This is a genomic window from Belnapia sp. AC561 (assembly GCF_979252845.1).
In genome coordinates, this window is record NZ_CEEDBP010000030.1 from 1 (window position 1) to 52,456 (window position 52,456).

General features: G+C 71.3%; 59 protein-coding genes (2 of these 59 running past the window's edge). 49 read left to right on the forward strand and 10 right to left on the reverse strand.

What is annotated here, in order from left to right; translation table 11 throughout:
• The 5 genes from AC0IW9_RS21200 to AC0IW9_RS21220 form a co-directional block, all read left to right on the forward strand.
• On the forward strand, positions 1 to 2,115 hold a 2,115-nt coding region (locus tag AC0IW9_RS21200), incomplete at its 5' end, for a hybrid sensor histidine kinase/response regulator (RefSeq protein WP_471650294.1).
• A gap of 11 nt (positions 2,116 to 2,126) precedes the next feature.
• Complete coding sequence (locus AC0IW9_RS21205; RefSeq protein ID WP_471650295.1) at positions 2,127 to 2,627, forward strand: chemotaxis protein CheW; 501 nt, start codon at positions 2,127 to 2,129, stop codon at positions 2,625 to 2,627.
• 50 nt (positions 2,628 to 2,677) lie between these two features.
• Positions 2,678 to 3,073, forward strand: coding sequence for a response regulator (locus tag AC0IW9_RS21210; protein WP_471650296.1), 396 nt, complete (start codon positions 2,678 to 2,680; stop codon positions 3,071 to 3,073).
• Positions 3,070 to 4,089 (forward strand): chemotaxis protein CheB, encoded by a 1,020-nt coding sequence (locus AC0IW9_RS21215; RefSeq protein WP_471650297.1) that lies wholly within the window; start codon positions 3,070 to 3,072, stop codon positions 4,087 to 4,089. Before AC0IW9_RS21210 ends, AC0IW9_RS21215 begins: the two co-directional genes overlap by 4 nt.
• Positions 4,086 to 4,907 carry a CheR family methyltransferase gene (locus AC0IW9_RS21220; RefSeq protein WP_471650298.1) on the forward strand — a complete coding sequence of 274 codons (822 nt, stop codon included), beginning with the start codon at positions 4,086 to 4,088 and terminating at the stop codon, positions 4,905 to 4,907. Before AC0IW9_RS21215 ends, AC0IW9_RS21220 begins: the two co-directional genes overlap by 4 nt.
• A gap of 114 nt (positions 4,908 to 5,021) precedes the next feature.
• On the opposite strand, the gene ctrA is transcribed toward AC0IW9_RS21220, so the two are convergent.
• On the reverse strand, positions 5,022 to 5,756 hold the full coding sequence (ctrA, locus tag AC0IW9_RS21225) for a response regulator transcription factor CtrA (protein WP_471650299.1): 735 nt from the start codon (positions 5,754 to 5,756) through the stop codon (positions 5,022 to 5,024).
• Between the two features lie 143 nt (positions 5,757 to 5,899).
• Between ctrA and AC0IW9_RS21230 the strand changes: the two genes are divergently transcribed.
• On the forward strand, positions 5,900 to 7,267 hold the full coding sequence (locus tag AC0IW9_RS21230) for a FliI/YscN family ATPase (RefSeq protein ID WP_471650300.1): 1,368 nt from the start codon (positions 5,900 to 5,902) through the stop codon (positions 7,265 to 7,267).
• Positions 7,257 to 7,514: a hypothetical protein gene (locus AC0IW9_RS21235; RefSeq protein ID WP_471650301.1), complete on the forward strand. Its 258-nt coding sequence runs from the start codon at positions 7,257 to 7,259 to the stop codon at positions 7,512 to 7,514. Before AC0IW9_RS21230 ends, AC0IW9_RS21235 begins: the two co-directional genes overlap by 11 nt.
• Before the next feature lie 214 nt (positions 7,515 to 7,728).
• On the opposite strand, the gene AC0IW9_RS21240 is transcribed toward AC0IW9_RS21235, so the two are convergent.
• Entirely contained in the window at positions 7,729 to 8,184 is a 456-nt protein-coding gene (locus AC0IW9_RS21240; RefSeq protein WP_471650302.1) for a DUF6481 family protein, read from the reverse strand.
• Positions 8,185 to 8,591: 407 nt separating this feature from the next.
• Between AC0IW9_RS21240 and AC0IW9_RS21245 the strand changes: the two genes are divergently transcribed.
• From AC0IW9_RS21245 to AC0IW9_RS21270, 6 genes are all read left to right on the forward strand, one after another.
• Positions 8,592 to 8,732 carry a hypothetical protein gene (locus tag AC0IW9_RS21245; protein WP_471650303.1) on the forward strand — a complete coding sequence of 47 codons (141 nt, stop codon included), beginning with the start codon at positions 8,592 to 8,594 and terminating at the stop codon, positions 8,730 to 8,732.
• Positions 8,733 to 8,790: 58 nt separating this feature from the next.
• Positions 8,791 to 9,771, forward strand: a complete 981-nt coding sequence (locus AC0IW9_RS21250) for a transglutaminase family protein (protein ID WP_471650304.1) — start codon at positions 8,791 to 8,793, stop codon at positions 9,769 to 9,771.
• 13 nt (positions 9,772 to 9,784) lie between these two features.
• On the forward strand, positions 9,785 to 10,591 hold the full coding sequence (locus tag AC0IW9_RS21255) for a transglutaminase-like domain-containing protein (RefSeq protein ID WP_471650305.1): 807 nt from the start codon (positions 9,785 to 9,787) through the stop codon (positions 10,589 to 10,591).
• On the forward strand, positions 10,588 to 11,328 hold the full coding sequence (locus AC0IW9_RS21260; RefSeq protein WP_471650306.1) for an N-formylglutamate amidohydrolase: 741 nt from the start codon (positions 10,588 to 10,590) through the stop codon (positions 11,326 to 11,328). Before AC0IW9_RS21255 ends, AC0IW9_RS21260 begins: the two co-directional genes overlap by 4 nt.
• A gap of 38 nt (positions 11,329 to 11,366) precedes the next feature.
• A complete protein-coding gene (locus AC0IW9_RS21265; protein WP_471650307.1) occupies positions 11,367 to 12,158 on the forward strand; it encodes an SDR family NAD(P)-dependent oxidoreductase in 792 nt (263 codons plus the stop codon).
• 299 nt (positions 12,159 to 12,457) lie between these two features.
• Positions 12,458 to 13,315 carry a calcium-binding protein gene (locus tag AC0IW9_RS21270; RefSeq protein ID WP_471650308.1) on the forward strand — a complete coding sequence of 286 codons (858 nt, stop codon included), beginning with the start codon at positions 12,458 to 12,460 and terminating at the stop codon, positions 13,313 to 13,315.
• Between the two features lie 81 nt (positions 13,316 to 13,396).
• On the opposite strand, the gene AC0IW9_RS21275 is transcribed toward AC0IW9_RS21270, so the two are convergent.
• The 3 genes from AC0IW9_RS21275 to AC0IW9_RS21285 are packed head-to-tail and all read right to left on the reverse strand — an operon-like array spanning position 13,397 to position 15,675.
• Positions 13,397 to 13,738 (reverse strand): Lin0512 family protein, encoded by a 342-nt coding sequence (locus AC0IW9_RS21275; protein WP_471650309.1) that lies wholly within the window; start codon positions 13,736 to 13,738, stop codon positions 13,397 to 13,399.
• A complete protein-coding gene (locus tag AC0IW9_RS21280; protein ID WP_471650310.1) occupies positions 13,735 to 14,088 on the reverse strand; it encodes a Lin0512 family protein in 354 nt (117 codons plus the stop codon). The genes AC0IW9_RS21275 and AC0IW9_RS21280 overlap by 4 nt, the downstream gene beginning before the upstream one ends.
• 3 nt (positions 14,089 to 14,091) lie before the next feature.
• Positions 14,092 to 15,675, reverse strand: coding sequence for an ABC transporter substrate-binding protein (locus tag AC0IW9_RS21285; RefSeq protein ID WP_471650311.1), 1,584 nt, complete (start codon positions 15,673 to 15,675; stop codon positions 14,092 to 14,094).
• A gap of 195 nt (positions 15,676 to 15,870) precedes the next feature.
• Here AC0IW9_RS21285 and AC0IW9_RS21290 point away from each other — a divergent pair, with 195 nt between their 5' ends.
• The 12 genes from AC0IW9_RS21290 (at position 15,871) to AC0IW9_RS21345 (ending at position 29,267) form a co-directional block, all read left to right on the forward strand.
• Positions 15,871 to 17,217 (forward strand): LLM class flavin-dependent oxidoreductase, encoded by a 1,347-nt coding sequence (locus AC0IW9_RS21290; protein ID WP_471650312.1) that lies wholly within the window; start codon positions 15,871 to 15,873, stop codon positions 17,215 to 17,217.
• Positions 17,214 to 17,831 (forward strand): hypothetical protein, encoded by a 618-nt coding sequence (locus AC0IW9_RS21295; protein WP_471650313.1) that lies wholly within the window; start codon positions 17,214 to 17,216, stop codon positions 17,829 to 17,831. The genes AC0IW9_RS21290 and AC0IW9_RS21295 overlap by 4 nt, the downstream gene beginning before the upstream one ends.
• Positions 17,828 to 18,979 (forward strand): NAD(P)/FAD-dependent oxidoreductase, encoded by a 1,152-nt coding sequence (locus AC0IW9_RS21300; RefSeq protein ID WP_471650314.1) that lies wholly within the window; start codon positions 17,828 to 17,830, stop codon positions 18,977 to 18,979. The genes AC0IW9_RS21295 and AC0IW9_RS21300 overlap by 4 nt, the downstream gene beginning before the upstream one ends.
• Before the next feature lie 6 nt (positions 18,980 to 18,985).
• Complete coding sequence (locus tag AC0IW9_RS21305; protein ID WP_471650315.1) at positions 18,986 to 20,038, forward strand: NAD/NADP octopine/nopaline dehydrogenase family protein; 1,053 nt, start codon at positions 18,986 to 18,988, stop codon at positions 20,036 to 20,038.
• Positions 20,039 to 20,053: 15 nt separating this feature from the next.
• Positions 20,054 to 21,022 (forward strand): ABC transporter permease, encoded by a 969-nt coding sequence (locus AC0IW9_RS21310; protein ID WP_471650316.1) that lies wholly within the window; start codon positions 20,054 to 20,056, stop codon positions 21,020 to 21,022.
• On the forward strand, positions 21,022 to 21,933 hold the full coding sequence (locus AC0IW9_RS21315) for an ABC transporter permease (protein ID WP_471650317.1): 912 nt from the start codon (positions 21,022 to 21,024) through the stop codon (positions 21,931 to 21,933). The genes AC0IW9_RS21310 and AC0IW9_RS21315 overlap by 1 nt, the downstream gene beginning before the upstream one ends.
• A gap of 4 nt (positions 21,934 to 21,937) precedes the next feature.
• Positions 21,938 to 22,936 (forward strand): ABC transporter ATP-binding protein, encoded by a 999-nt coding sequence (locus tag AC0IW9_RS21320; RefSeq protein WP_471650318.1) that lies wholly within the window; start codon positions 21,938 to 21,940, stop codon positions 22,934 to 22,936.
• Entirely contained in the window at positions 22,933 to 23,919 is a 987-nt protein-coding gene (locus AC0IW9_RS21325; RefSeq protein ID WP_471650319.1) for an ABC transporter ATP-binding protein, read from the forward strand. Before AC0IW9_RS21320 ends, AC0IW9_RS21325 begins: the two co-directional genes overlap by 4 nt.
• 16 nt (positions 23,920 to 23,935) lie before the next feature.
• The gene (locus tag AC0IW9_RS21330) at positions 23,936 to 25,039 is read left to right on the forward strand and encodes an NAD(P)/FAD-dependent oxidoreductase (protein WP_471650320.1); all 1,104 of its coding nucleotides are present in this window, start codon (positions 23,936 to 23,938) and stop codon (positions 25,037 to 25,039) included.
• Positions 25,040 to 25,050: 11 nt separating this feature from the next.
• Positions 25,051 to 26,772 carry an ABC transporter substrate-binding protein gene (locus AC0IW9_RS21335; protein WP_471650321.1) on the forward strand — a complete coding sequence of 574 codons (1,722 nt, stop codon included), beginning with the start codon at positions 25,051 to 25,053 and terminating at the stop codon, positions 26,770 to 26,772.
• Between the two features lie 14 nt (positions 26,773 to 26,786).
• Positions 26,787 to 28,136, forward strand: a complete 1,350-nt coding sequence (locus AC0IW9_RS21340) for an LLM class flavin-dependent oxidoreductase (RefSeq protein ID WP_471650322.1) — start codon at positions 26,787 to 26,789, stop codon at positions 28,134 to 28,136.
• A 186-nt stretch (positions 28,137 to 28,322) separates the two neighbouring features.
• Entirely contained in the window at positions 28,323 to 29,267 is a 945-nt protein-coding gene (locus AC0IW9_RS21345; RefSeq protein WP_471650323.1) for a cobalamin B12-binding domain-containing protein, read from the forward strand.
• A 13-nt stretch (positions 29,268 to 29,280) separates the two neighbouring features.
• Here the strand turns inward: AC0IW9_RS21345 and AC0IW9_RS21350 are convergent, their stop codons facing one another.
• Entirely contained in the window at positions 29,281 to 29,970 is a 690-nt protein-coding gene (locus AC0IW9_RS21350; protein WP_471650324.1) for a GntR family transcriptional regulator, read from the reverse strand.
• Between the two features lie 299 nt (positions 29,971 to 30,269).
• Between AC0IW9_RS21350 and AC0IW9_RS21355 the strand changes: the two genes are divergently transcribed.
• From AC0IW9_RS21355 to AC0IW9_RS21385, 7 genes are read left to right on the forward strand one after another with little or no spacing between them, the layout of a single operon-like run.
• A complete protein-coding gene (locus tag AC0IW9_RS21355) occupies positions 30,270 to 31,799 on the forward strand; it encodes a hypothetical protein (protein ID WP_471650325.1) in 1,530 nt (509 codons plus the stop codon).
• A gap of 26 nt (positions 31,800 to 31,825) precedes the next feature.
• Positions 31,826 to 32,557 (forward strand): TenA family transcriptional regulator, encoded by a 732-nt coding sequence (locus tag AC0IW9_RS21360; protein ID WP_471650326.1) that lies wholly within the window; start codon positions 31,826 to 31,828, stop codon positions 32,555 to 32,557.
• An 8-nt stretch (positions 32,558 to 32,565) separates the two neighbouring features.
• Complete coding sequence (locus tag AC0IW9_RS21365) at positions 32,566 to 32,886, forward strand: 2Fe-2S iron-sulfur cluster-binding protein (protein WP_471650327.1); 321 nt, start codon at positions 32,566 to 32,568, stop codon at positions 32,884 to 32,886.
• 10 nt (positions 32,887 to 32,896) lie between these two features.
• Positions 32,897 to 33,196 (forward strand): hypothetical protein, encoded by a 300-nt coding sequence (locus AC0IW9_RS21370; protein WP_471650328.1) that lies wholly within the window; start codon positions 32,897 to 32,899, stop codon positions 33,194 to 33,196.
• Entirely contained in the window at positions 33,193 to 33,501 is a 309-nt protein-coding gene (locus AC0IW9_RS21375) for a 2Fe-2S iron-sulfur cluster-binding protein (protein ID WP_471650329.1), read from the forward strand. Before AC0IW9_RS21370 ends, AC0IW9_RS21375 begins: the two co-directional genes overlap by 4 nt.
• Positions 33,498 to 33,977 carry a GlcG/HbpS family heme-binding protein gene (locus AC0IW9_RS21380; RefSeq protein ID WP_471650330.1) on the forward strand — a complete coding sequence of 160 codons (480 nt, stop codon included), beginning with the start codon at positions 33,498 to 33,500 and terminating at the stop codon, positions 33,975 to 33,977. The genes AC0IW9_RS21375 and AC0IW9_RS21380 overlap by 4 nt, the downstream gene beginning before the upstream one ends.
• A complete protein-coding gene (locus tag AC0IW9_RS21385; protein WP_471650331.1) occupies positions 33,974 to 34,465 on the forward strand; it encodes a flavodoxin family protein in 492 nt (163 codons plus the stop codon). Before AC0IW9_RS21380 ends, AC0IW9_RS21385 begins: the two co-directional genes overlap by 4 nt.
• Here the strand turns inward: AC0IW9_RS21385 and AC0IW9_RS21390 are convergent.
• Positions 34,462 to 35,190, reverse strand: a complete 729-nt coding sequence (locus tag AC0IW9_RS21390) for a maleate cis-trans isomerase family protein (protein WP_471650332.1) — start codon at positions 35,188 to 35,190, stop codon at positions 34,462 to 34,464. The two genes, AC0IW9_RS21385 and AC0IW9_RS21390, sit on opposite strands and share 4 nt — an antisense overlap.
• Positions 35,191 to 35,307: 117 nt before the next feature.
• Here AC0IW9_RS21390 and AC0IW9_RS21395 point away from each other — a divergent pair, with 117 nt between their 5' ends.
• The 6 genes from AC0IW9_RS21395 (at position 35,308) to AC0IW9_RS21420 (ending at position 38,960) form a co-directional block, all read left to right on the forward strand.
• Positions 35,308 to 35,910 (forward strand): hypothetical protein, encoded by a 603-nt coding sequence (locus AC0IW9_RS21395; RefSeq protein WP_471650333.1) that lies wholly within the window; start codon positions 35,308 to 35,310, stop codon positions 35,908 to 35,910.
• A gap of 82 nt (positions 35,911 to 35,992) precedes the next feature.
• A complete protein-coding gene (locus AC0IW9_RS21400; protein ID WP_471650334.1) occupies positions 35,993 to 36,508 on the forward strand; it encodes a YbaK/EbsC family protein in 516 nt (171 codons plus the stop codon).
• A gap of 177 nt (positions 36,509 to 36,685) precedes the next feature.
• Positions 36,686 to 37,663: a tetratricopeptide repeat protein gene (locus AC0IW9_RS21405; protein ID WP_471650335.1), complete on the forward strand. Its 978-nt coding sequence runs from the start codon at positions 36,686 to 36,688 to the stop codon at positions 37,661 to 37,663.
• Positions 37,664 to 37,700: 37 nt separating this feature from the next.
• Positions 37,701 to 38,360: an LON peptidase substrate-binding domain-containing protein gene (locus tag AC0IW9_RS21410; protein WP_471650336.1), complete on the forward strand. Its 660-nt coding sequence runs from the start codon at positions 37,701 to 37,703 to the stop codon at positions 38,358 to 38,360.
• Positions 38,361 to 38,374: 14 nt separating this feature from the next.
• The gene (locus AC0IW9_RS21415) at positions 38,375 to 38,587 is read left to right on the forward strand and encodes a Trm112 family protein (RefSeq protein ID WP_471650337.1); all 213 of its coding nucleotides are present in this window, start codon (positions 38,375 to 38,377) and stop codon (positions 38,585 to 38,587) included.
• A 1-nt stretch (position 38,588) separates the two neighbouring features.
• Entirely contained in the window at positions 38,589 to 38,960 is a 372-nt protein-coding gene (locus AC0IW9_RS21420) for a gamma-butyrobetaine hydroxylase family protein (protein ID WP_471650338.1), read from the forward strand.
• A gap of 224 nt (positions 38,961 to 39,184) precedes the next feature.
• Here the strand turns inward: AC0IW9_RS21420 and AC0IW9_RS21425 are convergent, their stop codons facing one another.
• Positions 39,185 to 40,459 (reverse strand): UbiH/UbiF/VisC/COQ6 family ubiquinone biosynthesis hydroxylase, encoded by a 1,275-nt coding sequence (locus AC0IW9_RS21425; RefSeq protein ID WP_471650339.1) that lies wholly within the window; start codon positions 40,457 to 40,459, stop codon positions 39,185 to 39,187.
• Between the two features lie 199 nt (positions 40,460 to 40,658).
• On the opposite strand from AC0IW9_RS21425, the gene AC0IW9_RS21430 reads away from it, so the two are divergent.
• From AC0IW9_RS21430 to AC0IW9_RS21450, 5 genes are all read left to right on the forward strand, one after another.
• Complete coding sequence (locus tag AC0IW9_RS21430) at positions 40,659 to 40,997, forward strand: P-II family nitrogen regulator (protein ID WP_471650340.1); 339 nt, start codon at positions 40,659 to 40,661, stop codon at positions 40,995 to 40,997.
• A 39-nt stretch (positions 40,998 to 41,036) separates the two neighbouring features.
• Positions 41,037 to 42,368, forward strand: coding sequence for an ammonium transporter (locus AC0IW9_RS21435; protein WP_471650383.1), 1,332 nt, complete (start codon positions 41,037 to 41,039; stop codon positions 42,366 to 42,368).
• An 89-nt stretch (positions 42,369 to 42,457) separates the two neighbouring features.
• The gene (locus AC0IW9_RS21440; protein ID WP_471650341.1) at positions 42,458 to 43,267 is read left to right on the forward strand and encodes a TorF family putative porin; all 810 of its coding nucleotides are present in this window, start codon (positions 42,458 to 42,460) and stop codon (positions 43,265 to 43,267) included.
• Positions 43,268 to 43,403: 136 nt separating this feature from the next.
• On the forward strand, positions 43,404 to 46,061 hold the full coding sequence (locus AC0IW9_RS21445) for an FtsK/SpoIIIE family DNA translocase (RefSeq protein ID WP_471650342.1): 2,658 nt from the start codon (positions 43,404 to 43,406) through the stop codon (positions 46,059 to 46,061).
• A gap of 60 nt (positions 46,062 to 46,121) precedes the next feature.
• Complete coding sequence (locus AC0IW9_RS21450; protein WP_471650343.1) at positions 46,122 to 46,745, forward strand: DUF4412 domain-containing protein; 624 nt, start codon at positions 46,122 to 46,124, stop codon at positions 46,743 to 46,745.
• Here AC0IW9_RS21450 and AC0IW9_RS21455 read toward each other — a convergent pair.
• Positions 46,673 to 47,740, reverse strand: coding sequence for a hypothetical protein (locus AC0IW9_RS21455; RefSeq protein WP_471650344.1), 1,068 nt, complete (start codon positions 47,738 to 47,740; stop codon positions 46,673 to 46,675). The genes AC0IW9_RS21450 and AC0IW9_RS21455 overlap by 73 nt on opposite strands.
• A gap of 132 nt (positions 47,741 to 47,872) precedes the next feature.
• Here AC0IW9_RS21455 and AC0IW9_RS21460 point away from each other — a divergent pair, with 132 nt between their 5' ends.
• From AC0IW9_RS21460 to AC0IW9_RS21485, 6 genes are all read left to right on the forward strand, one after another.
• Positions 47,873 to 48,538 (forward strand): LolA family protein, encoded by a 666-nt coding sequence (locus AC0IW9_RS21460; protein WP_471650345.1) that lies wholly within the window; start codon positions 47,873 to 47,875, stop codon positions 48,536 to 48,538.
• 83 nt (positions 48,539 to 48,621) lie between these two features.
• Positions 48,622 to 49,395, forward strand: a complete 774-nt coding sequence (locus AC0IW9_RS21465) for a gamma-glutamyl-gamma-aminobutyrate hydrolase family protein (RefSeq protein ID WP_471650346.1) — start codon at positions 48,622 to 48,624, stop codon at positions 49,393 to 49,395.
• A gap of 411 nt (positions 49,396 to 49,806) precedes the next feature.
• A complete protein-coding gene (locus tag AC0IW9_RS21470; RefSeq protein WP_471650347.1) occupies positions 49,807 to 50,493 on the forward strand; it encodes a fumarylacetoacetate hydrolase family protein in 687 nt (228 codons plus the stop codon).
• Positions 50,493 to 51,341, forward strand: coding sequence for an exodeoxyribonuclease III (locus AC0IW9_RS21475; protein WP_471650348.1), 849 nt, complete (start codon positions 50,493 to 50,495; stop codon positions 51,339 to 51,341). The genes AC0IW9_RS21470 and AC0IW9_RS21475 overlap by 1 nt, the downstream gene beginning before the upstream one ends.
• A 22-nt stretch (positions 51,342 to 51,363) precedes the next feature.
• Positions 51,364 to 52,023 carry a tRNA (adenosine(37)-N6)-threonylcarbamoyltransferase complex dimerization subunit type 1 TsaB gene (tsaB, locus tag AC0IW9_RS21480; RefSeq protein WP_471650349.1) on the forward strand — a complete coding sequence of 220 codons (660 nt, stop codon included), beginning with the start codon at positions 51,364 to 51,366 and terminating at the stop codon, positions 52,021 to 52,023.
• 10 nt (positions 52,024 to 52,033) lie between these two features.
• On the forward strand, positions 52,034 to 52,456 hold the 5' portion of the coding sequence (locus AC0IW9_RS21485; RefSeq protein WP_471650350.1) for a GNAT family N-acetyltransferase. Its footprint extends 12 nt past the window's final position; the window shows 423 of its 435 coding nt (coding positions 1-423); it begins with the start codon at positions 52,034 to 52,036; its stop codon lies beyond the right edge, outside the window.
• A protein-coding gene (locus AC0IW9_RS21490) for a sulfurtransferase TusA family protein (protein WP_471650351.1) crosses the window boundary here: on the reverse strand, positions 52,455 to 52,456 show a 2-nt sliver of it. 244 nt of this gene lie beyond the right edge of the window; just 2 of its 246 coding nucleotides fall inside the window; its start codon lies off the right edge, out of view — the gene reads right to left on this strand; only part of the stop codon is in view: it crosses the right edge, with 2 bases visible at positions 52,455 to 52,456. The genes AC0IW9_RS21485 and AC0IW9_RS21490 overlap by 14 nt on opposite strands.

Genomic DNA, 52,456 nt, shown 5'->3' on the forward strand with positions numbered 1-52,456 from the left:
CCCCCGGCACCCCGCGCTCCCGTCCCCGCCCCGGTCGCCGAGGCCGAGCCGGTCGCCAGCGGCGGCAATGCCCCGCCCCAGACCATCCGCGTCACCGTGGAGGTGCTGGAAGGGCTGATGATGCTGGTCTCGGAACTCGTCCTCACCCGCAACCAGCTCCTCCAGCTTTCCCGCAACGGCGCCGACAGCGCCTTCGCGGTGCCGCTGCAGCGCCTGTCGCACATCACCTCGGACCTGCAGGAAGGGGTGATGAAGACCCGCATGCAGCCGATCGGCAATGCCTGGGCCAAGCTGCCGCGCCTGGTGCGCGACCTCGGCGTGGAACTCGGCAAGAAGATCGAGCTGGTGATGCGCGGCGCCGAGACCGAGCTGGACCGCCAGGTCCTGGAACTCATCAAGGACCCGCTGACCCACATGGTCCGCAATTCCGCGGACCACGGCCTCGAAACCTCGGAACAGCGCCTCGCCGCCGGTAAGCCCGAGGCCGGGCGCATCCTGCTGACCGCCTCGCACGAGGGCGGCCACATCATCATCGAGATCGGCGACGACGGCCGCGGCCTGAACGTCGACCGCATCCGCCAGAAGGTGCTGGCCCAGGGCCTCGCCACCGAGGCCGAGCTGGCCGCCATGCCGGAGCGCGAGATCCAGCGCTTCATCTTCCGCGCCGGCTTCTCCACCGCCGCCGCCGTCACCGCCGTCTCCGGCCGCGGCGTCGGCATGGACGTGGTCAAGACCAACATGGAACGCATCGGCGGCACCATCGAGGTCCGCTCGAAGGAAGGCCGCGGCACCAGCTTCGTCGTCAAGATCCCGCTGACCCTGGCGATCGTCTCCGCCCTCATCGTCGAGGCCGGCGGCGAGCGCTTCGCCATCCCGCAGATCGGCGTCGTCGAGCTGGTCCGCGTCGGCGGGGAGGGCGCGCCGCAGCTCGAGCGCATCAAGGACAGCGCGGTGCTGCGGCTGCGCGACCGGCTGCTGCCGCTGGTCAACCTTGCCAGCGCGCTCCGGCTCGATCCCAGGTCCGGCGAGGAAAGCGCCTTCGTCGTCGTCACCCAGGTCGGCCCGCATGTCTTCGGCATCATCGTCGACCGGGTCTTCGACACCGAGGAGATCGTGGTCAAGCCGGTGGCGCCCATCCTGCGCCATGTCACCATGTTCAGCGGCAACACCATCCTCGGCGATGGCAGCGTCATCATGATCCTCGACCCCAACGGCATCGCCCGGGCGACCGGCGTCGGCGCCGAGAGCGGGGAAGGGGAGGCCGAGCGCGACGGCGGCCGCAAGGCGGTGGCGCATCGCTCCGACCAGCGCACCGCGCTGCTGCTGTTCCGCGCCGGCGACACCACGCCGAAGGCGGTCCCGCTCGGCCTCATCGCCCGGCTCGAGGATGTGGAGCGCGACCGGATCGAGAATGCCGGCGGCCGGCCGCTGGTGCAGTACCGCGGCAAGCTGATGCCGCTGGTGCCCATCGCCGGCCACTGGGACCAGTCCATGGCGCCCGAGCGCCAGCCGGTGCTGGTCTTCTCCGACGGCGACCGCGCCATGGGGCTGATGGTCGACGAGATCCTCGACGTGGTCGAGGAGCAGATGGTGATCGACGGCGCCGGCGAACGCCCCGGCTTCCTCGGCACCACCGTCATCGCCGGCAAGGTGACGGAGATGCTGGATACCGCCTGGTGGCTGCGCCAGGCCGGGGAGGACTGGTTCGGCGAGGCCGCCGAGGGCAGCAAGGGCCCCGCCCGCCACATCCTCGTCGTCGAGGACAGCGCCTTCTTCCGCAACCTCGTCGTCCCCGCCATCAGCGCCGCCGGCTTCACCGTCACCGCCGTCGCCGATGCCGAGGAAGCGCTGCGGCTGCGTGAGGGCGGCTTCGGCTTCGATGCCGTCGTCTCCGACATCACCATGCCGGGCATGGACGGCTTCACCTTCGCCCGCACCCTGCGGGAGGGCGGCGCCTGGCGCGACCTGCCGCTCATCGCGCTCAGCGGCCGCGCCGACCCGGTGGATATCGAACGCGGCCGGGCCGCCGGCTTCACCGACTATGTCGCCAAATTCGACCGCGCCGCCTTGCTGGACAGTCTCCGGCAATGCCTCGGCGCCGCGGTCGCCGGCTGAGGAACGGACAGATGCAGACCCAGACAAGCATCGGCGACAACCCCGCCGCCGGCCTCCTGGCGCGGGGCACCATCCCGGCCGATACGGCGGAGGAGATCTACCTGACCCTCACCGTCGCGGATCAGCTCTGCGGCGTGCCGGTGCTGGCCATCCGGGACGTGCTCGGGGTGCAGGCCATCACCCGCATCCCGCTGGCCCCGGCCGAGGTCGCCGGCAGCCTCAACCTGCGCGGCCGCATCGTCACCGCCATCGACCTGCGCTGCCGGCTCGGCCTGCCGCCGCGCCCTGAGGGCCAGCGCGGCGCGATGAGCGTCGTCGTCGAGCGCGACGGCGAGCTCTACAGCCTGCTCGCCGACCAGGTCGGCGAAGTCCTGCCGCTGCCGCGGGCGGAACGCGCGGCCAATCCCGTCACCCTCGACGGCGTCTGGCGGGATGTCTCGCGCGGCGTCCACCGGGTCGGCGAAAGGCTGCTGATCGTCATCGATGTCGAACGGATCCTGGCGATCGGCTGATCCATGCGCCCCGGCCTGCGCCGCAGGGCATCTGAAAGGGAGAGCGAAACATGACCGGCGAGAGCCCTGCCACCTGCCTCGTGGTGGATGACAGCCGCACCGTCCGCAAGGCGGCCCGGCGTATCCTGGAAAAACTGGGCTTCTCGGTCGCCGAGGCAGGAGACGGGGCGGAAGCCCTGGTCGCCTGCCGCGCCCGGATGCCGCAGGCCGTGCTGCTCGACTGGAACATGCCGGTCATGAACGGCCTCGAATTCCTCCGCGCCGCCCGCGCCGAATTCGGCCCCGACCATCCCATCGTCGTGCTCTGCACGACGGAGGCGGCGATGGACAGGATCGTCGAGGCGCTGGGCGCCGGCGCCCAGGAATACGTCATGAAGCCCTTCGACGAGGGCATCCTGCGCGACAAGTTCACCCAGGTCGGCCTGCTGCAGGATGAGGCTGCGTGACCCTCGCGCGCATGGCCCAGCCGCCCCCATCCCCGCCCGCCGCCGGGGACCCCGTGCGGGTGATGCTCTGCGACGACAGCGCCACCGTCCGCGCCGCCCTGGCGCGGGTGCTGGAGGCCGATCCGGGCATCAAGGTCGTCTCCCGCGTCGGGGATGGCCAGCAGGCCGTGGCCGCCTTCGCCGCCCTGCCCCCGGCCGGGCGGCCGCAGGTCGTGCTGCTCGACCTCGAGATGCCGGTGATGGACGGCATGACCGCGCTGCCCCTGCTGCTGAAGCAGGACCCGCGGCCCGCCGTCATCGTCGCCAGCGCCCTGACCCAGAAGGGGGCCAGCGCCACCATGGCGGCCCGCCCCCCGGCCTTCGCGCCGCCGCGCGGCCTCAAGGCGATCGGCATCGGCTGTTCCACCGGCGGGCCCCAGGCGCTCACCGCGCTGCTGCGCGGCCTGACCCGGCCCATGCTGGTGCCGCTGGTCGTGGTGCAGCACATGCCCGCCGGCTTCACCGCCATGCTGGCGGACCACCTCAACCGCCTCGGCGGCCCCGGCTGCGCCGAGGCCAAGGATGGCGAGGCGCTCCGCCCCGGCCGGCTCTACCTCGCCCCCGGCGACCGGCACCTGCTGGTGGAGGCGGCGGCGGGCGGCGGCCTGGTCGCCCGGCTGAACGACGGGCCGGCGGAGAATTTCTGCCGCCCCGCGGTGGACCCCATGCTGCGCAGCCTTTCCGCCGCCTGCGGCGGCGCCCTGCTGGCGGTCATCATGACCGGCATGGGCCAGGATGGGCTGATCGGCTGCCAGGCGGTCGCCGCAGCCGGCGGCACCATCCTCGCCCAGGACGAGGCCAGTTCCGTCGTCTGGGGCATGCCCGGCGCGGTGGCCAAGGCCGGCCTCGCCCGGGCGCTGATGCCGCCCGAGTCCCTGGCCGAGCAGGTGCTGGCCGCCGGCGCCGGCCGCCCCGGTGCCCCTGGCGCATCGACGATGACCCCTCCAACCATCTCCAACCAGGGTGCGATGGCATGACGCCGGATAGCTTCGCCTTCATCGCCGGGGTGGTGAAATCCCGCTCGGGCCTCATGCTCACGCCGGACAAGGGCTATATGCTGGAAACCCGGCTCGGCCCGCTGCTGAAGCAGCATGGGCTGGCCAGCCTGGATGCCCTGGCCGCCAAGCTGCGCGATCCCCGCGCCACCGCCCTGGCCGATGCGGTGACGGAAGCGCTGACCACCAACGAGAGCAGCTTCTTCCGCGACGGCAAGCCCTTCGACCACCTGCGCCAGGTGCTGCCCGGCCTCGCCCGGGCACGCGGTGCCGGCGCCACGCTGCGGATCTGGTCGGCCGCCTGCTCCACCGGCCAGGAAGCCTATTCCATCGCCATGCTGCTGCAGGAGGTGGCGCTGGAAGGCCGCCGGGTCGAGATCATCGGCACCGATATCGCGGAAGGCGTCGTCGCCCGCGCCCGCGACGGCTTCTTCACCCAGTTCGAGGTGCAGCGCGGCCTGCCCGCCAAGCTGCTGGTCAAGCATTTCCGCCAGGAGGACGGCCGCTGGCGCGTCTCGCCCGAGCTGCGCGGCATGGCCCGCTTCGAGCGCGGCAACCTGCTGGGCGACCTGCGCGGCTTCGGCCGCTTCGACGTGATCTTCTGCCGCAACGTGCTGATCTACTTCGATGCGCCGACCAAGGCGCGGGTGCTGAACGCGCTCGCCGCGCAATTGCTGCCGGATGGCGTGCTCTACCTCGGCGGGGCGGAGACGGTGCTGGGCCTGACCGACCGGCTGGTGCCCATCACCGGCGAGCGTGGCGCCTATGCCCGGCCGCGGGAGGCGGCGCTGGCAGGTTAGCGACCTGTCCCGATCCCGAATGCAGCAGGGGCCCGGTGGATCACTCCACCGGGCCCCTGTTGCATTCGGGCCTGTCGGCCGGGGCCCATCTCCGGCCCCGGCACGCCGCCCCGCTCAGGCGACCTCGCGCGCCGGTGCTGCCGGCCGGACCGGGGCGAAGCCGGCATTCAGCCGGGTATCGGGATCCCGCAGCACGTAGCCGCGCCCCCAGACCGTGCCGATCAGGCTATCCGCTCCGGCCTGGGCCAGCTTCTTCCGCAGCTTGCAGATGAAGACGTCGATGATCTTCACCTCCGGCTCATCCATCCCGCCATAGAGGTGGTTCAGGAAGGCTTCCTTGGTGAGGACCATGCCCTTGCGCAGCGTCAGCAGCTCGAGGATCGCGTATTCCTTGCCGGTCAGATGCACCGGCTGGCCCTCCACCGTCACCTCGCGCGAGCCGAGGTTCAGCGTCAGCCCGCTGACCGACAGGCTGGGCTGGGAGAAGCCCTTGGCGCGGCGCACCACGGCATGGATGCGGGCCAGCAGCTCCTGCCCATCGAAGGGCTTGGTGATGAAGTCGTCGGCGCCGACGCCGAAGCCCTTCACCTTCGCCTGCGGCCGCACCAGGCCGGACAGGATCAGCACCGGGGTCTCCACCCGCCCGGCGCGCAGCCGGCGGACGACCTCGTAGCCCTCCATGTCCGGCAGGACGAGGTCCAGGATGACGATGTCGTAGTCATAGAGCCGGACCAGCTCCAGCGCTTCCTCCCCCGTATCCACGGCATCCACCACCATGGAGGAAGCCTTCAACATCGCAACGATGCCACGGGCGGCGGTCAGGTCGTCCTCAACCATTAGAACACGCATTGTGCGGTCTCCTACACGTTTTACGTGCATAGTCCTACCAGACCTGCGCGCAATGTGAAGAGCATATTCACCTTTGAGACGTATCAAATTGCGAGACAATATATGAAATCTCGCCATATGGGGTCGGCAAAATGCCTGATGTCATGACTTATCAATCGATTAACCCATTCGCCGCCGCCACCGCGGCGTTGCAACGGTCCGAGGCCATCGCCCTGCACGGCCAGGTTGTATCCCTCGCCGGGCTCCAGCTCACCCTTGAGGGCCTCGCGCCATGGTTGCAGACCGGCGCCCGCCTCCGGCTCCAGCCCCCCGGCCGCCCGCCGGTCCCGGTCGAGGTCGTCGGCTTCGACGTCGGCCGCGCCACCGCCCTGGCCTGCGGCCCGCTCGACGGCATCGCCCCCGGCACCCCCGCCGTCCTTGCGCCCCCGGCCTGCCTCGCGGTCGACGACAGCTGGCTGGGCCGGGTGCTGGACCCCGGCGGCCAGCCGATGGACGGCCTCGGCCCGCTCCGCCCCGGCCGCCTGCTGCGCCCGCTCCGCGCCCCGCCGCCGCCGGCCGGGCTGCGCGCCCGCCTCGGCCCGCGGCTGGACCTCGGGGTGCGGGCGCTGGATGCCTTCGCCACCTGCCGCCGCGGCCAGCGCCTCGGCCTCTTCGCCGCCTCCGGCATCGGCAAGTCCACCCTGCTCGCCATGCTGGCCGCCGGCGCCGATTGCGACGTCGTCGTCCTCGCCCTGGTCGGCGAACGGGGGCGGGAGCTGCGCGAGTTCATCGAGGACGACCTCGGCCCCGCCGGCCTCGCCCGCAGCGTGGTGGTCTGCGCCACCTCGGACAGCGCGCCGCTGCTGCGCCGCGACGCCGCCCATGCCGCCATGGCCATCGCCGAGCATTTCGCCGAATCCGGCCGCCAGGTGCTGCTGCTGATGGACAGCGTCACCCGCTATGCCATGGCGCTGCGCGAGATCGGCCTCGCCGCCGGCGAACCGCCGACCACCCGCGGCTACACCCCCGGCGTCTTCGCCGAGCTGCCGCGCCTGCTGGAACGCGCCGGCCCCCGCGCCGAAGGCTGCCCCGGCGCCATCACCGGCCTGTTCACCGTGCTGGTCGAGGGCGACGACCACGACGAGCCGGTGGCGGACGCGGTGCGTGGCATCCTCGATGGCCATGTCGTGCTGGACCGCGCCATCGGCGAGGGCGGCCGCTATCCCGCCGTCGACATCCTCCGCAGCCTCTCCCGCACCGTCCCCGGCTGCCTGGCGCCGGCGGAGGCCGCGCTCATGCGCCGTGCCCGCGCCATCCTGGCGCTGCATGCCGACATGGCGGATCTGGTGCGGCTCGGCGCCTATCGCAGCGGCACCGACCCGGCGGTGGACGAGGCGGTGCGCCTCGCCCCGCGGATCGAGGCCATGCTGGCCCAGGCCCGCCGCGAGCGCGACACCGTCGCCGGCGCCTTCGCGGCGCTCGCTGAAGCGATGGGGGCCGAAGCGATGGAGCTGGACGCCGATGCCGCGTGACCCGCTGGCGGCGCTGGCCCGCCTGCGCCGGCTGGAGACCACCGAGGCCAAGCGCCGCCTGGGGGATGCCTTCCACCGCCTGGATGGCGCCGAGCGCCGCATCGCCGCCGCCGCCGCCAGCCTCACCGGGGAAGCCGCGGCCGGCGTCGCCGGCGACTATGCCCTCTGGCTCCGCCGCGGCCTAGCCGAGCGCGACCGCGCCATGATCGCCCGCGGCCTGGCCGAGGCCGGCGCCGCCACCGCCTAGGCCCTGCTGGCCGAGGCGAGCGCCGCCGAGCGGGCACTGGCGCAGTTGCGGGAGGCGCAGCGGCAGGCGGCGCGGCAGCGGCAGGCGCGGCGCCAGCAGGCGGCGCTGGACGACATCGCCCAGCGCCCGCGCGGCATCCGGGCATGAAAAAACCCCCGTCCTTCGCCGCATCGCGGCGAAAGCCCGGGGGCTGGCAGGACGCGCGGCGGCGTCCTTAGCGCTTGCGCGCCTTGCGGGCGGCGTAGCGGGCGTCGCGGGCGGCCTTCTGCTCGGCGGCCAGCGCCAGGGCGCGCTGGCGCTTCTCCTCGTCGAGCATGGCGGCGCGCGTCTCGCGATCGGCATTCTCCAGCGCGAGGAGACGGGCTTCCTCCGCCCGGCGGGCGGCCTCCTCGATCTCGCGCTTGCGCTGCTCGGCGGCGAGGCGGGCTTCCTCGGCGGCCTGGGCGGCGGCTTCGGCGGCGAGCCGGGCAGCCTCGGCTTCCTTGGCGGCCTTGCGCTCGGCGATCCGGGCCTCGCGGGCCTCGGCGACCGCCTTCTGCGCGGCGATCCGTTCCTGAACGACCGGGTCGTTCGGCTTCGGCAGGTTGCGGAACTTTTCCATGGCAGCCTGGCGGGCCTTGTTGGCGGCGCTCAGTCGGTCGCTGAAGTTATCGGTCTTGTGGGCTTGCATGGCCGCGTTCTACTCAGGACGGTTGCAAATGTACAGGCCGTAACCGCGACCTTTGTGTTGCATGTTGCGTGCCGACCAGCCGCCGGCGCAAGCCGTTTCCGGCCAGTCACGCCGGCCCCGGCGAGCCTCCGGGCGGCATTCGCGGCCCGTGGTTTCTACTTCTATTCATCATTGCGCGATTCCGTTGCCTCGCCGCTTGCCTCAGGGATGGTATTCGCCGACCGTGCCGCAGTCTTCACAAGTGACGGAGCCGGCCGTCCCGCCATCGATCCGGTCCGATGCCGCTCGACAAAACCCGGGCCGCGGCCCAGGGTGGCCGGCGATCTCAGGCGCGCCTGCCCGCCCCGGACCGAACCAGCGCCCATCCCCGGGCGCGGCGAGTGGCAGGCCAGCCACGGAGACATGTCATGGCCAAGGGTCAGAAGCGCAGCGGCCGCGAAGCCAAGAAGCCGAAGGCGGACAAGAAGCCCGGCGTCACCACCGTCTCCCCCTTCGACCGCTCGGTCGCGCCGCCGAAGAAGGCCCCGCCGAAGCCCGCCGGCGCCTGATTTCTTAGTACCTGACCCGCCTCCGGAGCCTCCCCATCCTCATCCTGCGCGCGTCCTGATGCCGGTTCTCGCGGTCCGGCACGTCACCACCTATCGCTACAAGCAGCCCGTGGCCTTCGGCGAGCATCGCATGATGCTCCGCCCGCGGGAGGGGCATGACCAGCGCCTGCTCTCGGCCGAGCTCCGCATCACGCCGGAGCCGGCCGAGCTGCGCTGGCTGCACGACGTCTTCGGCAACAGCGTCGCCGTTGCCCGCTTCAGCGGCCGCGCGACGGAACTCCGCTTCGACAGCACCGTGCGGCTCGACCATGCCCCCGGCAATGCGCTGGACTTCCCGGTGGGGGAGGGGGCCGAGACCTATCCCTTCGCCTATAGCACCGACGAAGGCCCCGACCTCGCCCGCTCGATCGAGCGGCAATATCCCGATCCGGGCCGGGAGGTGGACCGCTGGGCCCGCCAATTCCTCCGCACCGATGGCCCGACCGATACCCGCGCGCTGCTGACCACCATCACCCACGCCATCCGCGCCCGCTTCACCTATGTGGCGCGGGAGGAGATGGGCGTGCAGGACCCGATCCGCACGCTCCGCCTGGGCAGCGGCAGCTGCCGCGACTTCGCCGTGCTGATGATCGAGGCGGTGCGCGCCCTGGGCTTTGCCGCGCGCTTCGTTTCCGGCTACCTCTACGTGCCGCAGCGCAGCACCCCCCATCAGACCCCGGGCCAACCGAGCCGGGTCGGCGGCGGTGCGACGCATGCGTGGCTCCGGGTCTATGTCCCGGGCGCCGGCTGGGTGGAAATGGACCCGACCAACGGGATCGTCGGCAACCGCGACCTCATTCGCGTCGCCGTCGCCCGGGACCATCGCCATGCGGTGCCGCTGCATGGCACCTGGACCGGCTTCCCTTCCGCCAGCCTCGGCATGACCGTCGAGGTGAGCGTCACGGAAGCGGAACCAGACGCCCCGTCGAGACTTGAGCGCATCCCGCCCGCCCCTTTGCTCACCCCTCTGCCCGCCCCTTTGCCCGCCCGCACTTCCTAAGGACCCCTGCCTCATGCGCATCCGCGCCGGCTACCAGATCGTCTATGACTGCCCCCGGCCGACGCCCATGCTGCTGATGGTCAGCCCGCATCCCTCGCGGGTGCCGGACCTCGAGTCCCCGCACCTCATCACCTACGACCCGCCGATCGGCTCGCACCAGTACACCGACGGCTTCGGCAACCACTGCACCCGCATCGTCGCCCCGGCCGGCCGGCTGACCATCGCCACAGAGCTGACGGTGCAGGACAGCGGGCTGGTCGATGCCGTCGTGCCGGACGCCGTCCAGCATCCGGTCGAGGAATTGCCGGACGAGGTCATCGTCTACCTGCTCGGCAGCCGCTACTGCGACACCGACCGGCTTTCGGATACCGCCTGGTCGCTGTTCGCCAATACCCCGCCCGGCTGGGCCCGGGTCCAGGCCGTCTGCGACTGGGTCCACAACCACATCGTCTTCAACTACGAACATGCCAGCGCCCAGCGCACCGCCTGGGACGCCTACATGGAGCGCCGCGGCGTCTGCCGCGACTATGCCCACCTGGCCGTCGCCTTCTGCCGCTGCCTGAACATCCCGGCGCGCTACTGCACCGGCTGGCTCGGCGACATGGGCACCCCGCCGCCCTATGGCCCGATGGATTTCGCCGCTTGGTTCGAGGTCTATCTCGGCGGCCAGTGGCATACCTTCGATGCCCGCAACAACACCCCCCGCATCGGCCGCATCCTCATGGCCCGCGGCCGCGACGCCACCGACGTCGCCATCGCCACCACCTTCGGCCCCTGCCTGCTGTCGGACTTCAAGGTGATGACGGACGAGGTGGCGTGAGGCCTGCCGTCACCACGCTGAACCCGGACGGCGCGTCCCGCTACGTCCTGCTCTGCGAGCATGCCTCCAACTTCATGCCCGAGGCCTATGCCGGCCTCGGGTTGCTGCCGGCCGAGCTGCAGCGCCACATCGCCTGGGACCCGGGCGCCGAGCCGCTGGCCCGGCTGCTCTCGGCCGCGCTCGATGCGCCGCTCTTTCTCTCCGGCTATTCCCGCTTGCTGATCGACTGCAACCGGCCGCTCGGCAGCCCCACCTCCATCCCCCGCCGCAGCGAGGACACCGAGATCCCCGGCAACTGGGACCTGTCGCCCGAGGAGATCGCCGCGCGCGAGGACGGCTTCTTCCGGCCCTTCCACGCCGCCGTCGCCGCCTGCCTCGATGCCCGGGCCGGGCGCCCCACCATCGTCATCGGCGTCCATAGCTTCACGCCGGTCTACCAGGGCTTCCGCCGCCCCTGGCATGCCGGGCTGCTCTATGCCGATGCCGCCCCGCTCGGCCGCTTCCTGGTCGATTCCCTGGCCGCCGAGCCCGGCCTGGTGGTGGGCGACAACGAGCCCTACCAAATCGAGCCCGAGCACGACTACACCGTGCCCATCCACGGCGATGCCCGCGGCCTGCCCGCCGCGCTGATCGAGGTCCGCCAGGACCTGCTCGCCGACGAGGCCGGCATCGCCGCCTGGGCCGATCGCCTCGCCCCGGCCCTGGCCGCCTTCCCCGGCACCGCCAACGGGGTCTAGGCTTCCCCCAAGCCAGGCAAGGCAAGGGGGGAAGATCCATGGATTTCAATGGTAAGGTCGCGGTCATCACCGGCGGCGGCAACGGCATCGGCCGCGCGACGGCGCTCGGCTTCGCCCGGCGCGGCGCCCGCGTGGTGGTGGTGGACCGCGACGGCGAGGCCGCCGCCGCCGTCGCCGGCGAGATCGGCAGATCGGCCATCGCCTGCACCGCCGACGTCACCCAGGCCCGCGACGTCGCCGGCTACGTGAAGGCCGCGCTGGACGCCTTCGGCCGCATCGACTGCTTCCACAACAACGCCGGCATCGAGGGCAAGGTCACGCCCCTGGTCGACTACGACGACGCCGTCTTCGATGCCGTCATGGCGGTGAACGTGAAGGGCGTCTTCCTCGGCCTGAAGCACGTGCTGCCGGTGATGATCCGCCAGCAGTCCGGCGCCGTGGTGAACACCGCCTCCATCGCCGGCATGGTCGGCACCGCCGGCATGTCCGCCTACGTCGCCTCGAAGCACGCGGTGATGGGCCTCACCAAGGTCGCGGCGGGCGAGGTCGGCCCGCTCGGCATCCGGGTCAACGCCATCTGCCCCGGACCGATCAGCACCCGCATGGTCCAGGACATCGCCCGCCAGGTCTCGCCCAACAACCCGGAAAGCGTCGAGGAACGCTACGCCAGCGGCATCCCGCTGCGCCGCTACGGCACGGCGGAGGAGGTGGCGAACCTGGTGCTCTTCCTGCTCTCGGATCTCGCCAGCAACATCACCGGGGCGCAGTACCCGGTGGATGGCGGACGGACCGCGGCGCCGGCGGGGATGACACCCGCGGTCAATCTGTAATCCCTGTCGCCCGGGCCGCAAGGATCCATCGGATGCTGACGACGAACGCCACCGCGGCGTCGAAGCGCCGTGATCCAGGCCGGCCCGTGCGCACGCCTGCCATCCCTGACCACTGTCGAACAAGCACCCGGAGCCGTTGCGCCGCATCGGGCGGCGGCCATGCGGCATGCCCTGCATCCGGCATCCCCGCCACCGGGCCGGAGGCTCCGGCGCCTGTTCCCGGAGATTGATCCGCCTCAACGACTGCACGGTAAATAGTATACAATCTTCCGTCCGGCTGAGGACGGAAGGAAAAGCCCATGACCAGGATCAGCATGCAGGCGACCTTGGGCAACGACCTGATCAACGGTACCGACGAGGACGATGTCTTCCTGTTCGGCGATGCTGCCGTGCTGGGGGCCGGAATGCGTGGCGGCAATGATATCGTCAACGGCAACGGCGGCAACGACCGGGGCCTGACGGGCGATGCCAGGGATATGCTCGGCGACGCCCGTGGCGGCAATGACATCGTCAACGGCGGAAACGGCGACGATGCCTTTCCGGCGCCCGGCACGTCCGGCCCCTTCGGACTCTCCGGCGATGCCATCAACATGCGCGACGAGTCCCGCGGCGGCAACGATACCGTCATCGGTGCCAGCGGCAACGACTGGCTGCAGGGCGATGCCGGAGGCATGTCCGGCCATTCGCGCGGCGGCAACGACCTGCTCCTGGGCGGCGAGGGCAATGACACCCTCTGGGGCGATGCCTCCACCCTCCAGGATGAGGCGCGCGGCGGCAACGACACCCTGGTCGGCGGGGCCGGCGACGATCTCCTTTGGGGTGACGGCAACATGGCGCCGCAATCGATCCCTGGCGGCAACGCCTCCCGCGGCGGGAATGATCTGCTGATCGGCGGCCTCGGCAAGGATACCTTCGTATTCATCGGCGCCTTCGGGAAGGACGTCATCGCCGATTTCGGCCAGGGCGCCGACAGGCTGGACCTCGGGGCCTATCTGCCCGATGCCGTCGGCGACCTCGTCCTGGTCGACCTCGGCGCCGATGACGTCGAGATCGCGCGGGACCGGCACGGCACCACCATCACCGTCGATGTCGGCACCACGCATGGCACGATCACCTTGGCTGGCTTCACCGGCTCCCTCGACGACATCTTCGCCTGAGACGCCGCCAGGGGAGAACCACCAGGGGAGGACCCGCCGGGGAAGCACCAGGGGTCCCGGCGCCGGCGGGGCGGCGATGCCCTAGGGCAGCTCCAGCCGAACGACGATCGCCGCACTGGCGATCACCGCCACGTCGTTCCGCTCGTCATCCGGCACGTCCAGCCCGCCCTTCACCACCTGCACCGTGACGATGCCATGGGGCAGGGACGCCTTCACCCGTTCCGCATCCACCTGGCCCGGCTGCTGCACGCCGATGGTCACGTCGACCAGCATGGTCTTCGGATCCACCTTCAGCGCCCGCAGCATGGTCAGCGAGGAATGATGCAGCGCATCCTGCACCGCCCGCAGCGCCGCCTTGGTATAGTCCCCGCCATGGAGGTCGTTGCCCGCCCCCATCTCCAGGATCACCCGCCGCGCGCTCATGCCGCCTGCTCCGGGATGTCCAGCCGCACGATCGCCGCCGCATGCGCCATGACGGTGCTGCCGGTGCCGGATTCGTTCGGGATCTCGAGCCCGCCCTCCACCACCGTCACCGTCCCCGTGCCATGCGGCAGGATCGCCAGCACCGCCGCATGGTCGACCTGCTCCGGCTTCGGCACGCCGATCCGGACCTCGACCCGCATGCTGTCGATATCGACGCCGAGCGCATTGGTGATGGTCAGCGAATTATGCCAGAGCGCATCGCGCAGCGCCCGCACCGCGGCCTTGGTATAGTCGGTGCCGCGGATATCGGTTCCCATCCCGATCTCCAGCACCATGCGTTTCATCGGCATCTGTCAGCCCTTCTCCACATTCCAGAACACCGGCACGGGCCCCTTCAGGATCCCCTTCAGGTTGCTCCGCCACGCGCTGGGCGGCAAATACTGGCCGAGCGGGATGAAGGGCACCGTCTCGAAGGACCGCGCCTGGATCGCCTGGTCCAGCTTGTGCAGTTCCGCCTCGTCGGTCCCCGCCATCCAGGCCTCGCGCATCCGCTCCACCTCCGGGTCCTCCGGCCAGCCGAACCAGGCTTGCCGCCCGTTGCCCCGCAGGTTGGAGGCGAAGACCGGGTCGCGATACTCGGCGGCCGGGAAGCCGGCGGGAAAGACCGACCAGCCGCCCTTCTCCGGCGGCTCCATGCTGGTCCGCCGCTGCACGATGGTGCCCCAGTCCATCGACTGGTCGTCGATATTGAGCCCGACCGCCCGCCAGGCGGCGACGGCGACGCTGGTGAAGGCGTCGTAGAAGGTCTGGTCGGTCGGATGCATGCAGACGATCCGCTCCCCGGCATAGCCGGCCTCCTGCAGCATCCGCCGGATCGCCTCGGTCCCCGGCCGCTGCCGCACCGCCGCCATCCCGGCCTCGTTGGCCGAGGGCGTGCCGGGCAGGAAATAGCCGACCGGCGCCCGGAACAGCGCGGCATCGGTCCCCATCGCCGCGGTCATCGTCTCGACCTGGTCGATCGCCGCCAGCATCGCCCGCCGGACGCCGGGATTGGCGGTCGGCCCATGCAAATGGTTCGGCCGCATCGCGCCGAAGGTCCCGTAATTGTCGATCTGCCCGACCGTCACCCCCCGCGCCCGCTTGAGCCGCGACAGCAGGTCCGGCAGCGGCTGGTCGATCCAGTCCACCTCGCCGTTGATCAGCGCATTCGCCGCCGTCGCCGCATCCGGCAGGATCTGCCACTCGACCCGGTCCACCAGCACCCGGTAGCCGCCAGCGGCATGGCTCGCCGGCTCCGGCCGCGGCGAATACTGCTCGAATTTGGCGAAGACCGCGCGGCTGCCCGGCACGTAGTCCCCCGCCACCCAGCGGAAGGGCCCGCTGCCGATGAACTCGGAGACCTGCTTGTAGGGATCGGTCAGCGCCAGCCGCTCCGGCATGATGACCGGGCTCGGCTGCGTCTTGGCCAGGGCATAGGGCAGGGAGGCGAAGGGCTTGTTCAGCCGCCAGACCAGGGTGCGGTCATCCGTCGCCTCCAGCGCATCGAGCCGGGCCGCGATGGTCTGGCCGATCGGGTCCCGCACCATCCAGCGCCTGAGGGAGGCGACGCAATCCCGCGCCGTGACGCGCTCCCCGCTATGGAAGCGCAGCCCGTCCCGCAGCCGCATGGTCCAGCGCCGGGCATTGTCCTCGACCCGGTGGCCCTCGACCATCTGCGGCTGCGGGTTGAGCTGCTCGTCGCGGCCGTACAGGGTCTCGAACAGCAGATGCGCCGCGTTGCGGGTGACGACGGCGGTGGTCCAGACCGGGTCGAGGCTGGTCAGGTTGGCCTGCGGCACATGGATCAGCACCTTCGGCTCGGCCCCCAGCGCCGGGGCGGCGAGGCTGGGCAGCGTCAGGCTCGCCGGCAGCGCGGCCAGCAATTGGCGACGTCGCATGATCGGTTCCTCTCCCGTGATGGCCCTTGCCGGGCCTTGGCCGGGAGTGTCCACCTCTCCGCGCCCGGCCGCAACGCCTGCCGAAAATCCGGGCAGGGCCGGGCCGGAAGGCCGAGATAGCCGGGCCTTGGCGCTTGCGCCGCCCGCCTCGGGGCGCAGAATGCGGCCGCTGTACCGTGACGTGACGAGGACCCTATGACCCCACCCCGGCAGATGAGGCTCGGCGTTTCGATCCGCTACCTCGGCTACCACGCCGCCGCCTGGCGCCACCCGGAGGCCGACCCCGGCGCCGCCTCGAAGCTCAGCCACTTCGTCCGGCTCGCCCAGACTGCGGAAGCGGCCAAGCTGGACATGGTCTTCCTCGCCGACGGCATCGGCCTCCGCACCCGGGACGACCCGCCGGGCGCGCTCTGCCGCTCGCACCAGACCGCCGAGTTGGAGCCGCTGACACTGCTCTCGGCGCTCTCCTCCGTCACCAGCCGCATCGGCCTCGTGGCGACGGCTAGCACGACCTACAACGAGCCCTTCCACATCGCCCGCAAATGGGCCTCGCTGGATCATCTCAGCGGCGGCCGCGCCGGCTGGAACATCGTGACGAGCTGGTCCGAGGCCGAGGCCTGGAACTTCAACCGCGAACAGCACATGGACTACGAGACGCGCTACGAGCGCGCCGCCGAGTTCGTGGAGGTGGTGAAGGGACTCTGGGACAGCTGGGAGGGCGATGCGCTGGTCCACGACAAGGCCAGCGGCATCTTCTTCGACCAGAAGAAGCTCCATTGGCTGAACCACAAGGGCAAGCATTTCCAGGTCCGCGGCCCGCTGACCATCGCCCGCACCCCGCAGGGCCGCCCCATCCTGGTCCAGGCCGGCGCCTCCGAGCAGGGGCTCGAGATCGCCGCGCAGAGCGCCGACGTGGTCTATACCGGCGCGCTGAACCTCGAATCGGCCAAGGCCTACTACGTCAACCTGAAGGACCGCATGGCCAAGTACGGCCGCGCCCGGGACGACCTCAAGATCATGCCCGGCATCACCCTCTTCATCGGCCGCACCGAGGCGGAGGCCCAGGCGAAGTACCAGCAGCTCAACGATTTGGTGGAGCCCGAGCTCGGCCTCTCCTACCTCTACAGCCAGATGGGCGACCTCTCGGCCTATCCGCTGGACGGCCCGGTGCCGGAGCCGAAGGACCCCCGCGTTCGCAGCATGGCGGCGAACAACCTGGCCCTGGCGCGGCGGGAGAACCTGACCATCCGCCAGCTCTATTCCCGCATCGCCGCCGGCTTCGGCGGCCGGGTGCTGGTCGGCACGCCGGAGATGATCGTCGACAACATGGTGGAATGGATGGAGGCCGGCGCCGCCGACGGCTTCAACCTTTGCCCGCCGGTGCTGCCGCTCGGCCTCGACGACTTCGTCGAGATGGTGCTGCCGGAGCTGCACCGCCGCGGCCTGTTCCGCACGGAATACGAGGGCACCACCCTGCGCGAGAACCTCGGCGTGCCGATGCCGCCCAACCGCTACGTCGCCGCCGCCGAAGCCGCCGAATGAGCGGGCTGGTCATCCTCGGCGCCGGCCCCGCCGGGAGCGCCGCCGCAGCGATCCTGCCCGAAGCCCGCCTCATCGCCACCGCCTGGCACGCCGAGCCCGGCCGCCTCTGGATCGAGACCGCCGCCGGGGTCGAGGCCGTGCCCTTCGACCGCCTTCTGCTCTGCGCCGACGAACCCCTGCTGCTGCTCGCCCTCGGCTGCGCCTTCGCCGCCGGCCGCCCACAGGTGGACCCGACCGGCCAGACCAGCCGCCCCGGCATCTACGCCGCCGGCGCCATCCTCGGCGCCACCACCGCGGAGGAGGCCGCCCGTCAGGGCCGCATCGCCGCCCAGGCCCTGGCAGGCTTGCCGCCGGAAGGGCTGCTTGCCGCCACGCCGCTGCCGGAGCCCGTGGCCGCCACCCGCCTCGACCCCCTCGCCATCGCCCAACTCCTAGAAACCCCGCCCGGCCCCGCCCGCAGCGCCGCGGTGCTTGCCCAGGCCGCTCTCCGCGGCCCGCGCCTCTCCAGCATCGCCGCCCCGGCCCGCAACGTCGGCTTCGCCGCGCTGGCCGCCATAGCCCCGGCGACGCTGACCCCGCGCGATACCCAGGCCGACACGGGGACGCTCGCATGAGCTACGACGTCATCGTCGTCGGCGGCGGCCTGCACGGCATGTCCGCCGCCCTCCACATCGCCCGCCGCGGCCGCCGCGTGCTGGTGCTGGAGAAGGACCGCGTCGCCGCCCATGCCTCCTCCTACTCGGCAGGTGGCGTCCGCACCCTCGGCCGCCACCCGGCCGAGGTGCCGCTCGCCGTCGAATCCCTGGCATTGTGGCACCGCATCGCCGACCTCGTCGGCGACGACTGCGACTTCCACGAGACCGGCCACGTCAAGGTGGCCGAGACCGCTGCCGAGCTGGCCGAGCTGGAAGCCCGCGCCGCCACCATGCGCGCCGCCGGCTGGGACCACGAGGAAGCGATCGACCGCGCCGAGCTCCGCCGCATCCTTCCCGCCGTCGCCCCGCACGCGACCGGCGGCCTGATCGCCCGCCGCAACGGCTTCGCCCGCCCCTACCGCACCACCCTGGCCTTCCAGCGCGCCGCCGAGGCCGCCGGGGCCGTGGTGCGCGAGGGCGCCGGCGTCGCCGGCCTCGACCGCCGCGACGGGCAATGGCACCTCCGCTGCACCGACGGCAGCAGCCACGCCGCCCCCATCCTGGTGAACACCGCCGGCGCCTGGGGCGCCCGCCTCGCGCGGTCGGTCGGCGAGGAGATCCCGCTCGGCTTCAACGCCTTCATGATGATCTACACCTCCGCCCTGCCGCCCTTCGTCACGCCCGTCGTCGGCCTCACCGGCCGGCCGATGTCCTTCAAGCAGGCCGAGACCGGCCACGTGATGATCGGCGGCGGCCACAAGGGCGTCGGCGATCTCGATACCGGCGAGGTCGCGCTCGACGTCGAACGCCTAGCCTTCTCGGCGAAGACCGCCCTCGACATCTTCCCCATCCTGAAGGACGCCCGGATGGTCCATGCCTGGGCCGGGATCGAGGGCGTGCTGCCGGACGAGATCCCGGTCGTCGGCCTCTCCCGCGCCGTCCCCGGCCTCGTCCACGCCTTCGGCTTCTGCGGCCATGGCTTCGAGCTCGGGCCGGTCATGGGCGGCATCGTGGCCCAACTGGCGCTCGACGGCGCCACCAACATGCCGATCGCCCCCTTCGCCCCGGACCGCTTCGGCCAGGTCGCCGCTGCCGGCCCCGGCGCCCTGCTGCAACCCGCGGGATAGACCGGCATGCGCGTCGCCATCCTCGGCACCGGGGCTATCGGCCTCGGTGCCGCCGCCCTCCTCACCGAGCAGGGCCACCAGCCCGTGCTCTGGTCCCCCTCCGGCACCGGCGCCGCGGCGCTGGCCGCGGGTGAGCCGCTGGAAGCCTCCGGCGCCCTGACCGGCCGCTACAAGGTCGCGGTCGCCGCCGATGCCGCCGCCGCCGTCACCGGTGCCGAGACCGTCATGCTGGCGCTGCCCGCCTATGGCCACCGGGCGGTGCTGGACGCCGTCCTGCCGCACCTGGCGGCCGGGCAGACGGTGCTGTTCAGCGGCCATCTCTCCTTCGCTGCCCTCTACCTTGCGCAGCGCCTGGCCGAACGCGGATTGCGCCTGCCCATGGTCGTCTGGGGCACCACCGTCACCACCGGCCGCCGCACCGACCCGACCGCCGTCCGCCTCAACATCCGCGCCAAGGTCGACGTCGCCAGCCTGCCCGCCGGCGAGGGCGGCCTCGCCCTGTCGCAGGCGCTGTTCGGCGACCGCTTCGTCCCACGCGACGACCTCATCGCCATCGCCCTCAGCAACGTCAATCCGCAGAACCACATGGCCATCGCGTTGTGCAACCTGACGCGCATGGAGCGCGGCGAGGAATGGGCGCAGAACGAGAACATCACCGACGCGGTCGGCCGGCTGATCGAGGCGCTGGACGCCGAACGCCTCGCCATCGCCCATGCCTTCGGCGCCACGGTCCGCACCGTGCGCGAGCATTTCCACCTCTCCTTCCACATCCCCGAGGCCCCGCTCGGCGAGATGGCCCGCGCCATGGTGGCCAAGGGCGACCGCACCCTGGCCCCGGCAACGCTCGAGACCCGCTACGTGCTGGAGGATGTGCCCTTCGGCCTCGTCCCCACCGTCCTGCTCGCCCGCCTCGCCGGCATCGCCACGCCGCTGCACGACAGCGGCATCGCCCTGCTCTCGGCGCTCTATGGCCGTGATCTTGCATCCGCCAACGACATCCTGCCGTCGCTCGGTTTCGCCGGCATCACGAAGGACAGGCTACGCGCGCTGGTGCGCTGAGGAGACAGGCTGCGCATGGGAACGCTGAACTACATCGCCCGCCGGCTGCTCTTCTCCGCCTGCCTCATCCTGGGCGTCAGCGTCATCCTCTTTGCCCTGATCAACGCCATCGGCAACCCGATCGAGATCCTCCTTGCCGAACGCCCCGGCGTCACCGAGGAGATCATCGAGGCGGTGACGAAATACTACGGCCTCGACGGCAGCGTCACCGACCGCTACTTCACCTGGCTCGGCAACCTCGCCCGGCTCGATTTCGGCACCAGCATCATCTACAACCAGCCGGTCGGCGACATGCTCTGGTCCTTCGGGATCGAGACCTTGAAGATCCAGGTCCCCGGCATCCTGCTGGCGCTCGGCCTGTCGGTGCTGGTCTCCACCCTCGCCGCCACGCGGCAGTACAGCCGCACCGACTTCACCGTCATCGCCGGCGCCATGCTCGGCCATTCGCTGCCCGGCTTCTTCATCGGCATCCTGCTGATCCTCATCTTCTCCTACTGGCTTGGCGTGCTGCCCTCCTACGGCGCCTATTCCACCCGCAACCTGCTGTGGGACAGCGAGCTGGCGGACGGGCTCTGGCACATGGTGCTGCCGGTCGGGATGCTGACCATCTTCAACACCGCGACCCTGACGCTGCTGATGCGCTCGTCGCTCGTCGACGTGCTGCGGCAGGACTTCATCACCGCCGCCCGCGCCTCCGGCCTGCCGGAACGCCGCGTGGTCTTCGGCCATGCGCTGCGCAACGCCTTCATCCCGGTGCTGACCTATCTCGGCATCCTCTTCGGCCTGATGCTCGGCACCGCACCAGTGACCGAGACGGTCTTCACCTGGCCCGGCCTCGGCGCGCTCTACATCATGGCCATCCAGCAGCTCGACTATCCGCTCATCATGGGGGAGACGATGGTCATCACCGTCATGCTGGTCGGCGCCACCCTGCTGACCGACATCGCCTATGTCGTCATCGACCCGCGCATCCGGCTCGGCTGATGCACGGCACCCTTCCCGCAAAGCCTCCCGGCATCTGGCGCCAGGGCTGGTACCGCTTCCGCCGCAACCGCGGCGGCATGCTCGGCCTCGTCCTCGTCGCCCTGGTGGTGCTGGTCGCGCTGACCTGCTTCGTCGCCGCGCCCTACGACCCGAACGACCAGTCCGCCATGCTGCGCGGCGCCTCCCGCCAGGGCCCCTCGGCGCTGCACTGGCTCGGCACCGACCGCATGGGCTACGACGTGCTCAGCCGGGTGCTCTACGGCGCCCCCACGGCGCTGGCGGTCGGGCTCGGCGCCATGGCCATCGCCTCGGTCATCGGCGTCGTCATCGGCGGCATCGCCGGCTACGTCGGCGGGCTGGTGGATGAGTGCCTGATGCGCTTCGCCGAGTTCTTCATGGTCATCCCGGTCTTCATCGTCATCCTCGCGGTGGTCCGCCTCTTCGGCATCATGGTCGTGGGCACCTGGATGGAACGCGTGCCGCACCTCAACCTGATGACCATCATCGCCCTGCTGGGCATCTTCGGCTGGCCGCCCGTCGCCCGCATGGCCCGCGCCGAATTCCTCCGCCTCAAGCACGCCGAATTCGTCGAGGCCGCCATCTGCATCGGCACCACCCGGCGGGACATCCTGGCGCGCCACATCCTGCCCAATGCGCTGCCCTCGCTGATCGTGCTGGTGGCACTCGGCATCGGCGGCGCCATCCTGGCGGAGACCATGGTCAGCTTCCTCGGCTTCGGCGACCCCAAGGCCATCTCCTGGGGCCAGCTCCTCTACTTCAACTACGAATCGTTGAAGGTCGCGCCCTGGGGCTCGGTCGCCCCCGGCGTCGCCATCTTCACCACCGTGCTCGGCTTCAACCTGCTGGCGGATGGGCTGACCGATGCCTTCAATCCGCGCCTCCGGCAGTAGCGCCATGACCGAACGATTGCTCTCGGTCGAGGACCTCAAGGTCCATTTCTTCACCCGGGACGGCGTGGTCCGCGCCGTCGATGGCGTCGATTTCTCGGTCAACCGCGGCGAGACGCTGGGTATCGTCGGCGAGAGCGGCAGCGGCAAGACCGTCTCCAGCCTCGCCCTGCTGCGCCTGGTCCCACCCCCCGCCCGCACCGTCGGCGGCCGCGTCGTCTTCGAGGGCGAGGACCTGCTGACCAAGCCCGCCAAGGCGCTGGGCACCATCCGCGGCCGCCGCATCGCCATGATCTTCCAGAACCCGGCGACCTCGCTGAATCCGATCTATTCCATCGGCACCCAGCTCGGCGAGATCCTGCTCTGGCACGAGCCCATCACCCGGGCCGAGGCCGAGGCCCGCGTCATCGCCCTGCTCACCCTGGTCGGCATCACCGACCCCGCCGCCCGCCTGCGGCAGTACCCGCATGAGCTCAGCGGCGGCATGAAGCAACGCGTCGGCATCGCCCGCGCCCTGCTCTGCAACCCCTCCCTGGTCCTGGCGGACGAGCCCACCACCGCCCTCGACGTCACCATCCAGGCGCAGATCCTCGACCTGCTGGCCGACCTCCGCCGCCGCCTCGGCATGGCCATGGTCCTCGTCACCCACGACATGGGCGTCGTCGCCCGCATGGCGGACCGCATCACCGTCATGTACGCCGGCCGCGTCTGCGAAACCGCCGACGCCGCCACCATCTTCCGCGCCCCGCAACACCCCTATACCCGCGCCCTGCTCGACAGCATGCCGCGCATCGACCACCGCTACACCGGCGGCGCCCGCCAGGTGCTGCCCACCATCCCCGGCCGCCCGCCCAACCTGCTCGACCCACCCGCCGGCTGCCGCTTCCACCCCCGCTGCCCCGATGCCATCGCCGACTGCCGCCGCATCCTGCCGATCGAGACCGAGATCGCCCCCGGCCATACCGTCAGCTGCATCCGCCGCGGCAGCCAGGGGATCGCCGCATGAGCGAGGCGCTGCTCGAGGTCCGGAACCTCTCCAAGCACTACCCCGTCCTCAAGCGCGGCATCCTGCTGCAGCGGAAGGCCGCCGAGATCCGCGCGGTCGACGACGTCTCCTTCAGCATCCAGCCCGGGGAAACGCTCGGCCTGGTCGGCGAGAGCGGCTGCGGCAAGACCACCACGGCGCGGGCCATCCTCAACCTCGTCACCCCCAGCGAGGGCAGCGTCCGCTTCGCCGGCCAGGACATCGTCCCGGTCTTCCGCGGCCGCGACCGCGCCGCCCAGCTCGCCATCCGCCGCAGCCTACAATACGTCTTCCAGGACCCCTACCTCTCGCTCAACCCGCGCTGGACCATCGGCGAGACCCTGCGCGAGCCGCTCCGCGTCCACCTGCCCGATCAGCAGGCCGGCTGGCAGGCCCGCATCGACGAATTGCTGCAGATGGTCGGCCTGGAGCCACACCACGCCTGGCGCTACCCGCACGAGTTCAGCGGCGGCCAGCGCCAGCGGGTCGGCGTCGCCCGCGCCCTGGCGGTCGAGCCCCGCCTGCTGATCCTGGACGAACCCGTCTCCTCGCTCGACATCTCGGTCCGCGCCCAGATCCTCAACCTGCTGGTGGAACTCCAGGACCGGCTCGGCCTGACCTACCTCTACATCTCGCACGATCTCAGCTCGGTCCGCTTCATCAGCACCCATGTCGCGGTGATGTACCTCGGCAAGCTGGTCGAGCTCGCCCCGGTGGACACGCTGTTTGCCACCCCCGGCCACCACTACACGCGCGCCCTGCTGAGCGCGATCCCGGTGCCCGACCCCGGCGCCGCAAATACCCGCATCGCCCTGCAGGGGGAGGTGCCGAGCGCCATGAACCGCCCCCCCGGCTGCCCCTTCCACCCCCGCTGCGCCGCCGCCCTGCCGGTCTGCGCCCGCGAGGAACCGCCGCTGACTGCCTTCGGCCCCGGCCACCGCCTGGCCTGCCACAACCCGGCTTGATAGGAGCACGCGCGCCATGCAGGTGATCGTCATCGGCGCCGGCGCCGTCGGGGCCGCCACCGCCTTCCGCCTCGCCCAGGCCGGCGCCCGCGTCACCGTGCTCGAGGCCGGCCGCATCGGCGGCGGCACCAGCGGCACCAGCTTCGCCTGGATCAACTCCACCAACGCCGACGTCCCGCCCGCCTACCATGCGCTGCGCACCGCCAGCATGGCGCTGCACCGAGACCTCGCCGCCGAATTCGGCAACCCCGACTGGTACCACCCAACCGGCGGCCTGCAATGGATGCGCCCCGACAAGGCCCCGGCGCTGGAGGACAACCTCCGCCGCCTGCGCGAACGCGGCTACGCCGCCGAATGGATCACCCGCACCCGCCTGCTGGAGATGGAGCCCGACCTCGACCCCGATGTCGTCGGCGACGTCCCCATCGCCTGGTTCCCCGAGGAAGCCTGGCTCGACCCCGTCCCCTATGCCGGCGCCATGCTGCGCGCCGCGCGCGCCCTCGGCGCCGAAATCCGCACCCACACGAAGGTCGCCGGCATGGCCATGCAGGGCAGCCGCGTCACCGGCGTCACCCTCGCCGACGGCACGACGCTTCCCGCCGATACCGTGGTGAATTGCGCCGGCCGCTGGGCCGATACCGTGGCGGAGGACGCCGGCCTCCGCATCCCGCTCGCCCCCACCCATGGCTTCCTCGTCTTCACCCCACCCGTGGCGCTCGCCGTCGCCCACCTGCTGCATGCGCCGGAGGCCAACCTCCGCCCCGATGGCGCCGGCCGCCTCATGCTGGTCTGGAACGACTTCGCCGCCGCCGTCACCGCCGACACCATCCCCGATACCGCCATGCCCGAGGTGCAAGCGATGATGCGCAGCGTCGCCCGCCTCATCCCCGCGCTGGCCGGCGTCGAGGCCGAGGCCGTCCGCATCGGCACCCGCCCCCTGCCGCCGGACGGGCTCTCCATCGTCGGCCCGGTGCCGCGGATGGAGGGCTACTACGTCGCGGTGACGCATAGCGGCATCACCCTCTCGCCCCTGCTCGGCAAGCTCGCCGCGGCGGAGATCATCACCGGCCGACCCGACCCTGCGCTGGCGGAATTCCGCCCGGCGCGCTTCTTCAACTGAGGAGACCCCGCATGCCGAAACGCCGCACCCTGATGCAGGCCGCCGCCGCGGCGGCCGTCACCGCCGCCGCCGGTCCCGCCCGCGCCGCGCCGCCCTTCTTCAAGCTCTACATGATGATCCCGAACAACCAGCCGGCGCGGATGATCTGGGGCACGCTCGCGGCGCAGCAGATGTCGCGCATCGGCATCGACGTCGTCTCCTCCTTCGTGCCCTTCACCGTCATCGCCCCGCGGCGCTCGCGCGGGGAGGGCAAGCCGCATCCCGAGGGCGGCTGGGACTGCTACCTCGAGCGCTACTACTACAACGCCATCAAGCCGACGCCGAACACCCTGTTCCACAGCCGCCTGATGCCGCCGGGCGGCGAGAACTACTACTACGTAAACGACCCGCAGATCGACGCCTCGCTCGACGCCATCAGCAACACCCGCGACGACGCCGAGCGCAGTGCCGCCTACAAGGCCTTCCAGAAGCGCTGGACCGAGGTGGAGCCGCTGACCATCCTGTTCTATCCGCAGGACGTCATCGCGGTGAACCCGAAGCTGAAGGGCTTCGACGCCACCACCTTCAACCCGGTCTTCTTCCCGCAGCCGGAGAAATGGACCATCGAGGGCGCCGGCCGCAACGCGACCGCCGCCTTCGCCTCCTGGGCGCCGCCGGCCAGCCTCATCCCGATGTACACCACGGGCTACAACGAATCGAACATCTTCGGCCCGGTCTACAATCGCCTCTACGAATACGAAAGCTGGGAGAACAAGAAGCTCATCCCCAGCCTCGCCACCGGCCATACCGTCTCGGACGACGGCAAGACCTGGGTCATCACCCTGCGCCAGGGGGTGAAGTGGCATTCGGGCGAGGAATTCACCGCCGCCGACGTCAAGTTCACCTGGGACACCATCCTCAACGCCGCCTACGGCTCGCAGCTCCGCGCCGGGCTGCTGGCCGTCCTTGGCGGGGCGGAGAACTACAAGGTCAGCAGCAAGTACGAGATCACCGTCACGCTGCCCGCCTACAACATGCTCTTCCTCGACTGGGCGCTCGGCTCCCTGGCGATCATGCCCGAACACGCCTACAAGGACCTGCGCCCCGAAAGCCTGCGCGGCCACAGCGCCAGCACCTGGCTCGGCACCTATCCCGTAAAAACCTCGGACGGCAAGACCTTCACCGCCCGCGGCGGCGTCGGCACCGGCCCCTGGATCCCGCAGGGCTACGACCCCGCCCGCAAGGCCTACAAGTATGCCCGCAACCCGAACTACTGGAAGCCGCATACCGGCAACGTCACCACCTTCTACATCGTCAACATCCAGGGCACCGACAGCGTGCTCAGCGCGCTGAAGGCCGGCGAGATCGACGCGCACGACCCGATGTACGACATCGGCCCGCTCGCCGGCACGGTGGATCCTGCCTGGGGCAAGGTGCAGACCTTCGACAGCTTCAAGTGGCAGCACATCTGCTACAACCTGAAGCACCCGGTCTTCGGCACCGGCGTCGACACGCCGCTCGGCAGGCAGGACCCGTCGCGCGCCGCCGAGGCCGCCGCCTATATCCGCCGTGCCATCAGCCACGCCATGCCGCGCGACCAGATCGTCAAGGAGATCGCCGGCGGCTACGGCGAGCCGGGCATCGTGCCGATGCCCTGGTCCGCCCCCGAGTTCGACCACGACGGGCTGAAGCCGATCGCCTACGACCTCGAGCTCTCGCGCCAGTACATGGAAAAGGCCGGCTACAAATTCTGAAGGGGGATGCACCGATGAAACGCCAGATGCGGCTCGGCATGTCCATGCGCGGGCTCGGCTACCACCCCGCCGCCTGGCGGCACCCCAAGGTGCCCGCCGACGGCAGCCTCGACTTCGCGCATTACGTCCGCAACGCCCAGGCGGCGGAGCGCGGGCTCTTCGACATGATCTTCTTCGCCGATGGCATCGGCATCCGCGAGAAGGACGAGCCGCGCGGCTCGCTCGCCCGCTCCGGCTACGAGATCGTCGAGATGGAGCCGATGACCCTGCTGCCGGCGCTCGGCGCGCTCACGAAGCACATCGGCCTGGTGACCACGGCGTCGACCACCTACAACGAGCCCTACCACGTCGCCCGGAAATTCGCGACGCTCGACCTCATCAGCGGCGGCCGCGCCGGCTGGAACATCGTCACCTCCTGGTCCGAGGCCGAGGCCCGCAACTTCAACCGCGAGGAACACCTCGACTACGACACGCGCTACGAGCGCGCCGCAGAATTCGTCGAGGTCGTCACCGGGCTCTGGGACAGCTGGGAGCCCGATGCCTTCCCCTACGACAAGGCCGGCGGGCTGTTCTACGACGAGAGCCGCATGCATGTGCTGAACCATGTCGGCAAGCACTTCCAGGTGCGCGGCCCGCTGAACGTCGCCGCCATGCCGCAGGGCCGCCCCATCCTGGTCCAGGCCGGCGCCTCCGAGCCCGGCCGCGAGATCGCCGCCGCGACGGCCGATGTCGTCTATGCCGCCAGCGACAGCATCGCCAATGCGAAGGCCTACTACGACGACGTCAAGTCGCGCATGGCCAGGTATGGCCGCGAGCCGGACGACCTGAAGATCATGCCCGGCCTCCGCACCGTCGTCGGCCGCACCCGCGCCGAGGCCCAGGCCAAATTCGACGAGCTGCAATCCCTGCTCGACCCGCTGGTCGGCCTCGCCCGGGTCTACAACGCGCTCGGCGACCTCAGCGGCTACGACGTGGACGGGCCGGTGCCGGAGCCGGTGAAGCCGCCCCAGGTCCGCAGCCTGGTGGACCAGATGATGCAGCGCGTCCGGCGGGACAATCTTACCATCCGCCAGCTCTATACCCGGATGACCGCCGGCGGCTTCTGCCTCATCGGCACCGCGGCCGACATCGCCGATGGCATGGAGGCCTGGTTCGACGCCGGCGCCTGCGACGGCTTCAACATCCTGCCGACGCACCTGCCGGAGGCCTGCGAGGATTTCGTCGAGCATGTCACGCCCGAGCTGCAGCGCCGCGGCCTGTTCCGCACCGCCTACGAGGGGGCGACCCTGCGCGATAACCTGGGGTTGAAGCCGCATGTGAACCGCTACGTCGCCGCGCGACAGCGGTCCCAGGCTGCGGAATAGCCCAGCGGTTGGTGGGCCACCGCCGGCTTTGTTAATGATTGACGCGGGTTTTCAAACCGCGTCAAAGTTTGTCGGCCGGCTTCGGCCGGCGCTGCAACGGATGCCTGGGAAGACGCGAGAATAATAACAAAACGCCGTGTTCCGGCCGGTTGGCCGCGGCATGCTGCGTCCAAGGAACCGAGAGTGATGACCGACCTGCCCAAGCGCTGCGACGATCCGCTCTTGGCCCGGCCGATCCTGCTCGGCCGTCACCGTGCCGAGGCCCCGATCGGCGGCATGCTGGAACGTCTCGGCCTCACCGGCCCGCCGCAGGGCCACCCCGCCACCCGGCGCCAGCGCCGCAAGCTCATCGCCCAAGCCTTCGAGGCGGAGATCCTGCCCCGCCTGAAGCTGGGGCACCAGGCCGCGCCGCCGCCGCGCCCATCGGCCCACCCCCTGGCCGGCGGCAATGCCGCCATCGCCGCCCCGGACCTGGAGACGATGGCCGGGCTGGTGCTGCGCCAGGACCTCGCCGGCAGCCTCGCCCTGCTGGAGACGGTCCGCGCCCGCGGCGTCCCGCCCGCCCGCATCAGCCTGGACCTGCTGGCCCCCACCGCCCGCCACCTGGGGGAGATGTGGGAGAACGACCTCTGCACCTTCACCGAGGTGACGCTCGGCCTCGGCGTGCTGCGCAAGCTGCTCGGCGCCGTCTTCGGCCCGCTGGAGACCGAGGTGCCGGTCCGCGATGCCGCCCGCCGCGTGCTGCTGGCCAGCATCGCCTCCGAGCAGCACAGCTTCGGCCTCGGCATGGTGGCGGATTTCTTCCGCAAGGCCGGCTGGGACGTCGCCGCCGAGGCCCCCGGCTCGGCCGAGGCGCTGGCCGCGCAGACCGGCCAGGAATGGTTCGCCGTCGCCGGCCTCACCCTCAGCACGGATGAGGGCATCGGCCCCCTCGCGCTGGCCATCCGCGCCATCCGCCAGGCTTCCTGCAATCCCATCATCGGCATCATGGTCGGCGGCCCGGTCTTCACCGCGCGGCCGGAACTGGCGCTGCTGGTCGGCGCCGACCTCACCGCGCCGGATGCCGAACAGGCCGTGCTGCGCGCCGAGGGCCTCCGCGTGCTGATGAGCATCCTGCCCAACCGGCGGTAACGGCGGCCGGGGCTCAGCCCCGCGCGGCGCGGTGGACGTGCCGCGCCGCCAGCAGCGCCGCCAGCTCCTCCTCGCCCTCGGCGACCGCGGTCAGGATCATCGCGTGCTCCTGCCAGTCCGGCCCGGCCCGCTCGGCGCTGTTGCGGCGGAAGACCAGCTCGGTCCGCTCCCGCAGCGGCCGCATCAGCTCCTGCAGGGCGCGGTTCGCCCCGGCATCGGCCAGCAGCTCGTGGAAGGCGGCGTTCAGCGCCGCCAGCGCCTCGGCCGGGCCATCCGCCGGGATGGCGGCGCCGCGTGCCAGCAGGGCGCGGATGCGGCCGACCATCCCGGCATCCCGCCGCCGCGCCGCCAGCCGGGCATTCAGCCCCTCCAGCACCGCCCGCACCTCGATCAGCTCGGCGGCGAAGTCCGGGGTGAGGGCCGCGACCTGCGCCCCGCGCGCCCCCTCCGCCGGCACCGCCAGCCCCTCGGCGACCAGTTGCTTGATCGCCTCGCGGATCGGCACCCGGGACATGCCGAGGTCGGCCGAGAGCTTCTCCTCGATCAGCCGCTCCCCCGGCGCCAGGCGGCCGGCGAGGATCGCCTCGCGCAGCGCCTCCTGCGCCTGGCGGCTGAGCGGCGCCCGCGGGGGCGTGGCACCGGAGGAGGGGAGGGCGCTGAGCTGCGCCGCCGCGGCCTCCGGGGTGGGGATCGGCCTGTTCATGCTGCCTGGGTCACTGCCTCGTCGCGCCTGTCCTGGCTATAGCGGATCCTGGCTATAGCGGATTTTCCCCGGCCCCGCATCGCCGTATACGGCAATTCCGCGGCAGCCCAGGGAAGTGGCCGTATTTCGCCTGATCGATGAATATTCAGGCAAATACGACCGGCATTCCTGCAATTATTGGTCCGGGAGCCGCACCGCCCGCGGTGGTTTCTGTTGACAGCCCTTGTCGCCGTATACAACGATGCGGCAACGCCAGACCCCCGCGGCCCGAGATACCCATCCCGAGGAGTGCCCGCCCCATGGGGGTCCAGCTCGACGCCGTCCACAGCATCTATCTCGTCGGCGTCGCCGCCATCGTCGTCTCGATGATCCTGCGCGCCAATGTCGTCGTCCCCGCCATCATCGCCACCTTCGCCGTGGCCTTCGCCTTCACCGGCAGCCCGCTCGCCGCCACCATCTCGGTCTTCAACGGCTCCCTGGTCGCGGCGAAGGAGCTGTTCAGCATCTTCCTGGTCATCGCCTTCATGACCGCGCTGCTGAACGCCCTGCGCAGCCTGGGCGCGGACCAGCAGATGGTCCGCCCCTTCCAGCGGGTGATGACCAATGGCCATGTCGCCTACCTGGTGCTCGCCGCCGTCACCTACGTCATCTCGCTGTTCTTCTGGCCGACCCCGGCGGTGCCGCTGGTCGCCGCCACGCTCCTGCCGGCCGCCATCTACGCCGGGCTGCCGGCGATGGGCGCCGCCGTCGCCATCGCCATCGCCGGGCAGGGGATGGCGCTCTCCTCCGACTACGTCATCCGCGTCGCGCCGGCGATCAGCGCCCGCGCTGCCGGCATGGCCGATGCCGCCAATACCATCGCCGACAAGACCCTGCTGCTCTCCCTCGTCACCGGCCTCGTCGCGCTCGGCCTCGGCTGGCTCCGCATCCGCCGCGGCATCCAGGCCCCGGGCCAGCGCCACCTCGCCGCCTGGCAGGAGGGCGCCACGCTGGAGGCGAGCCTCGCCGAGCAGCGCGAGCAGGTCGCGCCCAACATCGGCTCCTTCGACAAGTCGGTCATCGCCTTGCGCGCCGCGGAAGGCCTGCCGGAGAACGACAGCACGGCGCCCATCCCGCCGGCGCATCCCTGGTGCCGCGCCATGGCGATCCTGACGCCGATCGTCTTCCTCCTCGTCATCGTCATCATGCTGGCGCCGAAATTCGTCGCCGGGATGCCGGACCTGAAGGGCGGCGATGCCGCGGCCCTGGTCGGCGGCACCGCGGCGCTGATGATGCTGATCGCCACCTTCGCCGCCGATGGCCGGCGGGCGATGCATACGGCGGCCGACCACATCATCGACGGGCTGGTCTTCTCCTTCCGCGCCATGGGCACCGTGCTCCCCATCGCCGGCTTCTTCTTCCTCGGGGCGTCGGAGACCTCGGGCGCCATCCTCGGCCTGCCCGCCGGCACCCATGGCCCCGGCCTGCTGTTCGAGGTGATCGGTGCGGTCCAGCACCTCATCCCCCCCAGTCCGACGGCGGTCGCCTTCGCGGTGCTGATCGTCGGCATGATCACCGGCATCGACGGCTCGGGCTTCGCCGGGCTGCCGCTGACGGGGGCGCTGTCCGGGGCACTCGGCCCGGTGGCGCATGTCGACCCGACCACCCTCGCGGCGGTCGGGCAGATGGGCGCGGTCTGGACCGGCGGCGGCACGCTCATCGCGTGGTCCTCGCTGATCGCCGTCGCCGGCTTCTGCCGCGTGCCCGTGCTCGATGCGGTGCGGGTGCTCTTCCTGCCGGTGATCGCCGGCCTCATCCTCTCGACCATCGTCGCGGTGGTCCTGTGGTGAGCGATACCAACTCCAAGGAGGTTCCGATGGCCACGCTGATGAACCACGACGAATTCCGCACCGCGCTCGAGAATGCCATCAAGGGCAAAAGCGCCAACCAATCCCCCTTCAGCATCGCCTGGGCGACCGGCCAGCTCTCGCGCGAGCATCTCTGCCGCTGGGCCGAGAACCACTACCACTACGTCGGCCCCTTCGCCGACTACCTCGGCTACGTCTATGCCCGCATGCCCGCGCAGTACACGGAGGCGAAGGACTTCCTGCTCGCCAACATGTACGAGGAGGAGATCGGCGGCGACCGCCACACCGACCTGCTCATCCGCTTCGCCGAGGCCTGCGGCACCACCGCCGCCCGGGTGAAGGACGAGGACAACATGTCCCCCACCACCCGCGCCCTGCAGGCCTGGTGCTATGCCGTCGCCATGCGCGAGGACCCGATCGTCGCCGTCGCCGGCCTGGTCGTCGGCCTCGAATCCCAGGTGCCCAGCATCTACCGCAAGCAGACCCCGACCCTGCGGGAGAAGTATGGCTTCACGGACGAGGAGGTCGAGTTCTTCGACCTGCACATCGTCTCCGACGAGATCCATGGCGAGCGCGGCTACCAGATCGTGCTGGAACACGCGACCACGGTCGAGCTGCAGCAGCGCTGCCTGAAGATCTGCGAGATCGGCGCCCAGATGCGGCTGCTCTACACGACGGCGCTCTACAACGACTACGTGGCCAAGGAGATCTCCCTGCCGCAGCTCGGCCTCGCGGCGTAACGCCCCGCATGCCCGTCGTCGTATTCCGGAAGGGGGAGGGGGTCTTCGAGGAGGAGGTCCCCGACAACGCCAATCTCGTGGTGCGCGCGGGCATCAAGAAATACCCCTGGCCGCATCTCCGCTACGGCTGCGGCATGGGGAAATGCGCCAAATGCGCCTGCCGCGTCCTCAGCGGCGCGGAGCACCTGCCCGCGCCGAACTGGAAGGAGGAGAAGCAATTGGGCGACCGCATCGCCCAGGGCTACCGCCTGGTCTGCCAGATCTGGCTGACCCATGATATCAGCCTCGCCCAGAACGAGGTCGCCCTGCCGCCGCGCCCCGCAGCCTGAGGAGCCCGCCATGTATGTCATCCTCACCAGCAAGCCCGGCCAGTTCCGCACCGAGCTGACCCCCGGCCTCACCCCGGTCGAGACCTACGACTACCTCTTCCACGAAAGCCGCAAGGCGCGCTTCGTCATCGCCGCCATCGCCGGCACGCCGCGCATCCGCGTGGTCGAGGAAGGCCCCGCCGGCCTCGTCAACAGCGTGCCCTGCAAATTCCTCCAGCACTTCGACACCGTCGAGGCCGCCCGCCGCGAACTGCGGACACTGACCGCCTTCGGCAATGTCCAGGCGCGGCTGGAGCCGGTGGCGGCATGATCACCGTCGAGTTCCTCACCAGCGGCAGGACCGCGACGGCGCCGGAGCAGACCAGCCTGCTGCGCCTCTCCATCCGCGAGAAGGGCGGCATCCCCTTCAAATGCGGCGGCGGCATCTGCGGCACCTGCAAATGCAAGGTGGAGCAGGGCCTCGAGAACACCGACCCGGTGAAGCCGAAGGAACGCCGCCACCTGACCGAGGCCGACCTCGCCGCCGGCTACCGCATGGCCTGCCAGACCTTCGTCACCGGCGACGTCGCCGTCTCCTGGGTGCCCGTCCCGCCCCGTCCCGGAACCGTCGCATGAAAAGTGCCCTGAAGCTCGAACTCCGCGAAGCCCGCGCCATGGTCGCCGGCGCCACCGCCGAGGCCAGCCGCATCGGCGTGGCCCAGACCGTCTGCATCACCGACGACGGCGGCTTCCCCATCGCGCTGGAGCGCATGGACGGCGCCCGCATCACCGGCCCGCAGATCGCCTGGAACAAGGCCTTCACGGCGGCCGGCCACAAGCGCTCGACCCACCTGTTCAACACCCCGCCCAACGGCCCCGCCCTGCCGGGCAACGAGGCCTTCGGCATCCAGTGGAGCTTCGAGGGCCGCTTCGCCGTCTTCGTCGGCGGCATCCCCATCGTGGTGGATGGCGCGGTCGTCGGCGGCATCGGCCTCAGCGGCGGCAATGGCGAGCAGGACATCGCCTGTGGCATGGCCGGCCTCCGCGCCCTGGCCGAACTCCTGGCGCCGGATGGCCTGGCGGTCCTGGTGGAGCCCGACATCAAGCGGTGAGGACGCTGCTGATCGTCGCCCACTCCGCCACCGGCGGCACCCGGCAGATGGCCGCGGCCGCCGCCCGCGGCGCCGCGCCGGAAGCCGGCGTCCATACCCGCCTGCTGGCCGCCCCGGACACGCAGCCCGCCGACGTCCTCGCCGCCGACGGCTTCCTTTTCGCCACGCCGGAGAACCTGGCTGCCATCGCCGGGCTGATGAAGGACTTCTTCGACCGCTGCTACTATCCCGCGCTCGACCGGCTCAACGGCCGCCCCTATGCCAGCCTGATCTGCGCCGGCACCGACGGCAGCAACGCCGCCCGGCAGATCGCCCGCATCGCCACCGGCTGGCGCCTGCGCGCCGTGGCCGAGCCGCTCATCGTCCTGACCGGCGCCCAGACGCCGGAGGCGATCCAGGCGCCCAAGACCATCCCGCCCGAGGCCCTGGCGCGCTGCGAGGAGGCCGGCGCCGCGCTCGCCGCCGGCCTGGCGATGGGCATCTTCTAGTCCAGCAGCCCGAAGATCCGCCCGCCCACCGCCGCCGCCGGCCAGCCCGGCAGCCCCAGCGCCGCCAGGCATCCCCAGACCCCGACCGAGGCGCTGTCCACCACCGGAATCCCCAGCTCCGCCTCCAGCGCCGCCACCACCGGCAGGCCCGGCAGGTTGGTGCTCCAGAGCAGCACCGCATCCACCCCCGGCGCCACCGCCCGCGCCGCCTCGGCGATGCGGGAGGAGGCCAGCGCCGCGGTCTCCGGGTTGCTCGCCACCCCGAATGCCCGCATGGCCCTCACCTCGAAGCCCTGGGCCCCGAATTGCCGGGCGCTCAGCGCCGCCTGGTCCTGGCTGCCCGGCGCCACCAGCCCGATCCGCTTCGCCCCCAGCCGCCCCAGGATGGTGAGCGTATCCAGCGACACGGAAACCACCGGGCATCCCGCGACGGCGCTCATCGCCGCGCCGAGGTCCCGGTCCACCTGGAAGCCGTCCCAGCAGCCCTTGGTGCCGTTCCAGGAGATCGCCGCCACCCCCGCATCGCGCAGCAGCTCCACCGCCGCCCGGATCGGCGGCAGGTCGTAGCCCTGGGCCGGCTGCCCGCTGCCGTCGGGGTGGAAGGGGATGCGCGCGTAGCAGGCGCCCCAATCCGGAAAGCCCGCCAGCAGCCGCTCCACCGTCCGCTCCACCGTGCGGTTGGAGGAGGGGACGAGCTGGCCGATGGCCCGGGGTGGGACGAGCATGCGTGGAATTCTCCTGATGGCGCCGCGGCGGCACGCAATCGACATGCCACCTCACATGTCACGTGGGGGGGCCGCCAGCCCTGGCGAAGCCGCCGGCGCGGCGCCATCTGCTGCCGCATGACCCAAAGGCCCCTCCTGCGCCGGCTGGCCCATCTGCCGCTGGTCCTGCTCGCCATCCTGGTGGTGGCCTTCGAGGCGACCATCTGGCGCTGGCTCACCGCCCTCGGCCGCGTCCTGGCCCGGCTGGCGCCCTTCGCCGCGCTGGAACGGCTGGTCGCCCGGCTCAGCCCGCGAATGGTGGTGGCGACCTTCGTGCTGCCCTTCGCCGCCTTCATCCCGGTGCTGAAATTCGGCGAGCTCTGGCTCTTCCTGCATGGGCATTTCGTGCTGGGGGTGATGCTGCTGGTCGCCGCCAAGGTCATCGGCGTCGCCTTCTCCGCCCGGCTCTTCGAGATCGCCCGGCCGAAGATGCTGCAGGTGCCGGCCTTCGCCTGGGCCTATGGCCATGCGATGCGGCTCTGGGCCGCCTGCCACGCGCTGCTGGAAAGCCTGCCGGCCTGGGTCGCGGCGCGGGCCTTCGTGCATCGCCTGGGCGCCGCCACCCGCGCCCTGCTGGCCACCGGCTGGCAATTCCTGCGCGCGCTCTTCGGCGGCAGCGCCCGGGGCGGCCTCCGCGCCCGGCTTGCCGCCGCCATCCGCCTGCTGCGGCGGCCCGCCTGAATCCACTTCGGCCTCCACACCCCCTGGGCCGGCAGCCGCCCCGGCGATAGACTGCCGCCAACCACCGGGACCCCGATCCACCATGGCTGAAACGCCTGCCGGCCTGCTCGCCCGCCTCGCGGCGCTCGGGATCGAGACCACCACCACCGAGCATGCCCCCGTCTTCACCGTCGCCGAGAGCCAGGCGCTGCGCGGCACGCTGAAGGGGGGCCACAGCAAGAACCTCTTCCTCCGCCCGGCCAAGTCCGGCCCCGGCCCGCATCTGCTGGCGGTGCTGGAGGAGAATCGCCAGGTCTCGGTCAATGCGCTGGCCCGCGCCGCCGGCGCCGGCCGCGTCGAGATGGCGCCGCCCGAGGCGCTGCTCTCGCTGCTCGGCGTCATCCCCGGTTCGGTGACGCCCTTCGGCATGGTCAATGCCCCGCCCGGCGCCGTCCGCATCGTGCTGGATGCCGGGCTGCTGCGCGACCACGACCGGGTGCATTTCCATCCCCTGGTGAACAGCATGACCACGGCCATCCGCCCGGCGGACCTGCTGCGCTTCCTCGAAAGCCTCGGCCACCGCCCCGAATTGCTGGAGCTTCCGCCGCCGCCCGCCTGAGGCAACACCCTGAGGCGGCACCGGCCGCCGCACCCGGCGGCCAATTGTTGAATCCCCCCACCCCCGGCTACCATCTGCGCCTGTCGCCAGGCCGCCATGCGCGCGGCGGGCCAGATCGCCCCATTGCCCTTGCGCCGGACCGGCGCATCTATGTGCCAAGACCGAGGAATAGCCACCATGGACGTCATCTTCGACCCGAACCGCCAGGCCCCCCCAGCCCCCGCCCAGGGTCTCGGCCAGGGCTTGGCCGGCGCTGCGCCGGCCGATGACCTGATCAGGGACGGCGACCAGCGCACGTTCATGCAGGATGTGGTGGAAGCCAGCCGCACCACGCCGATCCTGGTCGATTTCTGGGCCACCTGGTGCGGCCCCTGCAAGACGCTGACGCCGACGATCGAGAAGGTCGTCCGCGCCGCCGGCGGCCGGGTTAAGCTCGTCAAGATCGACATCGACAAGAACCGCCAGCTGGTCCAGCAGCTCACCCAGCTCGGCCTGCCGCTGCAGTCGGTGCCGACGGTTGCCGCCTTCTGGCAGGGCCAGATTGCCGATCTCTTCCAGGGCGCCCTGCCGGAAGGCGAGATCAAGCGCTTCGTCGAGGGCCTGCTGAAGCTGGCCGGCGGCCAGATGCCCGCCGCCGACCTGCTGGCCGAAGCGAAGGCCGCCGCCGAGGCGGGCGACCACCAGGGCGCGCTCCAGCTATTCGGTGCGCTGGCCCAGGAGGAGCCCGAGAATGCCGAGGCCTTCGCCGGCATCGCCCGCAGCCTGATGGAGCTGGGCGAGGAGGAGCAGGCGCTCCAGGTGCTCGACCAGGTGCCGGAGAAGCTGGCCGACCACGCCGCCATCGCCTCCATCCGCGGCACGCTGCAACTGGCGGCCGAGGGCCGCGAGGCGCGGGAGAAGCTGGCCGAATTCGAAAGCCGCCTGGCCGCCGACCCGAACGACCATGCCGCCCGGATTGAGCTCGCCGTCGCGCTCAATGCCTCGGACGATCGGGCCGGCGCGGTGGATGCGCTGCTCGAGGCCTTCAGGCGCGACCGCACCTGGAACGAGGAAGCCGCCCGCAAGCAGCTGCTGAAGTTCTTCGAGGCCTGGGGCTTCGCCGATCCGGCGACCGTCGCCGGCCGGCGGAAGCTTTCCGCGCTGCTGTTCCGGTAGCGCCGGCTCCGTGGCAATCCCCCCCAGCGACACAGCCGTGCCGACACCGGAATTGCCGGAGGAGATTGCCGTCTTCCCGCTCTCCGGCGCCCTGCTGCTGCCGCAGGGGCGGCTGCCCTTGAACATCTTCGAGCCGCGCTACTTGGCGATGGCCCAGGACAGCCTGGCGGCGGGGCGGATGTTCGGCATGATCCAGCCGGACCCCGCTGCGGCGCGCGGCCCGAATGGGCCGGGCCTCTACCGCATCGGCTGCATCGGCCGGCTTTCCTCCTTCGCCGAGACGGATGACGGGCGCCTGCTCATCACCCTGACCGGCCTCAGCCGCTTCCGGGTGGCGGAGGAGCTGGAGATGCGCCGCGGCTATCGCCGGGTGCGGGCGGACTACAGCGGCTTCGCGGCGGATCTCGACACCGCCGCGCCGCCGCCCGTCATCGATCGCCCGGCGCTGGAGGCGGCGCTGCGCCCCTTCTTCAAGGCGCGCGGGATCGAGGCGAATTGGACCGCGATCGAGCAGACCGCCGATCTCGCCCTGGTGCTGACCCTTGCCATGGTCTGCCCCTTCGAAGTGCCGGAAAAACAGGCGCTGCTGGAAGCCGCCACGCCGACGGACCGCGCCGCCATGCTCATCGCCCTGCTGCAGATGGGCGCGCATGGCGCGACCTCCGGCGATGGCCCGCCCGGCCAGCGGCCAAGCTGAAGGACCAAACGCATATGCCCGAGACGAAGACCGCCCCCGCCGGCGAAAGCCCCAGCCAGGTGGACCCCGCCCTGCTGGAGATCCTGGTCTGCCCGCTGACCAAGTCGCCGCTGCGCTACGACCGCGCCGCCGGGGAGCTGATCAGCGATGCCGCCCGGCTCGCCTATCCGATCCGCGACGGCATCCCCATCATGCTGCCGGACGAGGCGCGCCGGCTGGACGGCTGAGGTGCCCAGCCCGACCGAGATCCGCCTGAAGCGGGCCGAGCGCCTGCTGGACGTCTCCTTCGACGACGGCACGCGCTTCAGCCTGCCGGCCGAGTACCTGCGGGTCGAAAGCCCCTCCGCCGAGGTGCAGGGCCATGGCCCCGGCCAGAAGGTGCTGGTCGCCGGGCGGCGGGAGGTGGGGATCATGCGGGTGGAGCCGGTCGGCCACTACGCCATCCGCATCGTCTTCGACGACCTGCACGACAGCGGCATCTTCAGCTGGGCCTATCTGCAGACGCTCGGCCGCGAATACGCCGAGCGCTGGGCCGCCTATGAGCAGGAGCTGGCGGCCAAGGGCCTGACCCGCGACCCGCCCGCGCGCCGCAAGGGCTGATCGTGCTGGATTTCGGAACCGCATCGGTTTATAGGATTATAAGCCGCAGGCATCCCGCGCCCGATGACGGCCCCGGAATTTTAGCGAATTGAGCCGAATTTTACGGAATTTAGCAGGATTTAGGCGAATTGAGCAGCCTTTAGCAGAATTGAGTTCCGCCTAAGCCCTTGATAACGCCCAAAAATAGCTGAGGGTCCGGGAGAATGCCTTCTCCCGGCCTTCCCCTAATTGCGTGCGATTCCAAGCCCTTGCCCCGCCAGCAGCCCGGTCACCCCCGGCCCCAGCCCCATGGCCTGCCGGGCGAAGGCCTTCTTCAGCCCCGGGATCCGGTCCACCGCCGCGATCCCCAGGCGCCGGGCCAGCCGCACCGGTCCGAAGTCGTTGCCGAACAGCCGCTCCAGCGCATGCATGCCGGACAGCATCAGCATGGTGTCCGGCCGCCGCCGCGCCTGGTAGCGCGCCAGCACTGCGGCGCTGCCCGGGTCGCCGCCGCCGTTCCAGGCGGCGATCATCTCCTCCGCCAGCGCCGCCACGTCGCGGAAGCCGAGGTTGAGCCCCTGGCCGGCGATCGGATGGACGCCATGCGCCGCGTCGCCGATCAGCGCCAGCCGGGTATCGGTCCAGCGGTCCACCAGCAGGGCGGACAGCGGATAGGACCAGCGCCGCCCGATCGGCCGGACGGCGCCGAGGCTGTCGCCCATGCGCCGCGCCAGCTCCCGCCCGAAGGCGGCATCGTCGAGCGCCAGCATCCGCTTGGCGATGGCGGTCCGGTCCGCCCAGACGAAGGCGGAGGCATGGGGCAGGGCGGCCGTGCCGAAATTGCCGGGCCCGGCGAGCGGCAGCTGGGCGAAGGGGCCATTGGGCAGGAACTGCTCGAGCGCCACGCCCTGATGCGGCAGCTCATGCGCGAAGGCGCCGACCATGCCGATCTGGTGGTAGTCGAGCGTCGTGGTGCGGATGCCGGCCTCGCGGCGCAGCGGGCTGTTGCGGCCCTCGGCGGCGATGACCAGCCGGGCGTTCAGCACCTCCCCGGTCGAGAGCCGGACGGTGGCGCCCTCGGCCCGGCGCTCGACCGTCGCCCGGGCCGGGGCGAAGACCTGCAGGTTGGGCAGGGTCGGCAGCGCGGCGTTCAGCGCGACGCGCAGGCTGCGCGCTTCCACCATGTAGCCGAAGGGCTCGGCCGAGACCTCCGCCGCGTCGAAGACCAGGCCAAGGCGCGAGGCGGGCTCGCCCGGCCTGCCGTCGGCGACGCGGATGCGGCGGATCGGCCCGGGTTCGGCCGGCAGCCGGTCCCAGATGCCGGCCGCCTCCAGCAGGCGCTTGGAGGTGAGGGCGATGGCATAGGCCCGGCCGTCGAAGTCGGGCAGGGCCATGGGCGGCAGCGGGGCGCTGTCCACCACGGCGGTGGGCAGGCCGGCGGCGGCGAGGGTTGCGGCGAGCGTCGCACCCACCGGGCCGGCGCCGACGATGCAGGCCGCCACGTCGAAACTCGATGTCATTCGCGCCTCATCCCATGCCGTTACGGGAAGGTCCACCGCCCTGCTGCGACGACCGCCCAAATCCTGTTCGCACTGCATCATTTTCAGGCATGCAAACAAGCCTGCGTGACCTGTCCTCAGCCGGAAGCTTGGGTTCCCGGCTGGCACGAGAATTGAAGACATGCCTCCGCCAGGACCATTCAAGGAGGATTACGGGCAGATGAAGCTGGTGATGGCGTTCATCAAGCCCTTCAAGCTGGACGAGGTGCGCGAAGCGCTCACTCCGCTCGGCGTGCAGGGGCTCACGGTGACTGAAGTGAAGGGCTTCGGTCGCCAGAAGGGGCAGACGGAAATCTACCGCGGTGCGGAATACCAGGTCAGTTTCCTGCCCAAGATCAAGATCGAGGTCGTGGTCGCGGACGAGCTGGTGGATGCGGTGATGGAAGCCGTCGCCAAGGCCGCCCGGACCGACAAGATCGGCGACGGCAAGATCTTCGTGCTCGAGGTGGAACGCGCGCTGCGCATCCGCACCGGCGAAACCGACACATCGGCGCTCTAGGCGCCGCGCCAACCTTCTCAGGATGATGGGGACACTATGATGAGGATGCCCGCACGCGCGCTGGCGCCGCTGGCCGTGGCGCTGTTCGCCGCCGCCCCGGCCATGGCGCAGGACGGCCCGAAGATCGATACCGGCGATACCGCCTGGATGCTCACCAGCACCGCGCTCGTGCTGATGATGACCATCCCCGGCCTGGCGCTGTTCTATGCCGGCATGGTCCGCAAGAAGAACGTGCTGGCGACCATGATGCAGAGCTTCACCTGCGCCGCGCTGGTGACGGTCGTCTGGATGGTGGCCGGCTACAGCCTGGCCTTCGGCGAGGGCGGCCCCTGGATCGGCGACCTGTCCAAGCTCTTCCTCTCCGGCATCGCCGAGAACTGGGACAAGCCCTTCACCCTCGGCACGGGCGACGGCGCGGTGGCCTTCACCATCCCCGAGACGGTCTTCCTGATGTTCCAGATGACCTTCGCCATCATCACCCCGGCGCTGATCACCGGCGCCTTCGCCGACCGCATGAAGTTCAGCGCCATGGTGCTGTTCAGCGTGCTCTGGTCGCTGCTGGTCTACTCGCCGGTCGCGCACTGGGTCTGGCACCCGAATGGCTGGATCTTCGCTCTCGGCGCGCTCGACTTCGCCGGCGGCACCGTCGTCCACATCAATGCCGGCGTGGCCGGCCTGGTCGCGGCGCTGGTCCTCGGCAAGCGCCTCGGCTACGGCACCGACAACCTCTCGCCCTACAACCTGACCTTCGCCGTCATCGGCGCCGGCATGCTCTGGGTCGGCTGGTTCGGCTTCAACGCGGGCTCGGCCGGCGGCGCGGGTGCCCGCGCGGGCATGGCGATGCTGGTGACGCAGGTCGCGGCCGGCGCGGCGGCGCTCACCTGGATGTTCGCGGAATGGGCGACCAAGGGTAAGCCGAGCGTGCTCGGCTGCATCTCCGGCGCGGTCGCCGGGTTGGTTGCCATCACGCCGGCCAGCGGCTTCGTGCTGCCGGTGCCGGCGCTGATCATCGGCGTGGTCGCCGGCGTCGCGGGCTTCTGGGGCGCCACCGCCCTGAAGCACATGTGCGGCTACGACGACAGCCTGGACGCCTTCGGCGTGCATGGCGTCTGCGGCATCGTCGGCAGCCTGCTGACCGGCGTCTTCGCCTATGGCGCGCTCTCGGCCACCACGGCGGCGCCGGATGGCTTCGGCGGCAGCTTCGACCAGTTCATGCTGCAGGTTTACGCGACCGTCGCGGTCATCGGCTACACCGCGGTCGGCAGCTTCGTCCTGCTGAAGGTCACCGACGTGATCGTCGGCCTCCGGGTGCCGGAGGAGGAGGAGCGCGAGGGCCTCGACGTCACCCAGCACGGCGAACGCATCGCCTGATCCGGCGGGAAGGGGGCGCAGCCCGCCCCCTTCCTCCCAACTTGGCCCTAACCGTTCTAAATACGATATATTCGGGGGATAGAAAGACCATGTCGACCCAGCCCGGCTTCCTCGCCCGGCCCGCCGCCGCGCTGCGCACCGCGCTTGTCGCGGCCGCCGCCTTCGTCCTGCCGGCGCTGCCCGCCGTTGCCCAGACCGCCATCGAATCCGCCGGCCTGACGGTCACCCTTACCCCGGCCGTCTCGAACGACTACCTGTTCCGCGGCATCAGCCAGACGCGCAACAACTGGGCCTTCCAGGGCACCGCCGACATCCAGCACGAGAGCGGCTTCTACATCGGCGCCTTCATCAGCAACGCCAAGTTCCTGGCCAACCCGTACAACGACACCCGCCAGGAGCTCGATGCCCTCGCCGGCTACCGGTTCGAGCTGGCCGGCGTCGCCATGGATATCGGCTACATCGGGTACTACTACCCCGGCCAGGGCAAGGCCCCCGGCACCCAGCTGAACGAGTACCACGAGCTCGCGGTGAAGGCCTCCTACACCATCGACACGGTGAAGCTGCTCGCCGCCTTCAACTATTCCCCGAACTTCTTCGGCCGGTCCGGCAGCGGCTACTACATCGAGGGCGGCGCCGACGTGACGCTGCCCTATGCGCTCACCGCCTCGGCCCGCGTCGGCCACCAGTGGATCGAGCGCAACCCGCTCTTCGGCACCCCCGACTACCTCTGGTACTCGGTCGGCGTCTCGCGCGAGATCTATGCCGGCGTGACGGCGGCGGTGGGCTGGTACGGCACCACCATCGACAAGAAGGACTGCATCCCGGTCGCCGACCGCGCCACCGGCGGCCAGCGCGCCTGCGACGGCCGGGTGCTCTTCACCCTCAGCCGGATCTTCTGAGCCGCGTCCGAGCGCCGGACGGGACGGGGGCGCCGGCCGCAGGGCCGGCGCCTTTTTTCATCTCCGCTGATTCCCTGGTTCGCCAAGCCGTTACCCGCTATCCTTGGGGCCTGTTCTGAACCGGACCCCGCGACCTATGCCCGCGCCCCGCATCACTGCCTCCGACCGTCCCGTCAATGCCGGCCGCGCCGCGGCCCGGCCCGTGGCGCCGCCCCTGGCGGGCGTCCGCCGCTTCGCCTCCCCCGCCGTCAAGGCCGCGCTGCTGCGCCGGCTGTTCGAGCTGCTGGCGGTGCTCTGCGCCCTGGCCGGGCTCGGCCTGCTGCTGGCGCTGGCCAGCCACGATGCCGCCGATCCCTCGCTCTCCACCGCGACCACCCGGGCGGCCACCAACCTGGCCGGGCCGGCCGGCGCCACCGTCTCGGACGTGCTGCTGCAGGCCTTCGGCTGGGCCGCGGTGCTGCCGGGGCTGGCGCTGCTCGGCTGGGCCTGGCGGCTGGGCACGCATCGCGGCCTCGGGCTGTTCCCGGCGCGGCTGGCGGCGCTGCTGGCGGCGCTGCCGCTGCTCGCCGGCCTGCTGACCCTGCTGCCGGTCGCCCCGGGCGTCACCCCGGACATCACCCTGGGCGTCACGGCGGAATCCGGCGCGGGCGGCGTCGCCGGCGGGCTGGTGGCGGACTGGGTGACGGAAACCGCGGGCGGGATCTTCGGCCCCTTCGGCACGGTGCTGGGCAACCTGACCCTGGGCCTGCTGGCCTTCGCCCTGGCCGGGGCGGCGCTCGGCCTTTCGCCCAGCGAATGGCTCGGCATGGGCCGGGCGGCCAGGGCCGGGGCCGGCGGCGTCGCCCGCTTCGGCGCGGCCGGGCTCAGCCGTGCCGGCGGTGCCGGGGCGCGGGCCTCGGCCGGGGTGCTGGGCCGCCTCGGCCAGGGGGTGACGGCGCTGTTCCGCTTCCGCCGGCGCCGCCCGGCCGGGCTGCCGCCGGCCGACCTCGCCACCGTCCTCCGCGCCGCCGATGCCGCGGCCGAGTCGCCGCGCGTCCCCCGGCGGGCTTCGCGTCCGGAGCAGCGCCAGGAACCGGGCCAGGAGTCGGGCAATGAGTCGGGCCAGGAGCCGCGGGTGGCGCCGCGGCTGGAACCCCGCATGGCGGCCGAAACCCCATCCGCCTTCGCCCCATCCGCACCGCCCCCGCCGCGCATCAATGCCGGCGCGCCATCCGCGCCGCCGGCACCGAAGCGCGGCGAGGCGCCGCGCCAGCCGCAGCCCGACCTCGCCGACAGCCCCTGGCAGCTGCCGCCGCTCTCGCTGCTGGCGGAGCCGCCGGCGCGGCGGGCCGGCGGGCCTTCCGAGGAAGCGCTGCAGGCCAATGCCCGGCTGCTGGAGCAGGTGCTGGACGACTACGGCGTCAGAGGCCGGATCGCCGCCATCAACCCCGGCCCGGTCGTCACGCTGTACGAGCTGGAGCCGGCGCCGGGCACGAAATCCGCCCGGGTCATCGGCCTCGCCGACGACATCGCCCGCAACATGCATGTCACCGCGGTCCGCATCGCGACGGTCCCCGGCCGCAACGTCATCGGCATCGAGCTGCCGAACGCCAAGCGCGAGACGGTCTATTTCTACGAGTCGATGGCCGCCGAGGAATGGACCCGCCATCCCGGCCGGCTGCCGCTGGCGCTCGGCAAGGACATCGGCGGCAACCCGGTCATCGCCGACCTCGCCCGGATGCCGCACCTGCTGATCGCCGGCACCACCGGCTCGGGCAAGTCGGTCGCCATCAACACCATGATCCTGTCGCTGCTCTGGCGCTTCAGCCCGGACGAGTGCCGCTTCATCATGATCGACCCGAAGATGCTGGAATTGTCGGTCTACGACCGCATCCCGCATCTGCTGGCCCCCGTCGTGACCGAGCCGCCGAAGGCGATCGGCGCGCTGAAGTGGACGGTGCGGGAGATGGAGAAGCGCTACCGCGCCATGTCCCAGCTCGGCGTCCGCAATATCGGCGGCTACAACGACAAGGTGCAGGAGGCCCGCCGCCGCGGCGAGGTACTGACCCGGCGCGTGCAGGTCGGCTTCGACCCAGAGACCGGCAAGCCGGTCTTCGAGGACCAGCCGCTGGCCCTCGCCCCGCTGCCGATGATCGTCGTCGTCATCGACGAGATGGCCGACCTGATGATCGTCGCCGGCAAGGAGATCGAGGCGGCGGTGCAGCGGCTGGCGCAGATGGCGCGTGCCGCCGGCATCCACGTCATCATGGCGACGCAGCGCCCCTCGGTCGATGTCATCACCGGCACCATCAAGGCCAACTTCCCGACCCGCATCAGCTTCCAGGTCACCAGCAAGATCGACAGCCGCACCATCCTCGGCGAGCAGGGCGCGGAACAGCTGCTCGGCCAGGGCGACATGCTGCACATGGCCGGCGGCAGCCGCGTGGCGCGCGTGCATGGCCCCTTCGTCTCGGATCTCGAGGTGGAGAAGGTGGTCGACTTCCTCCGCGCCCAGGGCGAGCCCGCCTATATCGAGGAAGTGACGGAGGCGGAGGAAGACCTCGAGGGCGGCGACAGCGGCCTGTCCGGCATCGCCGCCGCCGGGGAGGGCGAGAAGGGCCTGTTCGACCAGGCCGTCTCGCTGGTGAGCCGGGAGGGCAAGGCCAGCACGAGCTTCATCCAGCGCCACCTGAACATCGGCTACAACCGCGCCGCCAAGCTGATCGAGCAGATGGAGAAGGAAGGGGTCGTCGGCCCCGCCAACCATGTCGGCAAGCGCGAAGTCCTGACCCGCCGGCCGGATGAGGATGATTGAACCAAAGGGTATAGCCGGCGCTTGCATGCCGGCCCCTCGGCCACCGGAAGGATACGTTTCTTGCGTCTTACCCAGATCGTCCTGATCGGCAGCCTCGCTGCCGCCGCTTCGCCCGCCCTGGCACAGGACCGCCCCGTCCTGATCCCGACCCGGGATGTCAGCGTCACCTATCGCATCTCCACCCAGCCGCCGGCCGATATGCGGATGTCCTGGCTGGTGGCGGAGCAGAAGCTGCGGGTCGACATGCCCGGCGGCATCGGCTGGTCCCTGGTCGATCAGCGGACGCAGAAGATGACCATGGTCATGGAGCAGCAGCGCATGGTCATGGAGATGCCGACCCAGCCCGGGACCGGCGGCGTCAACCTGCCGACCCAGCCGCCCGATACCGCCCGCTTCACCCGCGGCGGCACCGCGACCGTCGCCGGGGTCGCCTGCACCATCTGGAACTACGAGGATACCGCGACCGGCGGCAAGGGCGAGTCCTGCCTGACCGCCGACGGGGTGATGCTGCGCAGCACCGGCACGCATGGCGGCCAGACCGGCACGCTGGAGGCGACCCAGGTCGCCTACGGGCCGCAGGACCCGGCGCGGTTCCAGGTGCCGACCGGCTATCAGTCGATGCAGATGCCCGGCCAGCCGCCGGCGGCCAAGCCGCCGGGCGCCGCGGGCCGGCCGGCCCGCTGAGGCCCTAGCCGCAGCCAGCCCAGCAGAAGCCGGGCGCGCAGGGTTTCCACCCGCAGCGCGCCCGGCGCCAGCGGCTGCGGCCTCAGGCTGGGGCAGGCCGCCTCCAGACCGGCCCAGGCGGCGCCGAAGCTGCGGGCGCCGAGCAGCCGGGCAAGTTCTCCCGCCGGCAGCCGGCAGCGCCGCGCGAGCGCCCAGAGCGCCGGCGTTTCCGGCACCACGCTGCCCACGCCATCCTGCCAGAGCCGGCGCAGCGCCGCCCGGGCGCGGAACCGGCGGCAGGCCGCGCCCAGCCGCTCCGGCGCCGCAGCGGGTTGCGTCCCGGCCAGGGCGGCGGGAAGGCCGCGGATCTCGGCCTGACGCCGCCCCAGGACCGCGAGCAGCGCCCCCGGGCCGCCGGCCGGGATGCCCCCGGCGAGGCTGGCGGCGGTGACGGCGAGGCTGGCGGCGCCATCGGGCTCGGGCGCCGAACCGGGATCAAGCCGGGCGGCGATGGCATCCAGCAGGGCGGCGTAGTCGCTGGCCGGCCCGGGCTGCGGCCGGATGCCGGCGGTCGCCGCCGCGGCGCCCTCCGCGATGGCCTGGACCAGGGCCGCGGCCCAGCCCGGCTCCGGCACCGTCGCGGCATCGAGGGTGAGGATGATGCCGCGCGGCCCGCACCAGTCCAGCGCCGCCTCCAGCGCCCCGCGCCAGGCCCAACCCCCGGCATTGGCGCCCGGCCGGGCCATGGGCGCGAGGCGGAGCGGGAAAGGCAGCCGGGCGGCGAGGCCGGCGAGGAAGGCCGCGGGATCCGCCGGGGGCGCGGCGGGCGCCAGCACCACGCCCAGCTCCGCCGCATCCAGCCGCAGGCCGCCCAGGCCGCGCTGGCGCAGCAGGCCGAGCAGGCAGGCCGGCATCGCCGCCGCCTCGCCGGCGATGACGACGATGAGCCGCGGCGGCGCGAGCGGCCGGGCCGGGGTGCAGGCGGGCAGCAGCAGGAAGGGGGACAGGTTCGGCATGGTTGGCATCCAACGCGGCGTTACCGGGACAGTCGCGCCGCGATCGCGCCGGGGCACTACACGGGAGCGATATGACCGCTCACGTCTTCGCAGGGCTTTGCGAGACGCGCCCGGTGGTCCACATGCTGCGGGATGGATCGCCGCACCCTTCTCGCCCTTCCCGCGCTGCTCGGCGCCTCCGGGGTCTTCACACCTGGGGCCGTCATTCCCGGGGCCTTCGCCCAGACCACGGCCGCAGCGCTGTCCGAGCGCGACCGGGCCGATATCGCCCGGGCCGAGGCCTGGCTGGGGGCGCTGCGCACCCTGAAGGCGCGCTTCCTGCAGATCGCCCAGAACGGCGCCTCGGCCGAGGGCACCGCCTGGATCCAGCGGCCCGGCCGCATGCGCTTCGAATACGACCCGCCGGAGCCGCTGCTGCTGGTCGCCAGCTATGGCCAGTTCTTCTACTTCGACCGGGAGCTGAAGCAGGCGACGACGCTGCCGCTGGGGGCGACGCCGCTCGGGATGCTGCTGCGCGACGAGGTGAAGCTTTCGGGCGATGTCACCGTCAGCCGGGTCGAGCGCGGCGGCGGGCTGCTGCGCATCACGCTGTTCCGCACCGGCCGGGCCGGGGAGGGGCGGCTGACCCTGGTCTTCACCGACAACCCGGTGGAGCTGCGGCAATGGGCGGTGGTGGATGCCCAGGGGCAGGAGACGCGGGTGACGCTGACCCAGGCGGAATACGGCGGCCGCTTCCCCGCCATCCTGTTCGACTTCAACGACCCGCGTTTCCGCGAGGAGCTCGGCATCCCGAATTAGCGTGGCTGCCATGACGAATTTACTGCGGATTGCCTCGGCTGTGTCTTGATCGCGCCGCAATGCCGGGTGACTCTGACAGGGTGATGAAACCTCTCATCGGTATCTCCTGCTGCGTGAAGGCCTTCGGCATCTTCGCCACGCCGAACCACGCCGCTTCGGACAGCTACGTGCGCGTCGTCCTCGGCCCTGTCGGCGGCATCCCGGTGCTGCTGCCCGCGGCCGGGGAGGCGCTGGTGCCCGAGATCCTGCCGCGGCTGGACGGGCTGATCCTGACGGGGAGCCGTTCCAACGTCTGCCCCGACTACTACGAGGGCCCGCCGCATGCGGAGGGCACGCCGGAGGACCGGGAGCGGGACGCGACCACCCTGCCGCTGATCCGGGCCGCCATCGCCGCCGGCCTGCCGGTGCTGGCGATCTGCCGCGGCTTCCAGGAGCTGAACGTGGCGCTGGGCGGCAGCCTCGACCAGCGGATCCAGGACCTGCCAGGGCGGATGGATCATTCGACCCCCTCCGACCAGAAGCTGCCGCGGATCCGCACGGCCAAGGCACATGGGGTGCGGCTGGTGCCCGGCAGCCTGCTGGCGGATATCGCCGGCGGCACCGATATCCCGGTCAATTCCCTGCACAACCAGGGCGTGGCCCGGCTGGCGCCGCGGCTGGTGGCCGAGGGCTGGGCGCCCGATGGGACGGTGGAAGCGGTGCGGGTGCGGGACGCCATCGGCTTCGCCTATGGCGTCCAGTGGCATCCGGAATACGACTGGGAACGTGACGACATCAGCCGTCGTTTGCTGGAACGCTTTGGTCTTGCTGCGGAATCCTGGGCAGCGCGGCGGCGAATGCCACAGGCAGCGGAATAATACGATTATCACGCCTGCGTGATTAGGCGGTCCCGGGACGGTCGCATGGCTGCCTCGCGCAAACGCCTTTTGCGTAACGCGGCGCATGGCGTTATTCTGGTGCTACCAGCCGCCTTAAAAGCTGGTGGTGACCACCGGTTTCCCCTACCGGCTCGCCCGACCATTCCGATCGGAAACTAAAGTATAGGCGCTCGGACACCCCCCTGTCCGGGCGCTTTTTTTGTTCGCGGTGTCAACCCGAACGCGAAGTCTTGTGGGCAATGACACGCCGGAGTGCATTCCGCCAGGCTTTTGGTCCCGCTGATCGCGCTGCGCGGGCGAATTCCCCGGCAAATCCCCGGGGCAGGTGATTCCACCGGTCGGGCGTTTGCTCTAGGACTGCGTCAGCTTCGTCACCGGAGGTTTCGCCGCATGCCCGATTACGTGATTGCCCCGCCGGCGGTCTCCGCCGTGCCCATCAAGGGCAGCGACCAGCTTTTCCCGGTGCGGCGCATCTTCTGCGTCGGCCGCAACTATGCCGAGCACGCGATCGAGATGGGCTCCGACCCGACCCGGGAGCCGCCCTTCTATTTCACGAAGCCCTTCGACGCGCTGGTCGTCAACGGCGCCGACATGCCCTATCCGCCGGCCTCCAAGTCGCTCCACCATGAGATGGAGCTGGTGGTCGCCATCGGCACCGGCGGCGCCGCGATCAAGGTCGAGGACGCGCTCAAGCATGTCTGGGGCTATTGCTGCGGCCTCGACATGACCCGGCGGGACCTGCAGAACGAGGCCAAGAAGACCGGCCGTCCCTGGGACATGGGCAAGGGCTTCGACCTCTCCGCGCCCATGGGCGACCTGATCCCGGCGGCCGGCTTCGATCCCTCCAAGGGCAAGATCGAGCTGAAGGTGAACGGCAAGACCACCCAGGTCTCCGACCTCTCGAAGCTGATCTGGTCGGTGCCGGAGGTGATCTCCAACCTTTCCCACCTGGTGACCCTGGCGCCGGGCGACCTCATCATGACCGGGACGCCGGAAGGCGTGGCCGCCGTGGTGCGCGGCGACGTGCTGGAAGGCACCGTCGAGGGCGTCGGCACCGTGCGCACCAAGATCGCCTGATGGGCCGGACGCCCGCCGCGCCGGCGGTCCTGCCTGCGCGGCGGGCGCTCCGCATCGTCACCTGGAACATCAACTCGGTCCGGCTGCGGCGGCCGCTGCTGGCGGAGCTGGTGAAGGACCTCGACCCTGACGTGATCTGCCTGCAGGAGACGAAGTGCCCGGACGAGCACTTCCCCCTGGAGGACATCCGCGCCTTCGGCTTCCCCCATGTCGCCCATCGCGGGATGAAGGGCTACAACGGGGTCGCCGTCCTTTCCCGCCTGCCCTTCGCCATCCGTCACGACGACCCGAACTGGTGCTCGAAGAACGACTGCCGGCACCTGGGCGTGGAGCTGGACGTGCCGGGCGGGCCGCTCGAGCTGCATGATTTCTATGTGCCGGCCGGCGGCGACGAGCCGGACCCGGCGATCAACCCGAAATTCGCCCATAAGCTCGACTTCGTGGCGGAGGCGACGGCCTGGATGCTGGCGCGCGGCCCGGCGAAGCGCAGCGTGATGCTGGGCGACCTCAACATCGCCCCGCTGGAGCACGACGTCTGGAGCCACAAGGCGATGCTCAAGGTCGTCTCCCATACCGCGGTCGAGGTCGCGGCGATGGAAGCCTGGATGGCCGCGGGCCAATGGCACGACGCGGTGCGGCACTTCGTCCCGGCCGAGGAGAAACTCTATTCCTGGTGGTCCTACCGGGCGAAGGACTGGGCGGCGGCGGATCGCGGCCGGCGGCTGGACCATGTCTGGTGCAGCCAGGACCTGGCCGGGTCGCTGACCCGCCAGCAGATCCTGAAGCCGGCGCGGGCCTGGCCGCAGGCCAGCGACCATGTACCCGTCCTGGTGGAATTCGCGCTGTGAGCCGGGCCGGGTAGCGATGGCCGTGATCCTCGCCCTCGATGCCGCCCTGGCCCGCTGCTCCGCCGCCGTGCTGGCGGATGGGGTGGTGCTGGCGGCCGAATCGGCCCCGGGGGAGCGGGGCCATGCCGCGCTGCTGCCGCCGATGGCGGACGCCGTGCTGCAGGCGGCGGGGCTGGTGGCGACGGGCCTCGATGCGGTGGCCGCGGTGGTCGGGCCGGGTGGCTTCACCGGCATCCGCGCCGCCCTGGCGCTGGCCGAGGGCATCGGCCTGGGCGCCGGCATCCCGGTGATCGGCGTGACCACCGGGGAGGCGCTGGCGGCTGCCGTGCCGGATGAGGCGCGGGCCGGGCGGGCGGTCTGGGTGGTGGTGGACAACCGGCGGGGGCGGGTGCTGCTGGAGCGCTTTCCCCCCGGCTCGCTGCTGGCGGAAGGGCCGCCCGAGGTCTTCGCCGAGGCCGAATTGCCGCGGCCGGCGGGGCCGGTGGCGGTGGCCGGGGATGCGGCGGTGCCGGTCGCGGCCTGGCTGGCGGCCCAGGGGCATGACGCCCTGCTGACCGAACAGCGGATGCCGGAGGCGGCGGCGGCCGGCGTGGTCGCGGGGTTGCGCCTGGCGGGGGCGCTGCCGCCGCGGACGCCGCGGCCCTTGTATGTCGAGCCGCCGGCGGTGCGGCTGCCGGGATGATGGGGCGGGAATGAGTCTGCAGCCCGCGACGCCGGCCGATGCCGCGGCGCTGGCCCGGCTGCATGCCACCGCCTTTCCCCCGGCCGAGGCCTGGGGCGCCGATGCCATGGCGCTGATGCTGGAGATGCCCGGCGCCTATGGCCTGTGGCAGCCGGAGGCGGGGCTTATCCTGGCACGGGCGGCGGGCGGGGAGGCGGAGGTCCTCACCCTCGCGGTGGCGCCCGGGGCGCGGTGCCGGGGCCTGGGCGGGGCCCTGCTGGCGGCGGCGCTGCAGGGGGCGGTGCTGCGCGCGGCGGCGGCGATGTTCCTGGAAGTCGCGGCGCGCAATGCGGCGGCGCTGGCGCTGTATCGGGCGGCGGGCTTCGAGGAGGTCGGCCGGCGCCGCCGTTACTATGCGGATGGCGACGACGCGCTGGTCATGCGCCGGGTGCTC

What these genes read in the sequence shown, in the direction of transcription:
- AC0IW9_RS21205 (WP_471650295.1), top strand. Translation starts at nt 2,127, where the DNA reads ATGCAGACCCAGACAAGCATCGGCGACAACCCCGCCGCCGGCCTCCTG.
- AC0IW9_RS21210 (WP_471650296.1), top strand. Translation starts at nt 2,678, where the DNA reads ATGACCGGCGAGAGCCCTGCCACCTGCCTCGTGGTGGATGACAGCCGC.
- AC0IW9_RS21220 (WP_471650298.1), top strand. Translation starts at nt 4,086, where the DNA reads ATGACGCCGGATAGCTTCGCCTTCATCGCCGGGGTGGTGAAATCCCGC.
- ctrA (WP_471650299.1), bottom strand. Translation starts at nt 5,756, where the DNA reads ATGCGTGTTCTAATGGTTGAGGACGACCTGACCGCCGCCCGTGGCATC.
- AC0IW9_RS21230 (WP_471650300.1), top strand. Translation starts at nt 5,900, where the DNA reads ATGACTTATCAATCGATTAACCCATTCGCCGCCGCCACCGCGGCGTTG.
- AC0IW9_RS21235 (WP_471650301.1), top strand. Translation starts at nt 7,257, where the DNA reads ATGCCGCGTGACCCGCTGGCGGCGCTGGCCCGCCTGCGCCGGCTGGAG.
- AC0IW9_RS21240 (WP_471650302.1), bottom strand. Translation starts at nt 8,184, where the DNA reads ATGCAAGCCCACAAGACCGATAACTTCAGCGACCGACTGAGCGCCGCC.
- AC0IW9_RS21245 (WP_471650303.1), top strand. Translation starts at nt 8,592, where the DNA reads ATGGCCAAGGGTCAGAAGCGCAGCGGCCGCGAAGCCAAGAAGCCGAAG.
- AC0IW9_RS21250 (WP_471650304.1), top strand. Translation starts at nt 8,791, where the DNA reads ATGCCGGTTCTCGCGGTCCGGCACGTCACCACCTATCGCTACAAGCAG.
- AC0IW9_RS21255 (WP_471650305.1), top strand. Translation starts at nt 9,785, where the DNA reads ATGCGCATCCGCGCCGGCTACCAGATCGTCTATGACTGCCCCCGGCCG.
- AC0IW9_RS21265 (WP_471650307.1), top strand. Translation starts at nt 11,367, where the DNA reads ATGGATTTCAATGGTAAGGTCGCGGTCATCACCGGCGGCGGCAACGGC.
- AC0IW9_RS21270 (WP_471650308.1), top strand. Translation starts at nt 12,458, where the DNA reads ATGACCAGGATCAGCATGCAGGCGACCTTGGGCAACGACCTGATCAAC.
- AC0IW9_RS21275 (WP_471650309.1), bottom strand. Translation starts at nt 13,738, where the DNA reads ATGAGCGCGCGGCGGGTGATCCTGGAGATGGGGGCGGGCAACGACCTC.
- AC0IW9_RS21280 (WP_471650310.1), bottom strand. Translation starts at nt 14,088, where the DNA reads ATGCCGATGAAACGCATGGTGCTGGAGATCGGGATGGGAACCGATATC.
- AC0IW9_RS21285 (WP_471650311.1), bottom strand. Translation starts at nt 15,675, where the DNA reads ATGCGACGTCGCCAATTGCTGGCCGCGCTGCCGGCGAGCCTGACGCTG.
- AC0IW9_RS21290 (WP_471650312.1), top strand. Translation starts at nt 15,871, where the DNA reads ATGACCCCACCCCGGCAGATGAGGCTCGGCGTTTCGATCCGCTACCTC.
- AC0IW9_RS21295 (WP_471650313.1), top strand. Translation starts at nt 17,214, where the DNA reads ATGAGCGGGCTGGTCATCCTCGGCGCCGGCCCCGCCGGGAGCGCCGCC.
- AC0IW9_RS21300 (WP_471650314.1), top strand. Translation starts at nt 17,828, where the DNA reads ATGAGCTACGACGTCATCGTCGTCGGCGGCGGCCTGCACGGCATGTCC.
- AC0IW9_RS21305 (WP_471650315.1), top strand. Translation starts at nt 18,986, where the DNA reads ATGCGCGTCGCCATCCTCGGCACCGGGGCTATCGGCCTCGGTGCCGCC.
- AC0IW9_RS21310 (WP_471650316.1), top strand. Translation starts at nt 20,054, where the DNA reads ATGGGAACGCTGAACTACATCGCCCGCCGGCTGCTCTTCTCCGCCTGC.
- AC0IW9_RS21315 (WP_471650317.1), top strand. Translation starts at nt 21,022, where the DNA reads ATGCACGGCACCCTTCCCGCAAAGCCTCCCGGCATCTGGCGCCAGGGC.
- AC0IW9_RS21320 (WP_471650318.1), top strand. Translation starts at nt 21,938, where the DNA reads ATGACCGAACGATTGCTCTCGGTCGAGGACCTCAAGGTCCATTTCTTC.
- AC0IW9_RS21325 (WP_471650319.1), top strand. Translation starts at nt 22,933, where the DNA reads ATGAGCGAGGCGCTGCTCGAGGTCCGGAACCTCTCCAAGCACTACCCC.
- AC0IW9_RS21330 (WP_471650320.1), top strand. Translation starts at nt 23,936, where the DNA reads ATGCAGGTGATCGTCATCGGCGCCGGCGCCGTCGGGGCCGCCACCGCC.
- AC0IW9_RS21335 (WP_471650321.1), top strand. Translation starts at nt 25,051, where the DNA reads ATGCCGAAACGCCGCACCCTGATGCAGGCCGCCGCCGCGGCGGCCGTC.
- AC0IW9_RS21340 (WP_471650322.1), top strand. Translation starts at nt 26,787, where the DNA reads ATGAAACGCCAGATGCGGCTCGGCATGTCCATGCGCGGGCTCGGCTAC.
- AC0IW9_RS21345 (WP_471650323.1), top strand. Translation starts at nt 28,323, where the DNA reads ATGACCGACCTGCCCAAGCGCTGCGACGATCCGCTCTTGGCCCGGCCG.
- AC0IW9_RS21350 (WP_471650324.1), bottom strand. Translation starts at nt 29,970, where the DNA reads ATGAACAGGCCGATCCCCACCCCGGAGGCCGCGGCGGCGCAGCTCAGC.
- AC0IW9_RS21355 (WP_471650325.1), top strand. Translation starts at nt 30,270, where the DNA reads ATGGGGGTCCAGCTCGACGCCGTCCACAGCATCTATCTCGTCGGCGTC.
- AC0IW9_RS21360 (WP_471650326.1), top strand. Translation starts at nt 31,826, where the DNA reads ATGGCCACGCTGATGAACCACGACGAATTCCGCACCGCGCTCGAGAAT.
- AC0IW9_RS21365 (WP_471650327.1), top strand. Translation starts at nt 32,566, where the DNA reads ATGCCCGTCGTCGTATTCCGGAAGGGGGAGGGGGTCTTCGAGGAGGAG.
- AC0IW9_RS21370 (WP_471650328.1), top strand. Translation starts at nt 32,897, where the DNA reads ATGTATGTCATCCTCACCAGCAAGCCCGGCCAGTTCCGCACCGAGCTG.
- AC0IW9_RS21375 (WP_471650329.1), top strand. Translation starts at nt 33,193, where the DNA reads ATGATCACCGTCGAGTTCCTCACCAGCGGCAGGACCGCGACGGCGCCG.
- AC0IW9_RS21380 (WP_471650330.1), top strand. Translation starts at nt 33,498, where the DNA reads ATGAAAAGTGCCCTGAAGCTCGAACTCCGCGAAGCCCGCGCCATGGTC.
- AC0IW9_RS21390 (WP_471650332.1), bottom strand. Translation starts at nt 35,190, where the DNA reads ATGCTCGTCCCACCCCGGGCCATCGGCCAGCTCGTCCCCTCCTCCAAC.
- AC0IW9_RS21395 (WP_471650333.1), top strand. Translation starts at nt 35,308, where the DNA reads ATGACCCAAAGGCCCCTCCTGCGCCGGCTGGCCCATCTGCCGCTGGTC.
- AC0IW9_RS21400 (WP_471650334.1), top strand. Translation starts at nt 35,993, where the DNA reads ATGGCTGAAACGCCTGCCGGCCTGCTCGCCCGCCTCGCGGCGCTCGGG.
- AC0IW9_RS21405 (WP_471650335.1), top strand. Translation starts at nt 36,686, where the DNA reads ATGGACGTCATCTTCGACCCGAACCGCCAGGCCCCCCCAGCCCCCGCC.
- AC0IW9_RS21415 (WP_471650337.1), top strand. Translation starts at nt 38,375, where the DNA reads ATGCCCGAGACGAAGACCGCCCCCGCCGGCGAAAGCCCCAGCCAGGTG.
- AC0IW9_RS21425 (WP_471650339.1), bottom strand. Translation starts at nt 40,459, where the DNA reads ATGACATCGAGTTTCGACGTGGCGGCCTGCATCGTCGGCGCCGGCCCG.
- AC0IW9_RS21430 (WP_471650340.1), top strand. Translation starts at nt 40,659, where the DNA reads ATGAAGCTGGTGATGGCGTTCATCAAGCCCTTCAAGCTGGACGAGGTG.
- AC0IW9_RS21435 (WP_471650383.1), top strand. Translation starts at nt 41,037, where the DNA reads ATGAGGATGCCCGCACGCGCGCTGGCGCCGCTGGCCGTGGCGCTGTTC.
- AC0IW9_RS21440 (WP_471650341.1), top strand. Translation starts at nt 42,458, where the DNA reads ATGTCGACCCAGCCCGGCTTCCTCGCCCGGCCCGCCGCCGCGCTGCGC.
- AC0IW9_RS21445 (WP_471650342.1), top strand. Translation starts at nt 43,404, where the DNA reads ATGCCCGCGCCCCGCATCACTGCCTCCGACCGTCCCGTCAATGCCGGC.
- AC0IW9_RS21455 (WP_471650344.1), bottom strand. Translation starts at nt 47,740, where the DNA reads ATGCCGAACCTGTCCCCCTTCCTGCTGCTGCCCGCCTGCACCCCGGCC.
- AC0IW9_RS21460 (WP_471650345.1), top strand. Translation starts at nt 47,873, where the DNA reads ATGGATCGCCGCACCCTTCTCGCCCTTCCCGCGCTGCTCGGCGCCTCC.
- AC0IW9_RS21465 (WP_471650346.1), top strand. Translation starts at nt 48,622, where the DNA reads ATGAAACCTCTCATCGGTATCTCCTGCTGCGTGAAGGCCTTCGGCATC.
- AC0IW9_RS21470 (WP_471650347.1), top strand. Translation starts at nt 49,807, where the DNA reads ATGCCCGATTACGTGATTGCCCCGCCGGCGGTCTCCGCCGTGCCCATC.
- AC0IW9_RS21475 (WP_471650348.1), top strand. Translation starts at nt 50,493, where the DNA reads ATGGGCCGGACGCCCGCCGCGCCGGCGGTCCTGCCTGCGCGGCGGGCG.